50 protein-coding genes and 1 riboswitch (2 of these 51 cut by a window edge) are annotated in these 57,671 nt (G+C 68.4%); of the genes, 25 read left to right on the forward strand and 25 right to left on the reverse strand.

The window, feature by feature from the left end:
* Positions 1-2,978, forward strand: the 3' portion of a protein-coding gene (locus L2U69_RS13860) for an LAGLIDADG family homing endonuclease (RefSeq protein WP_236107716.1). Its footprint begins 487 nt before the window's first position; the window shows 2,978 of its 3,465 coding nt (coding positions 488-3,465); its start codon lies off the left edge, out of view; its stop codon occupies positions 2,976-2,978.
* 4 nt (positions 2,979-2,982) lie between these two features.
* Here L2U69_RS13860 and L2U69_RS13865 read toward each other — a convergent pair whose 3' ends face one another.
* Entirely contained in the window at positions 2,983-3,555 is a 573-nt protein-coding gene (locus L2U69_RS13865; RefSeq protein ID WP_236107717.1) for a gamma-glutamylcyclotransferase, read from the reverse strand.
* A gap of 80 nt (positions 3,556-3,635) precedes the next feature.
* Between L2U69_RS13865 and L2U69_RS13870 the strand changes: the two genes are divergently transcribed.
* Positions 3,636-4,724: a DUF2125 domain-containing protein gene (locus tag L2U69_RS13870; protein WP_236107718.1), complete on the forward strand. Its 1,089-nt coding sequence runs from the start codon at positions 3,636-3,638 to the stop codon at positions 4,722-4,724.
* Positions 4,725-4,743: 19 nt separating this feature from the next.
* On the opposite strand, the gene L2U69_RS13875 is transcribed toward L2U69_RS13870, so the two are convergent.
* From L2U69_RS13875 to L2U69_RS13890, 4 genes are all read right to left on the reverse strand, one after another.
* The gene (locus tag L2U69_RS13875; RefSeq protein WP_236107719.1) at positions 4,744-5,673 is read right to left on the reverse strand and encodes a prephenate/arogenate dehydrogenase family protein; all 930 of its coding nucleotides are present in this window, start codon (positions 5,671-5,673) and stop codon (positions 4,744-4,746) included.
* Positions 5,673-6,812 (reverse strand): histidinol-phosphate transaminase, encoded by a 1,140-nt coding sequence (gene hisC / locus L2U69_RS13880; protein ID WP_236107720.1) that lies wholly within the window; start codon positions 6,810-6,812, stop codon positions 5,673-5,675. Before hisC ends, L2U69_RS13875 begins: the two co-directional genes overlap by 1 nt.
* Before the next feature lie 33 nt (positions 6,813-6,845).
* The gene (pheA, locus tag L2U69_RS13885) at positions 6,846-7,691 is read right to left on the reverse strand and encodes a chorismate mutase (RefSeq protein WP_236107721.1); all 846 of its coding nucleotides are present in this window, start codon (positions 7,689-7,691) and stop codon (positions 6,846-6,848) included.
* 178 nt (positions 7,692-7,869) lie between these two features.
* Positions 7,870-8,655 (reverse strand): class I SAM-dependent methyltransferase, encoded by a 786-nt coding sequence (locus L2U69_RS13890; protein ID WP_236107722.1) that lies wholly within the window; start codon positions 8,653-8,655, stop codon positions 7,870-7,872.
* Positions 8,656-8,719: 64 nt separating this feature from the next.
* Between L2U69_RS13890 and gloB the strand changes: the two genes are divergently transcribed.
* Genes gloB through L2U69_RS13905 form a run of 3 tightly spaced genes read left to right on the forward strand, consistent with a single transcriptional unit; the run spans position 8,720 to position 10,563 of the window.
* Positions 8,720-9,493, forward strand: a complete 774-nt coding sequence (gene gloB / locus L2U69_RS13895) for a hydroxyacylglutathione hydrolase (protein ID WP_236107994.1) — start codon at positions 8,720-8,722, stop codon at positions 9,491-9,493.
* A gap of 12 nt (positions 9,494-9,505) precedes the next feature.
* Complete coding sequence (locus L2U69_RS13900; RefSeq protein WP_236107723.1) at positions 9,506-10,123, forward strand: glutathione S-transferase N-terminal domain-containing protein; 618 nt, start codon at positions 9,506-9,508, stop codon at positions 10,121-10,123.
* Positions 10,120-10,563: a cupin domain-containing protein gene (locus L2U69_RS13905; RefSeq protein ID WP_236107724.1), complete on the forward strand. Its 444-nt coding sequence runs from the start codon at positions 10,120-10,122 to the stop codon at positions 10,561-10,563. Before L2U69_RS13900 ends, L2U69_RS13905 begins: the two co-directional genes overlap by 4 nt.
* Here the strand turns inward: L2U69_RS13905 and L2U69_RS13910 are convergent.
* From L2U69_RS13910 to L2U69_RS13970, 13 genes are all read right to left on the reverse strand, one after another.
* Positions 10,560-12,470 carry an adenylate/guanylate cyclase domain-containing protein gene (locus tag L2U69_RS13910; RefSeq protein ID WP_236107725.1) on the reverse strand — a complete coding sequence of 637 codons (1,911 nt, stop codon included), beginning with the start codon at positions 12,468-12,470 and terminating at the stop codon, positions 10,560-10,562. The two genes, L2U69_RS13905 and L2U69_RS13910, sit on opposite strands and share 4 nt — an antisense overlap.
* Entirely contained in the window at positions 12,463-13,164 is a 702-nt protein-coding gene (locus L2U69_RS13915; RefSeq protein WP_236107726.1) for a Crp/Fnr family transcriptional regulator, read from the reverse strand. The genes L2U69_RS13910 and L2U69_RS13915 overlap by 8 nt, the downstream gene beginning before the upstream one ends.
* A 54-nt stretch (positions 13,165-13,218) precedes the next feature.
* Positions 13,219-13,842, reverse strand: coding sequence for a FecR family protein (locus L2U69_RS13920; RefSeq protein WP_236107727.1), 624 nt, complete (start codon positions 13,840-13,842; stop codon positions 13,219-13,221).
* Between the two features lie 164 nt (positions 13,843-14,006).
* Positions 14,007-14,786, reverse strand: coding sequence for an SDR family NAD(P)-dependent oxidoreductase (locus L2U69_RS13925; RefSeq protein WP_236107728.1), 780 nt, complete (start codon positions 14,784-14,786; stop codon positions 14,007-14,009).
* A 5-nt stretch (positions 14,787-14,791) separates the two neighbouring features.
* On the reverse strand, positions 14,792-15,889 hold the full coding sequence (locus tag L2U69_RS13930) for a branched-chain amino acid ABC transporter permease (RefSeq protein WP_236107729.1): 1,098 nt from the start codon (positions 15,887-15,889) through the stop codon (positions 14,792-14,794).
* On the reverse strand, positions 15,886-16,785 hold the full coding sequence (locus L2U69_RS13935; RefSeq protein WP_236107730.1) for a branched-chain amino acid ABC transporter permease: 900 nt from the start codon (positions 16,783-16,785) through the stop codon (positions 15,886-15,888). Before L2U69_RS13935 ends, L2U69_RS13930 begins: the two co-directional genes overlap by 4 nt.
* Positions 16,786-16,801: 16 nt before the next feature.
* Positions 16,802-17,515 carry an ABC transporter ATP-binding protein gene (locus L2U69_RS13940; RefSeq protein ID WP_236107731.1) on the reverse strand — a complete coding sequence of 238 codons (714 nt, stop codon included), beginning with the start codon at positions 17,513-17,515 and terminating at the stop codon, positions 16,802-16,804.
* An 8-nt stretch (positions 17,516-17,523) separates the two neighbouring features.
* Complete coding sequence (locus L2U69_RS13945; RefSeq protein ID WP_236107732.1) at positions 17,524-18,702, reverse strand: ABC transporter substrate-binding protein; 1,179 nt, start codon at positions 18,700-18,702, stop codon at positions 17,524-17,526.
* Positions 18,703-18,756: 54 nt separating this feature from the next.
* Positions 18,757-19,563 (reverse strand): ABC transporter ATP-binding protein, encoded by an 807-nt coding sequence (locus tag L2U69_RS13950; protein WP_236107733.1) that lies wholly within the window; start codon positions 19,561-19,563, stop codon positions 18,757-18,759.
* A gap of 179 nt (positions 19,564-19,742) precedes the next feature.
* Complete coding sequence (locus tag L2U69_RS13955; RefSeq protein ID WP_236107734.1) at positions 19,743-20,444, reverse strand: helix-turn-helix transcriptional regulator; 702 nt, start codon at positions 20,442-20,444, stop codon at positions 19,743-19,745.
* Between the two features lie 219 nt (positions 20,445-20,663).
* Positions 20,664-21,455, reverse strand: coding sequence for a 3-oxoacyl-ACP reductase FabG (gene fabG, locus L2U69_RS13960; RefSeq protein ID WP_236107735.1), 792 nt, complete (start codon positions 21,453-21,455; stop codon positions 20,664-20,666).
* A gap of 20 nt (positions 21,456-21,475) precedes the next feature.
* Positions 21,476-21,886 carry a RidA family protein gene (locus L2U69_RS13965; protein ID WP_236107736.1) on the reverse strand — a complete coding sequence of 137 codons (411 nt, stop codon included), beginning with the start codon at positions 21,884-21,886 and terminating at the stop codon, positions 21,476-21,478.
* Positions 21,887-21,905: 19 nt separating this feature from the next.
* A complete protein-coding gene (locus tag L2U69_RS13970; protein WP_236107737.1) occupies positions 21,906-22,796 on the reverse strand; it encodes a phytanoyl-CoA dioxygenase family protein in 891 nt (296 codons plus the stop codon).
* A 227-nt stretch (positions 22,797-23,023) separates the two neighbouring features.
* A riboswitch (guanidine-I (ykkC/yxkD leader) is annotated at positions 23,024-23,137 on the forward strand.
* 223 nt (positions 23,138-23,360) lie between these two features.
* Here L2U69_RS13970 and L2U69_RS13975 point away from each other — a divergent pair.
* The 6 genes from L2U69_RS13975 to atzF are packed head-to-tail and all read left to right on the forward strand — an operon-like array spanning position 23,361 to position 31,881.
* Positions 23,361-24,179 carry an ABC transporter permease gene (locus L2U69_RS13975; RefSeq protein ID WP_236107738.1) on the forward strand — a complete coding sequence of 273 codons (819 nt, stop codon included), beginning with the start codon at positions 23,361-23,363 and terminating at the stop codon, positions 24,177-24,179.
* On the forward strand, positions 24,179-25,024 hold the full coding sequence (locus L2U69_RS13980; RefSeq protein ID WP_236107739.1) for an ABC transporter ATP-binding protein: 846 nt from the start codon (positions 24,179-24,181) through the stop codon (positions 25,022-25,024). Before L2U69_RS13975 ends, L2U69_RS13980 begins: the two co-directional genes overlap by 1 nt.
* Before the next feature lie 14 nt (positions 25,025-25,038).
* Positions 25,039-25,863, forward strand: a complete 825-nt coding sequence (locus L2U69_RS13985) for an urea amidolyase associated protein UAAP1 (protein WP_236107740.1) — start codon at positions 25,039-25,041, stop codon at positions 25,861-25,863.
* Positions 25,864-25,877: 14 nt separating this feature from the next.
* Entirely contained in the window at positions 25,878-26,540 is a 663-nt protein-coding gene (locus tag L2U69_RS13990) for an urea amidolyase associated protein UAAP2 (protein ID WP_236107741.1), read from the forward strand.
* A gap of 8 nt (positions 26,541-26,548) precedes the next feature.
* Complete coding sequence (uca, locus tag L2U69_RS13995; RefSeq protein WP_236107742.1) at positions 26,549-30,076, forward strand: urea carboxylase; 3,528 nt, start codon at positions 26,549-26,551, stop codon at positions 30,074-30,076.
* Between the two features lie 2 nt (positions 30,077-30,078).
* A complete protein-coding gene (gene atzF, locus L2U69_RS14000) occupies positions 30,079-31,881 on the forward strand; it encodes an allophanate hydrolase (protein ID WP_236107743.1) in 1,803 nt (600 codons plus the stop codon).
* 6 nt (positions 31,882-31,887) lie between these two features.
* Here the strand turns inward: atzF and L2U69_RS14005 are convergent, their stop codons facing one another.
* The gene (locus L2U69_RS14005) at positions 31,888-33,057 is read right to left on the reverse strand and encodes a PepSY-associated TM helix domain-containing protein (protein ID WP_236107744.1); all 1,170 of its coding nucleotides are present in this window, start codon (positions 33,055-33,057) and stop codon (positions 31,888-31,890) included.
* 137 nt (positions 33,058-33,194) lie between these two features.
* Between L2U69_RS14005 and L2U69_RS14010 the strand changes: the two genes are divergently transcribed.
* From L2U69_RS14010 to L2U69_RS14045, 8 genes are all read left to right on the forward strand, one after another.
* Positions 33,195-35,609, forward strand: coding sequence for a TonB-dependent receptor (locus L2U69_RS14010; protein WP_236107745.1), 2,415 nt, complete (start codon positions 33,195-33,197; stop codon positions 35,607-35,609).
* A 116-nt stretch (positions 35,610-35,725) separates the two neighbouring features.
* The gene (locus L2U69_RS14015) at positions 35,726-36,409 is read left to right on the forward strand and encodes a Fe2+-dependent dioxygenase (protein ID WP_236107746.1); all 684 of its coding nucleotides are present in this window, start codon (positions 35,726-35,728) and stop codon (positions 36,407-36,409) included.
* A 120-nt stretch (positions 36,410-36,529) separates the two neighbouring features.
* Positions 36,530-37,390, forward strand: a complete 861-nt coding sequence (locus L2U69_RS14020) for a MotA/TolQ/ExbB proton channel family protein (RefSeq protein ID WP_236107747.1) — start codon at positions 36,530-36,532, stop codon at positions 37,388-37,390.
* A gap of 12 nt (positions 37,391-37,402) precedes the next feature.
* Positions 37,403-37,846 (forward strand): ExbD/TolR family protein, encoded by a 444-nt coding sequence (locus L2U69_RS14025; RefSeq protein WP_236107748.1) that lies wholly within the window; start codon positions 37,403-37,405, stop codon positions 37,844-37,846.
* 9 nt (positions 37,847-37,855) lie between these two features.
* Positions 37,856-38,701 carry an energy transducer TonB gene (locus L2U69_RS14030; RefSeq protein WP_236107749.1) on the forward strand — a complete coding sequence of 282 codons (846 nt, stop codon included), beginning with the start codon at positions 37,856-37,858 and terminating at the stop codon, positions 38,699-38,701.
* Between the two features lie 109 nt (positions 38,702-38,810).
* Positions 38,811-40,118: an efflux RND transporter periplasmic adaptor subunit gene (locus tag L2U69_RS14035; RefSeq protein ID WP_236107750.1), complete on the forward strand. Its 1,308-nt coding sequence runs from the start codon at positions 38,811-38,813 to the stop codon at positions 40,116-40,118.
* Entirely contained in the window at positions 40,118-42,064 is a 1,947-nt protein-coding gene (locus L2U69_RS14040; RefSeq protein ID WP_236107751.1) for a MacB family efflux pump subunit, read from the forward strand. Before L2U69_RS14035 ends, L2U69_RS14040 begins: the two co-directional genes overlap by 1 nt.
* Before the next feature lie 8 nt (positions 42,065-42,072).
* Complete coding sequence (locus tag L2U69_RS14045; protein WP_236107752.1) at positions 42,073-43,443, forward strand: efflux transporter outer membrane subunit; 1,371 nt, start codon at positions 42,073-42,075, stop codon at positions 43,441-43,443.
* Between the two features lie 9 nt (positions 43,444-43,452).
* On the opposite strand, the gene L2U69_RS14050 is transcribed toward L2U69_RS14045, so the two are convergent.
* From L2U69_RS14050 to L2U69_RS14065, 4 genes are all read right to left on the reverse strand, one after another.
* On the reverse strand, positions 43,453-44,208 hold the full coding sequence (locus tag L2U69_RS14050) for an amino acid ABC transporter ATP-binding protein (protein WP_236107753.1): 756 nt from the start codon (positions 44,206-44,208) through the stop codon (positions 43,453-43,455).
* Between the two features lie 69 nt (positions 44,209-44,277).
* Positions 44,278-45,066, reverse strand: coding sequence for a transporter substrate-binding domain-containing protein (locus L2U69_RS14055; protein ID WP_236107754.1), 789 nt, complete (start codon positions 45,064-45,066; stop codon positions 44,278-44,280).
* A 31-nt stretch (positions 45,067-45,097) separates the two neighbouring features.
* Positions 45,098-45,745: an amino acid ABC transporter permease gene (locus L2U69_RS14060; RefSeq protein WP_236107755.1), complete on the reverse strand. Its 648-nt coding sequence runs from the start codon at positions 45,743-45,745 to the stop codon at positions 45,098-45,100.
* 14 nt (positions 45,746-45,759) lie between these two features.
* On the reverse strand, positions 45,760-46,428 hold the full coding sequence (locus L2U69_RS14065; protein WP_236107756.1) for an amino acid ABC transporter permease: 669 nt from the start codon (positions 46,426-46,428) through the stop codon (positions 45,760-45,762).
* Positions 46,429-46,654: 226 nt separating this feature from the next.
* Here L2U69_RS14065 and L2U69_RS14070 point away from each other — a divergent pair, with 226 nt between their 5' ends.
* The 6 genes from L2U69_RS14070 (at position 46,655) to L2U69_RS14095 (ending at position 56,405) form a co-directional block, all read left to right on the forward strand.
* Entirely contained in the window at positions 46,655-48,460 is a 1,806-nt protein-coding gene (locus L2U69_RS14070; RefSeq protein WP_236107757.1) for an acyl-CoA dehydrogenase, read from the forward strand.
* Between the two features lie 1,294 nt (positions 48,461-49,754).
* Positions 49,755-50,750, forward strand: coding sequence for an ABC transporter substrate-binding protein (locus tag L2U69_RS14075; protein WP_236107758.1), 996 nt, complete (start codon positions 49,755-49,757; stop codon positions 50,748-50,750).
* Positions 50,747-51,484 (forward strand): ABC transporter ATP-binding protein, encoded by a 738-nt coding sequence (locus L2U69_RS14080; RefSeq protein WP_329605405.1) that lies wholly within the window; start codon positions 50,747-50,749, stop codon positions 51,482-51,484. The genes L2U69_RS14075 and L2U69_RS14080 overlap by 4 nt, the downstream gene beginning before the upstream one ends.
* Positions 51,481-52,263 carry an ABC transporter permease gene (locus L2U69_RS14085; protein WP_236107759.1) on the forward strand — a complete coding sequence of 261 codons (783 nt, stop codon included), beginning with the start codon at positions 51,481-51,483 and terminating at the stop codon, positions 52,261-52,263. The genes L2U69_RS14080 and L2U69_RS14085 overlap by 4 nt, the downstream gene beginning before the upstream one ends.
* 19 nt (positions 52,264-52,282) lie before the next feature.
* A complete protein-coding gene (locus L2U69_RS14090; RefSeq protein ID WP_236107760.1) occupies positions 52,283-53,536 on the forward strand; it encodes an esterase-like activity of phytase family protein in 1,254 nt (417 codons plus the stop codon).
* A 181-nt stretch (positions 53,537-53,717) separates the two neighbouring features.
* Positions 53,718-56,405, forward strand: a complete 2,688-nt coding sequence (locus L2U69_RS14095; protein ID WP_236107761.1) for an HAD-IC family P-type ATPase — start codon at positions 53,718-53,720, stop codon at positions 56,403-56,405.
* Here the strand turns inward: L2U69_RS14095 and L2U69_RS14100 are convergent.
* Positions 56,402-57,358, reverse strand: a complete 957-nt coding sequence (locus L2U69_RS14100; RefSeq protein ID WP_236107762.1) for a hypothetical protein — start codon at positions 57,356-57,358, stop codon at positions 56,402-56,404. The two genes, L2U69_RS14095 and L2U69_RS14100, sit on opposite strands and share 4 nt — an antisense overlap.
* 36 nt (positions 57,359-57,394) lie before the next feature.
* On the reverse strand, positions 57,395-57,671 hold the 3' portion of the coding sequence (gene tolR, locus L2U69_RS14105) for a protein TolR (protein WP_236107763.1). Its footprint extends 158 nt past the window's final position; the window shows 277 of its 435 coding nt (coding positions 159-435); its start codon lies off the right edge, out of view; the stop codon is at positions 57,395-57,397.

Raw genomic sequence — 57,671 nt, forward strand, 5'->3', positions numbered from 1 at the left:
CCATGATGGCGACCATGCGCTGCGACCATCCGGACATCGAAGCCTTCATCGCCGCCAAGCGCGATGCCGGCCGGCTGCGCATGTTCAACCTCTCCGTCCTCGTCACCGACGATTTCATGGCGGCGGTCGCGGCCGACGATGCCTGGAACCTGACCTTCGGCGGCACGGTCTACAAGACCATCCAGGCGCGCGAGCTGTGGGACACCATCATGCGCGCGACCTACGCCTATGCCGAACCGGGCGTCATCTTCATCGACCGCATCAACCGCCTTAACAATCTCTGGTATGCGGAGACGATCAGCGCGACAAACCCCTGCGTCACCGCCGATACCTGGGTCCATACCGCCGACGGCCCGCGCCGGGTCGCCGATCTCGTCGGCCGCCCCTTCGCCGCCATGGTGGACGGCAAGGCCCATGCCACCGACCCGCGCGGTTTCTTTCCGACCGGCACCAAGCCCGTGGTCGACCTCGAGACCCTCGACGGCTTCCGCCTGCGCCTGACCGCCGATCACAAGGTCCTGAAGATCGCCGCCCGCACCCGCTTTCGGCGCGAGACGGCGTGGACCGCCGCCGGCGCTCTCCGCCCCGGTGACGAGATCGTCCTGAACGATCATGCCGGCGAAGCCGCTTGGCCCGGCCGGGGCACCGCTGGCGAGGGGCTGCTTCTCGGCATGCTGGTCGGCGACGGCACCCTCAAGGCCGAGGCCGGCGTGCTCAGCGTCTGGCCGCAGGCCGAGGCCGTGAACGGCGCATCGGCCGGCGATCCCGCCTTCGCCCTGATGCGCGAGATCGAGGACGCGGCGCGGCAATTGCCCCACCGCAGCGATTTCGCCGGCTGGCACGAAATCCAGGGCCGGGGCGAATATCGTCTGAAGATGAAGGCGATCGCCGATCTGGCCGCCGCCTACGGCATGGCGCCGGGGCGAAAGACCGTGACGCCCGCCGTCGAAGCCGCTTCCGCCGCCTTCCAGCGCGCCTTCCTGCGCGCCCTCTTCGATTGCGACGGCAGCGTTCAGGGCACACAGGCCAAGGGCATCAGTATCCGCCTCGCCCAGAGCGACCGCGACCTCCTGCGCGCGGTCCAGCGCATGCTGGCCCGCTTCGGCGTGATCGCGCGCCTCTACGACCGCCGCCCCGCCGGCGAGAGCATCCTGCCCGACGGCAAGGGCGGCACAGGCGCCTATCCGACCCGGCCGCAGTTCGAACTGATCGTCGCGCGGTCCAACGTGCTGCGCTTTCGCGACCGGATCGGTTTCACGGACACGGCGAAACAGCGCCGCCTGGACGGCCAGATCGAGGCCTTCCGCCGCGCCCCCAACCGGGAAATCTTCGCCGCGACGGTGAAGGCGGTCACGGCGGCGGGCGAAGCCCCCGTATTCGACGTTTCCGTGCCGGGCATCAATGCCTTCGATGCCAATGGCCTCTATGTCCACAATTGCGGTGAACAGCCCCTGCCGCCTTACGGCGCCTGTCTGCTCGGCTCGGTCAATCTGGCGCGTTTCGTGACCGATCCCTTCGCGGAGGAGGCGGCGCTCGACCTCGCCGCGCTGGAGACGGTGGTGCGCACCGCCATCCGCATGATGGACAATGTCGTCGACACCTCGAACTTCCCGCTGCCCGAACAGGCGGCGGAGGCGCGGGCGAAGCGGCGCATCGGTCTTGGCGTCACCGGGCTCGCGGATGCGCTGATCATGTGCCGGGCGCGCTATGGCGGGCCCATGGCGCTGCGCCTGATCGGGCAATGGATGAAGGCGATCCAGCGCGCCGCCTATCTCGAATCCGCCGAACTGGCGCGGGAGAAAGGCCCCTTCCCCCTGTTCGACCGCGAGAAATATCTGGCCGGCGAAAGCATCAGGACGCTCGACGCCGACGTCCGCGCCGCGATCGCCGAACACGGCATCCGCAATGCCCTGCTCACCTCGATCGCGCCGACGGGCACCATTTCGCTCTTCGCCGACAATGTCTCGTCGGGGCTCGAGCCCGTGTTCTCCTTCGCCTATACCCGCAAGGTGCTGATGCCCGACGGCACGCGGCGGGAGGAGGAAGTCACCGACTACGCCTATCGCCTGTGGCGCCGCCTGAAGGGCGACGCGCCCCTGCCCGATTATTTCGTCGACGCCCAGGTGCTGAGCCCGGCCGACCACGTCCGGGTCCAGGCCGAGGTGCAGAAATACGTCGACAGTTCGATCTCCAAGACCATCAATTGTCCGGAGGACATTTCCTTCGACGCCTTCAAGGACGTCTATCTGATGGCCTGGCGCGAGGGGTGCAAGGGCTGCACCACCTATCGCCCGAACGACGTCACGGGTTCCGTGCTCTCGGTCCAGCCGAAGAAGGAGGCGAAGGCCGCCGAGCCCGAACTGCCCCTCGAATCCCCCGCCGCCACGGCGCGCCACGAGGACGTCTACGAGGCGGGCGGCATCGTCTATATGACCAAGCCCCTGGACCGGCCCGAGGTCCTGCCCGGCAAGACCTACAAGGTGCGCTGGCCCGAATCCGAACACGCGCTCTACATCACCGTGAACGACGTGGTGCAGGAGAGCCGGCGCCGGCCCTTCGAGGTCTTCATCAATTCGAAGAACATGGAGCATTACGCCTGGACCGTCGCCCTGACGCGCATGATCTCGGCCGTGTTCCGGCGCGGCGGCGACGTCGCCTTCGTCGTGGAGGAATTGAAGGCCGTGTTCGATCCGCGCGGCGGCTATTGGATGCAGGGCCGCTATGTCCCCTCGCTCCTCGCCGCGATCGGCGAGGTGATCGAGCAGCACATGATCGACATCGGCTTCATCCAGGCTCAGAAGGTCGAAGTGCCGGAGAAATTCCTGAACGCGGCGACCAGCGGCGAGGCGAGCGGCGGCGGCGCCGCGACCGGCGGCCCCAAGGGCGCGCGCCCCTGCCCGCGCTGCGGCCAGCCCAGCCTGGTGCGCCAGGAGGGCTGCGACGCCTGTTTCTCCTGCGGTTACTCCAAGTGCGGGTGAGGCCTCAGCGGGTCAGATGCGCGACCGCGTGGTCGCCGAGGGGCGGCGCCGGGATGGCGCGGACGGCGCGGTCGAGCCGGTGGAGGACGCCGTCGACCAGGCCGAGACGTTCCAATTCCGCGACGGTCGCCGCCAGATAGTCGCGGTTGCGGCCGGCGCTGCCCTCGGCGCCCGCGATCACGGCGACCTGGTCCTCGAACGAGAGTTTGCCGGCATATTGGACATGGCGCCGGTCGGCGACATAGGTGACGGCCCGGACCGTGGCGCCCGCCTCGGTCCGGACCGGCACGACCTTCTCCTCATAGACATGGGTGACCAGCTCGCGCTCGCGCAGATAGGCGAGCACCGTCGCCCGCGCGTCCGCCGCGACATGGAACAGCATGCCCCGGCAGCAGCCGCCCCGGTCGAGCCCGAGGACGAGGCCGCGCCGTTCGGGCGTGCCCCGGTAATGTTCCGAATAGACGCAGAACGCCCGGTGATAGCCGTGCAGCACCGCCGGCACCGCCGACAGAAAGGGAAAGCCCGGCCGCCAGATCAGCGACCCGTAACCGAAAACCCAGAGATCACCCGCCGCCATTTCCATTCCCGACACTGCAAGCTTTCCCCGATCCGCCGGATTGCCTATTAAGGAAGCCGGCCGGGGCGAGGAGGTCCATCTTGCGCATTTCGCGACGCTATCTCTACCTGACTCTGTTCGTGATCCTGGCCGTCGCCGCCTGGACCTTCTTCTGGTTCCGCATCGCGGGCGAGGTGCGCACCCGTACCGACGCCTGGATCGCCGAACAGGCGGCGCAGGGCGTCGAGGTCACCTATGGCGACATGCAGGTGAACGGCTATCCCTATCGGATCGAGGTCACGATCGCCGATCTTGCGGCCGAGGGCCTGCCCCGGGGCGGCGCCTTCACCGTGCCCGAGGTGACGGTGCTGAGCCTGCCGTGGAATCCCCGCCTGATCGTCGGCAGCCTGGCGGGCGAGACGCGCTTTCGCTGGACGGACGAGAGGGGGGCGGCCCAGAGCGGCACCTATGCCGCGACCTCGACCGGCTTCTCCATCGCCTTCGAGGACGGGCAGGCGGCGCGCTTCGCGCTTTCGGGCGATGCCCCGATCGTGACCGCCACCACCCTGCAGGGCCCGCTTTCGGCCAAGGTGTTCGAGGTTCACGCCCGGCGCCTCGCCGGCGGCGCCACGCCGGAAGGCGAGGGGGCCGCCGGCGATACCGCGCCGACCGCCCCCCTGCTGGGCGAGGTGGCGGTGGACGGCACCGACGTGCATCTGCCCGCCAATGTGCGAAGCCCGCTCGGCCCCCTGGTCGAGAAGATCGGCTATACCGTCGGCCTGACCGGTCATATTCCAACCGGCCGCATCCCGGCACCCGGCCCCGGCCGGCGCATCGAGGACATGGCGGCCGAATGGGCGCGCGACGGCGGCACCATCGAACTGTCCCGGGCGGAGACACGCTGGGGCCCCCTGAACCTCACCCTGACCGGCAGTTTCTCGATCGATGCCCTGAACCGCCCAATCGGCGCCATCTCCGGCCGGATCGGCGGGCTGGAACCCCTGATCGACGGCGCCGTCGCCGAAGGCCGCCTGCGCGAGAACCAGGCGCGCGGCATCAAGCAGGCCCTGAACGCGCTCGGCTTCATCGCCAAGGACAAGGAAGGCCGGGTGCCGGTCTCCGTCACCGTGCAGGACGGCCGCGTCTCGGTCGGTCCCGTCCCGGTCGGCGAGGTGAAGCCGCTGTTCTGACGTCGGCCGACCGAGAGTGCTATTCGCCGCCGCCCGGCACGCGGCGGCCGAAGTCGGCGGCAGGGGTTTCCTGGCCGGCGTCGACGATCGAGCGGCGGATGGCGCGGGTCTTGGTGAAGAGGTCGAACAGGGCATCGCCCTCGCCCCAGCGGATGGCGCGCTGGAGCGCCGTCAGGTCCTCGACGAAACGGCCCAGCATCTCGAGCACGGCTTCCCTGTTGTTCAGGAAGATGTCGCGCCACATGGTCGGATCGCTGGCCGCGATGCGGGTGAAGTCGCGAAAGCCGCCGGCCGAATACTTGATCACTTCCGACTGGGTCACCGCTTCGAGGTCGGAGGCCGTGCCGACGATGTTGTAGGCGATCAGATGCGGCACGTGAGAGGTGATGGCCAGCACCAGATCGTGATGCTGGGCGCTCATGCGGTCGACCTTGGCGCCCATGGCGGCCCAGAGCGCCTCGACCTTGTCGACGGCGGCGGCATCGGCGTCGTCGGGCGGGGTCAGGATGCACCAGCGGTTCTCGAACAATTCGGCGAAACCCGATTCGGGGCCCGAATGTTCGGTGCCGGCGACCGGATGGCCCGGCACCAGATGGACGTTGAGGGGCAGATGCGGGCCGACGTCGCGCAGCACCATGCCCTTCACCGAGCCGACGTCGGTGACGATGGTGCCGGCGGCGACCACCGGCCCGATCTCGGCCGCGATCCGGGCGAAGGCGCCGATCGGCGTCGCCAGCACCACGAGATCGGCGCCGCGCGCCGCGCTCGCCGCGTCTTCATGGACGGCATCGACGAGGCCGAGGCGGAGCGCGGCCGCCCGGCTCTTCTCCGAGCGGGTGGCGCAGACGATCTCGCCGGCGAGGCCGTGGCGGCGCATGGCGAGCGCCATGGAAGAGCCGATCAGGCCGATGCCGATCAGGGCGACACGGCGGAACAGGGGTTCGGTCATCACGCCTCCCCCCGCAGGAAGTCGGCGATGGCGGCGGCGGCGATCTCGCATTCCTCGGCCGTGCCGATCGAGATGCGGAGATGCGCCGGCAGGCCGTAGGCCGTCACCCGGCGCAGCAATATGCCCCGCGCGGTCAGCCAGGCATCGGCGTCCGCCGCCGTCCTGCCCGCCTCGTCGGGAAAGCGGACGAGGAGGAAATTGGTCACCGAGGGCGTGACCTCCAGCCCCATCTGGGTCAGGCGCGCGGTCAGCCAGGCGCGCCATTCGGCATTGTGACTGCGCGCGTGTTCCAGGAACGCCGTATCGCGCAGGGAGGCGACGCCCGCCGCCTGCGCCGCGATCGAGGTGTTGAAGGGCCCCCTTACCCGGTTCAGCACGTCGGCGACCGCTTCCGGACAATAGGCCCAGCCGAGGCGGAGCGCCGCGAGGCCGTAGAGCTTCGAGAAGGTGCGCAGCATGACGACGTTCTCCGCCCCCTCGACCAGGGCGAGGCCGGCCTCGTAGTCGGCGACGTCGACGAATTCGGCATAGGCGGCGTCGAGCACCAGAAGCACATGGCCGGGCAGGCCGGCATGCAGGCGCGCCACTTCCGCAGGCGGCAGATAGGTGCCGGTCGGATTGTTGGGATTGGCCAGATAGACGAGCTTGGTCGCCGGCGTCACCGCCGCCAGAAGCGCGTCGACGTCGGCGCGCAGATCCTTTTCCGGCGCCTTCACCGGCGTCGCGCCGGCGGCATGGGCCGAGATCGGATAGACCAGGAAGCCGTGTTCGGAATAGAGCACCTCGTCCCCCGGCGCGGCATAGGCGGTGGTCAGCAGGTGGATGAGTTCGTCGGAACCGGCGCCGCAGACGATGCGGTCGGCCGGGATGTCGAAGGATTCCGCGATCGCGGCCCGCAGTTCCGCGGCGCCGCCGTCCGGATAGCGGTGCATGGCCTCGGCGGCGGCGCGATAGGCCTCGATCGCCCGCGGGCTGGGGCCGATGCCGGATTCGTTGGAGGAGAGCTTGATCACGCGCTGGCCCGGTTCGGCCGTGGAGCGGCCGCCGACATAGGGGGCGATCGCCAGGATGCCGGGGCGGGGTACGGGTCGGGCGCCACCGGGCGGCGACGAAACGGGGGGCGTTGAAACGGGGGGCATGACGCCTCTCCTCGCGCTACGGATGAGTTTCGGTCAGCGCCCGGAGACGTCCACCGGGCGGGCATAGCCGCCGACGGGGATGGCCTGGGCGATCTCGTCGCCATGGGCCGCGATCAGGGCATGGAGACGCGGGTCGCGGTCGTCCAGGACGCCGTCGACCTCGAACAGATGGAGCGTGTCGCCGCCGCGCTGGCGGCTGTCGATGCAGTGGCCGTGGATGCCGGCGGCGGTCAGGCGGTCGTTCAGGCGGCCGCGGCTGATCTCCTTGCCGTGCATGGTGACGACGATGAGATAGGTCGCGTCGTCGCCGCTGGCGCCCGGATCGAAGGGCGCGACCGTCACCGCCTCGAAGGGGCTCTGGCCGTCGCGGAGGAAGGGCAGGCGGGCGACGATGCGCGGCCGCCCGGCGTCGGTCGAGGCGAGGAGGGGCCACCAGGCATTCTCGTCCGCCACCGGGACCGGCAGCACGCCGATCACGCCGCCGCCGTTCTCGGCCACGGCGCGCAGCGCCTGGACCGGCGAATCATGGACGTCGATGCGGGTGGCGCCGAAATGGGCGCGGGCGAGGTCGAAATGTTCCACCGGGCCATAGGGCGCATAGAGGGCGATCGCCATGGGCGCCTGCTGGCGCGTCAGGGCCGAGATGATCTCGCGCCAGACCCGGCCGACCACGGCTGCGGGCAGGGGACCGCGATGGCGCCCGGTCAGCCGGCGCAGGATCGCCGCCTCGCGCTCGGGGCGCATGGCGGGGCCGCCGCGCTTGGCCGACGACAGGCGGTGCACGAGGTCTGCGCGCTGCATCAGGAGATCGTGCAACCGGTCGTCGATCGAATCGATTTCACGCCGCAGGTCGTCGAGGTCGATGGTGTTCTCGCTCATGCGGGTCAACTACCTGCCGGACTCACGGAAATGTCGAGACCCCGGACCGCCCGAAGACGGGCACGCCGAGAACCGATGTCGAAGGGTGCCGGGGCCGGCCGGGCCGCCCGCGGGCCCGATGGTTGTAGACGGATGAAGACGGGAACGCAAAGAAAACATTGGCCGCTTCCGGCGCCCGTCAGGCGGGTTCCGCGCCGTCCCGCCGGGCGCCCGAAACCGGGGCCGCCGGCACGCGCGCGGCGCGGCTGACCGCCGGCACGGCGACCTTCGCCTTGACCTTCGCCGCGACCTTCTCGCCCGGCGGGGTCAGGGCGTAGAGGCTCTTCGACGCCTCGACGATCCAGAGCCCGGCGAACGCCGTGCCCCAGCGCGCGCCCATGTTCTCCCAGAAGGGTGCCGTCCGGATGAGGAAGCGGCGCTTGGTGGGCGGCAGATAGAGCGCGGGCACGCTGCGCAGGGGCTCGAACAGGGCGCCGCTCAGGGTGTGCTCGATCTGGCGGAGCGAGAAAGGGCGCCCGGCGCCGAAGGGCGTGGCGTCGGTCCGGGCCCAGATGCCCCGCCGATTGGGCACCACCGCGAGCAGCCGGCCCTCGGGCGCCAGCACGCGCCAGATCTCGCGCAGCAGGGGCCCCAGGTCCGCCGCCAGTTCCAGTTCGTGGACCAGCAGCACGCGGTCGATCGAACCGTCCGCCAGGGGCAGCAGGGCTTCCTCCGACAGGGCGACGGCGGCGGGCCCCCGGCGCGGCCAGCGGGTGACGCCCTGGGACGCCGACATCAGCGCGATCACCCGCGTGCCGGGATCGCGGAACGGCCGCAGATAGGGCGTGGCATAGCCGAGGCCGAGCACGGTCAGGCCATGGAGATCCGGCCACATCTCGCGCAGGCGGCGGCGCAGCAGGCGGCGGGATACCGCGCCCAGGGGACTGTCGTAGAAGTGTCGGAATTCAGTGACGTCCAGCCGCATGTTTTTCCGTCCGGGATGCCGGCTGATCGTGGCCCATCGCGCTGCTCATGCCTATACTCTAGCCATGACCGCCTTCGACATACACCTCGTCCCGTGCTTCACGGACAATTACGTCCCCCTGGTCCGCGACACGGCCACGGGGACCGTCGCCATCGTCGATCCGGCGGATGCCGGTGCCGTCGCCGAGGCGCTCGATGCGCTGGGCTGGCGCCCGTCGATGATCCTGAACACCCATCACCACCCGGACCATGTGGGCGGCAATCTCGCCCTGAAGGACCGCTACGGCCTGACCATCACCGGGCCGCGCGGCGAGGCCCGGACCATTCCCGGCATCGACCGCGCCGTGGGCGAGGGCGACGAGGTCGCGATCGGCAGCCAGACGGGCACCGTCTTCGACGTGCCGGGCCATACCGCCGGCCATGTCGCCTATTGGTTCGAGGACGCGGAAGTGGTCTTCGTCGGCGATACGCTGTTCGCCGCCGGCTGCGGCCGCCTGTTCGAGGGCACGCCCGAACAGATGTGGCATTCCCTGAACAAGCTGGCCGACCTGCCGGGCAACACCCAGGTCTATTGCGCCCACGAATACACCGAATCGAATATGCGCTTCGCGCTGTCGGTCGACGCCGAGAATGCGGCGCTGCGCGTCCGCGACGCCAGCGTGCGGGCGGCGCGCCGCCGGGGCGAGCCGACGGTGCCGACCACCATCGCCGTCGAACTGGCGACCAATCCCTTCCTGCGCGCCGACAATCCGGAATTCGCCCGCGCCATGCACATGGGCGGCGAGGATCCGGTGGCGATCTTCGCCGCCACGCGGAAGGCCAAGGACGAATTCCGATAAAGGACGGTTCTCATGAGTGGGATGCGCCTGTGCTGGTCGCCGACCTCGCCCTATGTGCGGAAGGTCATGATCATGGCCCTCGAAACGGGGCTGGCCGACGATATCGAGCTGTTGCCCAAGAACGTCTGGGCCGCCGACACCGACATCGGCGAGACCAATCCCCTCGGCAAGGTACCGGCGCTGATCCTCGCCGGCGGCACGGTCGTGTTCGACAGCCCGGTCATCCTTGAAATTCTCGACGGCATGCACGGCGGCACTCCCCTGATCCCGCCGCCGGGGCCGGAGCGGACCCGGGTGCTGACCCTTCAGGCGCTCGCCGACGGCCTCCTCGACGCCGCCGTGCTGCGCCTCCTGGAAGGCCGGCGCCCGGCGGGGGAACGTTCCGCCGCCTGGGACGAACGGCAGAAACGCACGCTCGAACGCGGGCTGGACGCGCTGGAAGACATGGTCTTCGCCTTTTCGGACGGGCTCGACGTCGGCCAGATCGCCGTCCTCGCCCTGCTCGGCTATCTCGATTTCCGTTTCGCGGCCGAGCCGTGGCGCGCGCCCCGGCCGGCGCTCGCCGCCTGGTTCGAGGAAGCGGCGAAACGCCCCGCCTTCGTCGCCACCATCCCCAAGGATCCCGCATGAACGGCACCTTCCGCATGCCGACGGCGGCGGAAGTGATCCGCGAACTGGGCCTCCAGCCCCATCCCGAGGGCGGGCATTTCCGCGAGACCTTCCGCGACGCGGGCGCGGGGCGGGCGGCATCGACCGCCATCTATTATCTGCTGCAGGCGGACGAGCACTCCCATTGGCACCGGGTCGACGCGGTGGAGGTCTGGCACTGGTATGCCGGCGCCGCCCTCGCGCTCTCGGTCTCGCCCAACGGCCACGACATCGCGGCAACCCATCTCGGCCCCGAAATCCATCTGGGCCAGCGGCCTCAGGCGGTGGTGCCGGCCGGTGCCTGGCAGGCGGCGGTCAGCCTGGGGGCCTGGACCCTGGTCGGCTGCACCGTGGCACCGGGCTTCGAATTTTCGGGCTTCGAGCTGGCACCGCCGGACTGGCGGCCGAAACCCCGGGGTTAAACCGGCTCGAAGGTCTCGATCGGCGTCTCCAGCCCCCTGGGCACGATGGTGCCGCTGGGCCGCAGCAGGCCGGGCGGGCAGCGCGCGGCGGTGCCGGGGCCGACACAGATGCGCGTGCCGAGATCCTTGTTCGCCGCCTCCAGCCGGGCCGCCGTGTTCACGGCGTCGCCATGGGCGGTGTAGTCCAGCTTGGCGCGGACGCCGATGTCGCCGACGATCACCTCCCCCGTCTCGATGCCGATCCGGGTCGGGCCGAAGCCGAGCGAGAGGGGCAGGTCGCGGCGGCAGAATTGCTCGCTCCAGGCCGAAAGCGCCACGGCGCAGCGCACCGCCGCCTCCGGGTGCCCGGGCTGGTCGAGGGGAGCGTTGAAGAAGGCGTGGATCGCGTCGCCGACGAATTTGTCGATCATGCCGCCGTGGTCGATGACGATCGCCGACATGCCCTCGAAATAGGCGTCGAGCGCGGCCACCAGATCCTCCGGCGCGGCGCCATGGGTCAGGGCGGTGAAGCCGGCGACGTCGGTGAACAGGGCCGTCACCTCGCGGCGCTGTCCGGTCAGCTTCAGCATGCCGGGATCGCGCGCGATCATTTCCACCACCTGGGGCGCCAGATGCTGCTCGAAACGCTGGCGGATGCGCCGTTCGCGACGGTGCTGGCCGGCGAAGGCGAGGATCGCGGTCGCGACATAGGCGCTCGCCCCGACAAGGAGGACGCCGGCCGGATCGAGCAGCAGGCCGCCGCCCGCCGCCCGCAGCGAAAAGCCCGCGAAACCCGCCAGCAGCAGGACGATGGCCCCGGCCCCGGCCAGCGGCGGGAGCAGCAGGGCGACGGCGATGCCGGCCACGGCGCCGAGCACGGGCAGGAGCAGGGGATTGTCGTCGACGAGGGCCGGACGGTGGGGCGTGAAGCCGCCCAGGATCTGGGCGGCGGCGGCGGCCTGGATCGCGACCGACGACATCAGGGCCGACCCGGCCGTCGCCCGAAGGCCGCCCATCTCGGGCGCGGAACCGCCGACGAAGACGATGCTGCCGGCGAGATCGGGCACCTCGGCCGCCGGGTCCAGCAGGTCGGCGGCGGACAGGGTCCGGAACGGCGGGGGATCGGGCAGCGGCACGAGGCGCAACATGGCGTCCGGCGGCAGGTTCCCGCCGGCCTCGCCCACGGCGAAACGCCCGGCCACCGTATCGACACGGAAGATCGATGCCTTCTGCGCAAGGCGAAGGGTTTCGAGCGCGAGGCCGGGCCGTATCTCCCCGCCGACGGCGACGAAGAGAGGAACGCGGCGGGTGATGCCGTCGGCATCGCCCGGCAGGGCGAGGGTGCCGATCCCGACCGCCGCCGCCGCGAGATCCGGCGCCGGCCCCTCGGCCCCCGGTGCGCGCCAGAGGCCCCCCAGGCCGGCGCGCCCGCGCCGCAGGATGGAGGCGCCGGCCGGCGGCGCGGTCGTGGCCGGGCCGAGCACGAAACCGAGCGCGACGGGACGGCCGGCGATGGCGCCGGCCAGATGGCGGTCGTCGTCCGGCAGGTGGTCGGCCAGCGCCGCGAGGTCCGAATTCTGCACCAGATCGCCGAGGCGCCGCGCCAGGGCGGCCGGCGAGCGCGTATCCGCCTCGGCGAAGAGGATGTCGACGCCGACGGCGGCGGCGCCGGCATTCGCCGCGCGGGCGACCAGATCGCCGATCAGGCTGCGCCGCCAGGGCCAGGGACCGATGCGCTCGATGCTGGCCGCGTCGATGTCGACGACGGCGACGGGGGCGCCGATGTCGGGCGCCGCGAGGCCCAGCATGAGGTCGGCCACCCGTTCCTCCAGCGCCGGGCGGAACAGCGGAAAGGCGAGCAGCAGCAGGGCCGAGGCGAGCAGCCCGGCGATCGCGGGCGCCGGACGCAGACGGAGATGCCTAGCCATCTTCCGCTTCGACGATCCGGGCGAGGAGGGCGGGGTCGCAGAACAGGCGGTCGCTGGTGCGCTTGATCGCGCCCGCCTGTTCGAGAACGCCGAGCGCGAGGTTCAGCTTCGGCCGGCTGCTGCCGACGAGGCGCGCCAATTCACCCTGGGAATAGCCGAGTTCGAGGGAGAGGCGGCGGCCCGGCTCCGGCTCGCGGTCGCCGAGAAGGTCGAGAAGGAAACGCGCGACCCGGACCTCGATCCGGTGCAGGGCGATGCCTTCGAGCTGGTCGGTGGTCGAGCGCAGGCGCCGGCACAGGAAATGCACGGCGGCGCGCGCCAGCGCCGGCTTTTCGGTGATCAGGCGGTCGAGCTCGGCGGCGGTGACGGCATAGGCGACGACGGGCGAAATCGCCGTCGCCTCGGCCGTGCGGGGGCCGCCGTCGAGGGCGCCGATCTCGCCGATCAGATCGCCCGCCTTGGCGATGCGCACGGAAAGTTCGCGCCCGGCGGCGGTGTTGATGGCGAGGCGGATCAGGCCTTCGCCAACCAGATAGGCGCGGTCGCCCGGATCGCCGTGCGAGAAGATGACCCGGCCGCTCTCGATCCGGATCTCGCGGAAGGCGCGGGCACAGTCGGCACGGTCTTCGGGGTCCAACCCGCCGAAGATTTCCGATGCGCGGAGCAGTATCTCGACCTGCTCGGCTTCCCCCATGGCGTGCCCCGATCCCTTCGCCGCGCTCCCGCTTCGGCGCCTATCCTAACCGGCCTATTCGACCAGGGCCATGGCGGCGGCGATGCGTGCGGCGCCCCAGGGCGTGGCCGGGGCGGGCGGGCTGCCCGGGGCCGCGATCTCGGTGCCTTCGCCCGCCTTCAGCGAAACGGTGACCCCGGCGGCGGTGACGTCGAGGGCGCCCCTTTCGAGGAAGACGCTGAAGACGCCGTTGGTCGGCCCGACGAAGAAGCGCGTGCCGCGCACGGCGATCTGGCCGAAGGCACTCTGCACCGCGATCGGGCGGTCCTTGCTGTCGGGATCCTTGTCGACGAAGAGGGCGCCGGAATCGAGGAAGATCTCGCCGCCCTCCTCGATCATGAAAGCCTCGATCCGGAGCCGCGTGCTTTCGCCGAGGCGGAGTGTCGAATCGGCGCCGAGACGCATTTCGATCATGGATTTCGCCGCCGTCGCCACCAGGTCGCCGACGAAGACCGCGTCCTCGGGCGCCAGGTCGCGCGGGCTTTCGTCGCGCAGTGCCTCGGCGCTGCCCCGCAGGTCCAGCACCTCGCCCGCCGGTGTCGGCGGTGCGGGCACGGGGCCGGCCTCGCCGGTCAGGGTCCAGAAGGCGACGATCAGGGCCGCGGCCACGCCCGCCACCGGGAACAGAAATCTCGTCATCGAAGGTTCCCCTTCCGCGCCACGCCTGTCGTCCGCGCGGCGCGATCATAGTCCGATTGCCGCCGGACGGCCAAACGCAAGCGCTGATGGCCGTCGCGGCATCGGGAATGGGGAGATCCTGCGCCCGGTGGCGGCCGGGCGCTGTCACGACGGGAACAGGCCCGTCAGGCCGGCAGGGATTCGTAGACGCCGAGGGTGGCCAGCGTCCCGCCGTCGACCGGAATGTCGATGCCCGTGACACCCGAAGCGGCGTCGGAGGCGAGGAAGGCGACCGCCGCCGCCACTTCCGGCACTTCGATCAGGCGGCGCATGGGCACGCGCTCGAAACGGTGCAGCATGTAGTCGAGCTGATCCGGGCGGAGGAAATTCTCGACCATCGGGGTGCGCACCCAGCCGGGGCTGACGGTGTTCACGCGGATGCCGAAGGGAGCGAGCGATTTCGCCGCATCCTTGGTCAGGCCGACGATGCCGGCCTTGGAGGCGACATAGGACGCCTGGGGCCCGTCGTAGCCGTTCGCGTCGATCGAGGCGATGTTGACGATCGAACCGCCGCCATGATCCTTCATGCGCCTCGCGGCGCGCTGGGTCATCAGGAAGGTGCCGGTCAGATTGGTGCCGATCACGCGCTGCCAGCTCTCCACCGATATGTCCAGGAATTCGGCGTCCTCGACGATACCGGCATTGTTGACCAGGATGTCCAGACGGCCGAATTCGCCATAGGCGGCGGCGATCACGGCCTCCACCGCCTCGGGATCGGCGACACTGCCCGGGATGCGGAAGGCGGTGCCGCCCGCCGCCGTGATCTCGGCGGCGAGCGTGTCGAGTTCCGCCGCGCTGCGGCTGACCAGCACCAGCTTCGCGCCGAGGCCGGCGAGATGGCTGGCAATGCCACGGCCGATGCCCCGCCCCGCCCCGGTGACCAGGGCGACCTTGTCCTTCAGCATATCGATCAGCTCTCGTCCTTGCCCCGGCCGAAGCGCTTGCGGAGCGCCGCGATCGCTTCCTCGATCTCGTGGCCGCCCATGAAGCCGTCGGGCCTGAAGCACATGACGGTGACGATGATCACGCCGAGCATGAGGCCTGAGAGACCGAGCATGTCGGGGAATTCGATGCCGAAGACGGTGATCCCGCCCTCGACGATGCGGATCAGTTCGAGCAGCACGGTGAGGAGCGCGACCCCGACCATGGCGCCGGTGACCGAGCGCATGCCGCCGACGATGGACATGGCGAGCGTCAGGAAGGCCGTGTGGAAATAGAAGGCCCTGGCATTGATCGTGCCGGCATAGAGCGCGTAGAGCGCGCCGGCGCAGCCGACCACGGCCGAGCCCAGCACCCAGGCGACGAGGCGGAGCCGCTTCACGTCGACGCCCATCGCCTCGGCCGCCAGGGGGTCGGTGGCGCTGGCCCGGAGTTGAACCCCCGCGCGTGAGCCCTTGAACATGCGCGCGATCACCAGGGCGGCCACCGTCGCCAGGATGATCAGGCCCGGCCCGACCGCCTTCGGAATGCCGAAGAAGGCCTGGGCGCCCCGGAACAGGTCGGTCCAGGTGACCAGCACGCCCTGGACGATGACCAGGATCGAGATGGTCAGAATGGTCGCCGCGATCCCCGCCAGACGGACCAGGACGAGGCCGGAGATCAGCCCGATCAGGGTGGTCATGGCGACCGAGATGAGGAAGGCCCAGAGCGCGCCGACCTCGACCCCGGACATGCCGAAGGGCGCGTTCGGAATGACCACCGCCTTCATCATGACCGGCGTGGCGAAGATCGCGACGAAATAGGCGCCCAGCGCCATGAAGCCGGCATGGCCGATGTTCACGACATTGGCGTTGCCCATGAAGATCTGCAGGCCGACGACGACGATCAGGTTGATATAGGCGGTCGCCATCAGGCGGACGATGAAGGGGCTGCCGAACGCCATGATCAGCAGGCCGACGGCGGCGGCGATCACCGCCAGATAGAGGGCGCCCCTGGCATTGCCGGCGAGCCGCGCATCGAGGACGAGGCCGGGGCTACGCCGGCCTTCGGCGACGGAGATCGTATTCATGCGGTCTTGTCTCCCAGTTCGACGCGCTTGCCGAGGATGCCCTGCGGGCGGAACACGAGGATGGCGCCGACGATGAGGAACACGGAGGCATCGCGCAGCCCCGCCAGCTTGTCGGGCAGCAGGACGATCAGCATCACCTCGATGAAGCCGAGGAGAAGGCCGCCGATGACCGCGCCGGGCAGACTGCCGAAACCGCCGAGAACGCAGGCGACGAAGGCCTTGAGCACCGGCAGCAGGCCCATGAAGGGATCGATCGCGCCGCGCCGCGCGATGAAGAAGATCGCCGCGATCGAGGCGAGAAGCCCGGATATGGCGAAGGCGAAGGCGATGACGCGGTTGGCCCGCATGCCCATCAGGCGGACGGTGGTGAAGTCGAGGGCGGCGGCCCGCATGGCGAGGCCGATGCGCGTGCCCCGAAGGAACCAGACCAGGGCGCCGATGGCGACGGCGGTCACGCCCACCTCGAGGAACTGCAGGATGGTGAAATTGTGACCCCAGACGTCCACGGTCTGATTGAGCGCCGAGAGCGCGGGCACCGCCTTCGGCCGGGGCGAGACCAGAAGGAGGAAGAGGTTCTGCAGCACGATGCCGACGCCGAAGGCGGTGAGCAGCCCCGTGGTCGGCGGGGCGTCGCGGACCGAGCGAAAGGCGATCCGCTCGATCACCAGGGCCGCCAGCACCACGGTCACGACGGCGAAGAGCACGAGCAGCCAGGGATTGGTCATGCCCATGGCCGCCATGGCGAACATGGCGTAGCCGGCGACGCCGATGAATTCGCCGTGCGCGAAGTTCACCAGCCCCATGACCGAGAACACGATGGCGAGGCCGAGCGCCAGCAGCGAATATTGCGCGCCGATGCTGAAGCCGTTCAGCGCCTGTTCGATCAGATATTCCATCGGAAGCCTCCGGGCGTCAGGCGACGAGTTCGCCGATATAGGCCTGCATCAGCGCATCCTTGTCGTGGAGGCGCGACGCCGGCCCGGCATAGCGGCATTCGCCGGTCGAAAGCACATAGGCGCGGTCGGCGAAGCGCAGCACCTCGTGGGCGTTCTGCTCGACCAGCAGGATGGTCAGGTCGCGGCCGCGCAGGTCGCGGATCAGGCGGAAGATCTGCTGCACGATGCGCGGCGCCAGCCCGAGCGAGGGTTCGTCGAGCATCAGGAGCGACGGCCGGCTCATCAGCGAGCGCGCGATCGCCAGCATCTGCTGCTCCCCGCCCGAAAGACTGCCGCCGGTCTGGTGGCGCCGTTCGGCCAGGATGGGGAAGAGCTCGAAGCACATCTCCATGTCGTGATGGATCTCCGCCCCCTTCTTCCGGGTCGCCGCGCCGAGCTCGAGGTTTTCGAGCACGGTCAGATTGGCGAAGACCTTGCGCCCCTCGGGCGTCAGGGTCAGGCCCCGGCGGACCCTCGTCTCGGTGTCGAGCTTGCGCAGGTCCTCGCCCTTGAAGCGGATGCTGCCGGCCGCCAGCGGCCGAAGCCCCATGGCGGCCGAGAGCAGCGAGGTCTTGCCCGCCCCGTTCGGGCCGAGAAGGGCGACGATCTCGCCCTTCTCCACCGTCAGGGAGACGTTGCGGACCGCGCTGACCGGCCCGTAGTTGATGGAGGCGCCTTCGATCTCCAGCATCGGCCCCGTCACTCCTTGAAGTGGGGGACGTCGGTGGGCACGGTCGAGGAGACGAGAATGGTCTTGCCGTCCTTGAAGCCCATGACCGGCACTTCCTTCACCGGATAGTGCCAGGGATTGTCGAAGGAGATGGTGGGCGCGGTGATGATCTCGAACGGGCCCTTGGTGTAGATCGCCTCGAGCATGTCCTTCGGATCGGTCGAGCCGGCGGCCTTGGCGGCGCCGACCAGCAGTTTCACCACATCGCCGCCGAGGCCGAAGAAGGCGCCGTTGATCTCGTAACCGCGCTTGGCGCATTCGGCCTGGAATTCGGCGAGGGGGCCGCCCGGGGTCGGATAGCCGTGGGCGGCGAAGAAGACCTTGCCGTCGACATTCGCCGGGCCGCCCGCGACGCTCGCCAGGGTGACGTCGTCGAAACCGTCGGAGCCGAGCACCATGGTGTCCATGCCCGCCGCGCGAAGCTGGCGGATGAGCACGCCGACGTCCGGATTGATGGACGAGATATGGACCGCGTCGGGCACCGGATCCATGGTCTTCAGCTTGGAGATGAAGGGCGACCAGTCGGAGATGCCGAAGCCCGGATATTCGACCGTGCCGACGACCTTGCCGCCCAGCTTCTCGAACACTTCGCCGAACCAGCCGGGCAGGGCGCGGGTCCAGGTGCCGGCGGCGTCGGAAACGAAGAGCACGACGGTGCGCGCCCCCTGATCATAGGCGACCTGGGCCGTGGCCGCCGCGTTGAACGGATCCGGCACCGCCGTGGTCACGAAATTGTCGAGCCCGGTGGCGAACATCTCGACCTGGGTGTTCATGGCCGAGAAGGTGACGACGCCATAGTCGGCCGCGAGCTGGGCGATGGGAATCAGGCTGTCGGAGGCCGGCGTGCCGGAGACCGCGACGACCTCGTCGTCGAGCATCTGCTGGGCGAGCGCGATGGCGAGCTGCGGCTCGCTCTTGCTGTCCTTCACGTCGAGCTCGATCTGGTATTCGCCGGCCTCGTTCACCAGTTCCGCCATGCAGCGCAGGCCGTGGGCGGCGGTATAGGGCGCCCAGTCGCCGGAGATCGATTCCGGCGCGCCGATCTTCAGGGTCTCGGCGGCGAGCACGGGGCCGGCGGCCACCAGGGAGGCGGCGGGCAACAGGCTGCCGAGGCAGAGACCGAGCCAAATCTTGCTGTCGTTACGCATCGTCATACGCTCCTGAAGGTCGAAAGAGGGCCTGAAGGTCGAAAGGGCGTCGGCTCAGGTCGGCTCTTCCTCGTCGCCGCCGCCGATATAGACATCGATCACCCGGGGATCGTTCAGCACGTCCTCGGGGCCGCCGATGGTCAGGATCTCGCCCATGTGCAGCACGGCGACGCGCTCGCACACCCGGCGGATGAAGCGAAGATCGTGTTCGATCACCAGGACGCCGCAGCCGAAGTCGTCGCGGATCTTCTGGATGAGGTCGACGAGCTGTTCGGATTCCGTGTCGTTCATGCCGGCCGCGGGTTCGTCCAGCAGCAGATAGGACGGCGCCAGCGCCAGTGCCCGCGCGATCTCGAGGCGGCGCTGCAGGCCGTAGGGCAGGGTGGTCGCCATGCGCTCGGCCAGCGCCGCGAGCCCCATGCGGGAGAGCAGATCGTCGATCGAATGAAGCTCCGGTCCGCCGACCCGGTGGCGCGATGCGGTGGTATGGGCGACCTCGACGTTCTGGCGCACGGTCAGATGGGCGAACAGACGGATGTTCTGGAAGGTACGGCCGACGCCGGCGCGGGCACATTGGGGTACCGTGAGCCCGACGAGGGAGCGGCCGTCCATGGTGACGGCGCCGGTGTCCGGGCGGAGCGTGCCGGTGATCAGGTTGATCAGCGTGCTCTTGCCCGCCCCGTTCGGCCCGATCAGGCCGAGGATCTCGCCGGCGCCGCAGCGCAGCGTCACGCCCCGGACCGCATAGACCCCGCCGAAGCGCTTGGACAGATCGACGATGTCGAGGCAGCGCGCCGGCGCCGCGGGGAGCGGCCCCTTGGGCGCGCCTTCGTCGACACCGAGATCGGCTTCCAGTGCCATGGCCGTCATCCGCCAGACTCCCGTTCCTGTGAACCCAGTGGCAGGAAGCGTGAAGCCCGGAACGGCCCTGCCGCAATCCACCTTAGGGTGGAGACGCGGCATCGCCGCGACGCGATTTCGTAATCATGAAGATTACATTAGGAAAGCCGCCGACGCCCGCGTTCTCGGCACGGCTCGGGTCAGGGCAGCTGAATGCGCGCCAGGAACGCGATGATGGCCGCCCTGTTCTCCACGCCCAGCTTGTTCAGGATGTTGATGACATAGGTTTTCACGGTGGCCACGCCAATGCCCATAATCTGAGCAATGGTCATATTGGATGCTCCATTCTTGAGCAGATCGACCACCTGAATCTCGCGCGGGGTCAGACCGAAGCGGGTCGTCAGCATCATGTCCTGGCGGGCCTGGCGCACCCTCGGGTGCATCCGCAGGGTGAATTCGAGATAGCTGCGCATCGCGCCCCAGTTGATCAGGCGCGAGGTGAAGCTGTCGCCCCGGGGCCCGTTCAGGACCGCCAGCAGGGCGAAGGGCTTGCCGTGGTCGCGGAAGATGAAATTCACCTCGTCGTGGACGCCGTAGCGCTGCAGGAAGGCGTCGTGCAGGCGGTTGCTCTCCTCCGGCCGGTGACGGCGCTCGTGGCCGAGGAAGGCGATGTCCTCGCAGAAATCGAAGATTTCGTAGACGTTCAGGGGGTCGTGGACATAGAGCCCCTCCATGTATTCGTCCATCATACGGGTGCTGATGCCGGTCGTGCTGTAGTCGACCACGCGGGCATCCGGATCGACCCAGCAGAAGACGGACGCCGGGCAATCGAGGGAAGACACGGCGAAACGCACGCTTTCGTCGACGATCGCGGTGGACAGGTAGTCATCGGCCATCTGCATGGGACAAGCTCCTTTCACCTCTCAAGCAACTGATGCCACGATCGCGGGCCAGGCCCGCGTCCCTCCCCTTTGTTGTCGAAAATTGGACCAGTTCGAAAAAGCAATATTCATGCCACGCGATAGGGCGGCGCGATCGGCGGCACGACGAAAAAAGCCCCGGCCAGGGGCCGGGGCTTCCTCGGGGCGGGGGTGGGTGGGGGAACCGTCCCGAAGCCGGAATCAGGTCAGGCTGGCGGTGTCGTCCAGCGCCATTTCGAATTCGGGAAGCGTCATGCCGCCGTCGACCGAAAGGGCGTGGCCGGTGACATAGGCCGCTTCGTCGCTGGCGAGGAAGAGGACGCCGTTCGCCACTTCGTCGACGCCGCCGAAGCGTTTCAGGGGCACCGCCGCCGCGATCTTGTCGAGGAAGGCCTGCGGCAGTTCGGCGAGGCCGTCGGTCATGATCGGGCCCGGAATGACGGCGTTCACGGTGATCCCGTAGCGCGCCAGTTCGACCGCGGCCGTCCGCATGAAGCCGAGCTGGCCGGCCTTGGACGCGCCGTAATGGGCCCAGCCCGGATAGCCGGTGATGGGCCCGGTGGTGGAGGACGTGATGATGATCCGCCCGCGCCCCTTGCCCTTCATCGCCTTCACCGCGGCGGCGGTCGAAAGGAAGGTGCTGCGCAGGTTGGTGTTCATCACCTTGTCGAAATCCTCGACCGTCATCTCCTCGATCGCCGCCGCCGGATAGATGCCGGCATTGGCGCAGAGGATGTCGAGCGTGCCGTAGAGTTCGACCGCGCGCTCGACCATGGCCGCGTTGCCCTCGGGCGTCGAAACGTCGGCGGCGAAGCCCGCCGCCGTACCGCCGGCGGCGACGATCTCGTCGGCGACCGCCCGCGCCTGGTCCAGATGGCGCGAGACGACGAGGACGCGGGAGGCGGCGGCGCCGAAGCCCCGCGCGATGCCCCTGCCGATCCCCTTGCTGCCGCCGGTCACGATGACGCTGCGGCTTTCCAGCGACTTGATCATGGCGTCCCCCCTCTCCGCGCTCAGGCGTCGACCGCGATGGCCGTCACTTCCAGCAACTGATCGGGATGGACGAAGGCCCTGACCTCGACCGTGGTCGAGGACGGCCGGTGCTCGCCGACCCAGGGCGCCAGAATGCCGGGCATGACCTCGATGAAGGTCTTGATGTCGGTCGTATAGAAGGTCCAGGTCACGATCTTGGTCCGGTCGAGGCCGTCGGCCTTCAGGCAGCCGTCGATGACGCCGAGGACATATTCGAACTGGGCCGCCATGTCGCCGGCACCGACCAGCTGGAGATCGGCGAGCGTGCCCTTCAGGGGCGCGACGCCCGAATAATAGACGGTGTCGCCGGCCCGCACCGACTGGCGGAAGGCGAGGCCGTCGAAGACGTCGGCGCCCAGATAGTCGACGGGCGGGTTGGTCCTGGTGATCATCTGTCCACGTCCTTCCGGTTCAGGCGGCGGTGCTGTCGTTGAACATCTTCCGGGCGTCCATGGCCTCGTCCGCCTTCTTCTTGATGATGTCGGTGTTCAGCACCCGGCGTTCGGCGGGCGGGTGCAGGACCGTCATCGGATCCTCGAAATCGCCGACATAGCCCATGGCGAAACAACCGAGCTGGTAGCCCATGACCTTCAGCAGGTCCTCGGGCAGGGTGCGGGCGATCTCCAGCGGCGTGGTCAGATACTGGTTCTCTTCCTGGCGCACCCAGCCGACGGCATAGGTGATGTTGATCGCCTGGCGCAGCTTGTCCGACTTGTTCTCGCCGGCGCCGTGATAGACCTTGCCGGTATAGAACAGGGCGGAACCCCGGGTCATTTCGGCCGGGATCGACTCCTCGATCGTGTATTCCCGGTCGTCCAGCAGATGGCTGCCGGGCACGACGCGGGTGGCGCCCATCTCCTCGGTATAGTCGGTCATGGCCCAGAGCAGGTTGCACTGGACCTCGTAGTCCTTCGGGAAGGGAAAGAAGTCCCAGGCCACCTGATCGCGGTGGATCGGCTGCGCCTTCGAACCCGGGAAGACGCTGATGATCTGGGTCAGATGGAGCTGGAAGGTGGTCGCCTTCTCGAGGAACTTGCCGGCGGTGCCGATCGCCGTCTCGTTCATGATCAGCTCGCGCGCGGCCGGCGAGCGGGCGATCATGGCGCCGGTGCGCTTGGTCAGCTTGCCGACGAAGCCGTCGTCGCCATAGAGCGAGGCATCGACGTGGGGGCCCATTTCGGCATCGATCCGGTCCATCAGGGACTCGGGCACCAGGTTGTCGACGATGCAATAGCCATGCTCGCGCAGGGCCGCGGTGATTTCCTCTGGGGTCGCCGTCGAGGGCAGGTGAACAGCTTTCATCGTCACTTCCTCATGAAGGCCGGCCGATCGGCGCCGGCATGGACGGTGAAAGCCTCGGAGATCGCCCAAAAAGCGACAATCCACCTTCCGGTGGACTGGAATCCCTGGCCGGTGGACCGGAATCCCTGGCCGGTGGACCGGATTCCGGGCCGGGGATCCGGAAATTTGCTGCGTCGCCGCAAAAGGGGCCTTGCGCATCGCGGGCCACTTTGCTGTAATTGTATACAGAGTTTGGTGGCTAGGGTTCCGGTCGGGTGCAGCGCCCGATGCAGGTCCGAGAGCGACCGCCCGATCGGGGAGACATCCGGTCGGACGCACGGCGGGACAAAAGCCCGGGAGGCCTCGGTGACCTGAAAAGGGCGTCACTAAGGACTCGCCAACTTTCCAGGTCAGATCGAACCGTTCCAGCCTCTTCCGGGCGCCCATAGGCTTTCGGGGAGGAGGCGCAGGGTCCGCATTTGTGATGGAGTTGGTGCCATGTCGTTCCACGCCTTTTTCTGCTGCCCGTACAATCCTTCGCGCCGTTCGTCGGGCGCCCGCACGGCCGACTGACCGGGGGTGGCGATGCGTGCGATCAATCGTCAGATCAAGCCCGGCCCACGCCTTCTCCTCGGCGCGCTGCCCTTCCTTCTCGTGATCATTGCCTATCTGGCGGGATCGGCCATCCGGCTGGCGGACAATCCGTCCGACAAGCTGCTGCCGGCGCTCACCACCATGGCCGACGCCATCGACCGCATGGCCTTCACGCCGGACAAGCGGACGGGCGAGATCCTGTGGTGGGTGGACACGGTATCCAGCCTGGCGCGGATCGGCGTCGCGCTCGCCTTCGCGACCGTCATCAGCCTCGTCGTCGGCATCGCCGTCGGCCTGCTGCCGATCATGCGGGCGCTGATGTCCAGCTTCATCGCCGTCATCTCCATGGTGCCGCCGCTCGCGATCCTGCCGATCCTGTTCATCATGCTGGGTCTCGGCGAGACCTCGAAGGTGACGCTGATCGTGATCGGCATCGCCCCGGTGATGATCCGCGACCTGGCCCTTCGCACCGAGGAAATGCCGACCCAGCAGTTGATCAAGGCGCAGACCCTGGGTGCCTCCACCTTCGGCATCGTGCAGCGCGTGGTGCTGCCGCAATTGCTGCCGCGGCTGATCGATTCGATCCGCCTCAACATGGGGCCGGCCTGGCTGTTCCTGATCGCGGCCGAAGCCATCGCCTCGGAATCCGGTCTCGGCTATCGGATCTTCCTGGTGCGGCGCTATCTCGCCATGGATGTGATCCTGCCCTATGTCGCCTGGATCACCCTTCTCGCCTTCCTGATGGACTACAGCCTTCGGGCCCTTCAGGACCGCATGTTCCCGTGGTTCGCCGGCGCGAGGGCTTCCTGATGAGCACGATCACGATCCGCAACGTCTGGAAGGAATACGACGAGCGCGTGGTGCTCGAACGTATCAACCTCGACATCGAATCCCGCGCTTTCGTCGCCCTGGTCGGCCCGTCGGGCTGCGGCAAGACCACCTTCCTGCGCATGCTCTTGTCCGAGGAAGCGCCCAGCAAGGGCGAGATCCTGATCGACGGCAAGCCGCTGGCGGGGGAGCCGACGGCGGAACGCGGCGTCGTCTTCCAGCGCTATTCGGTGTTTCCGCATCTGACCGTGCTCGGCAATGTCCTGCTGTCCCTCGAATTCGAGCGCGGCGGCTTCTTCGCCCGGCTGTTCGGCGGCGCGCGCCGCAAGGCGATGGAGGAGGCGCGCGCCATGCTCGACTGCGTCGGCCTCGCGGAGCACGAGAAGAAATATCCCGCCCAATTGTCGGGCGGCATGCAGCAGCGCCTGGCCCTGGCCCAGACCCTGATCCGCAAGCCCAAGGTGCTGCTGCTGGACGAGCCGTTCGGCGCCCTCGATCCCGGCATTCGGGGCGACATCCACGCCCTGATGCGCCGGCTCTGGAACGAGGAGAGCCTGACCGTCGTCATGGTCACCCACGATCTTTCCGAAGCCTTCGGGCTGGCGACACGGGTGATCGCCTTCGAACGCCCGCGCCTCGATCCCGTCGACGGCGATCGCTATGGCGCCGTGATCAAGGAAGACATCGAGGTCTGGCCGCGCCGCATCGCCGGCGCCGACAGCCCGCATCGCACCCCGGTTCTCGTATCCAATTCACCCGCCCCAGGCCTGGACGACCCGGCCGCTTCCAAGGGGCTCGGCCAGGACGACCTGGCGCTCCAGGCTTGAGGAGCAAACGAGCCATGACGGCGACAGAAAAACAGGCGCGTATCGAAGCCCTGCGCCAGCGTTACCTTGAACTGAAGTCGGCGGGCGACGACCTCGCCCCCAAGGCCCTGCCGGGCCCGACCGCGCCGGGCAGCGCCCCCATCGCGTCGAACCGGGTACGGATCGCGGAGGAGATTCCGGGCGGCTGGTACTGGACCGCGCGCCTTGCGCGGGGCGAACGCCTGCGCCTGATCAACCCGGCCGCGACGCCCGGCGTTTCCTTCTTCATGTGGAATGCCGCCGATACCAGCGAGCGCTATAATTCGGCGGACACGGTGAAACTGCAGTGGAATGCCTCGCTGCCGCGCGGGCGCGTGCTGTTCTCCGACATGGGCCGCGTCATGGCCTCCATCGTCGAGGACAGCTGCTGCGCCCACGACACCATCGTCGGCGGCTCCACGCCGGCCTCCAGCCTCGCCAAATACGGTGCGGAGGGTCTGCGCAACACAGCCGAGAACATGCGCCTGGCGGCGTCGAAATTCGGCCTCGGCAAGCGTGACCTCGCCCCCGTCATTTCCTTCTTCTCGCCCGTCTCTGTCGGCGAGGACGGCCGCTTCGAATGGCGCGACGGCGTCCTGAAGGACGGCGATTTCGTCGAACTGCGGGCCGAGATGGATCTCCTGGTCGCGGTCTCCAACTGTCCCCACCCGTTCTCCCCGGGCGCCGAATTCGCGCCTTCGCCGGTGCAGGCGATCGTCTGGCAGGGCCCCGCGCCCGACGCCGACGACCTGTGCCGCACCGCGACGGCGGAAGCCGTGCGCGGTTTCGAGAACACCGACCCGCTGTTCGCGGCGCGCTGAGGGGGAGACCGATCATGAATTTCATCTGCACGTCGACCGAGACCCTGGACCCCGCATCGGCGACCTATGACTTCACCATCCCGGCGACGCGGCCCTGGTCCCATGTCGTCAAGCGCGGCCAGATCCTGCGTATCGTCGACCTGGAAGGCCAGCAGGCGGTCGACACCCTGTTCTACAACGCCCATGACTTCGCGGAACGCTATTCGGCGCAGGACACATTGCTGGCCCAGGGCAGCGCCTATGTGACGACCGGCACGCGGCTGCTGTCGAACGAGGGCAAACTGATGCTGACGGTCGTGGCCGACAGTTGCGGGCGCCACGACACCTCGGCGGGCGCCTGCTCCTGCGAGGCCAATACGGTCCGCTTCGGCCACCACACCCGTTACATGCATGCCTGCCGCGAGAATTTCGTGATCGAGGTCGGCAAATGGGGCATGACCAAGCGCGACGTGGTGCCCAACATCAATTTCTTCATGAACGTGCCGATCGAGCCGGACGGCAAGCTCGCCATCGTCGACGGCATTTCCGCGCCCGGCGCCCATGTCGACATGGTGGCGGCGATGGACGTGCTGTGCGTCATTTCGAACTGCCCGCAGGTGAACAATCCCTGCAACGGCTTCGATCCCACCCCCGTCCGCGTCCTGATCTGGGACGCGCCCGAGGCGGAGGCGGCCTGAGCCACCCCATGTTCGACAAGATCCTGATCGCCAACCGGGGCGAGATCGCCGGCCGGGTCGTGAAGACGGCCCGGCGGATGGGCATCGCCACCGTCGCCGTCCATTCCGAGGCCGACCGCTTCACCGATCCCGTGCTCTCGGCCAACGAGGCCGTGAACCTGGGCCCCGCCCCGGCGAAGGAGAGCTATCTCCGCGCCGAGGCCATCGTCGAAGCCTGTGTCGCGACCGGGGCCCAGGCCGTCCACCCCGGCTATGGCTTCCTGTCCGAGAATGCGGATTTCGCCGAGACGCTGGCGACGCGCGGCATCCGCTTCATCGGCCCCCGGCCGGAGCATCTGCGCGATTTCGGCCTGAAACACACCGCGCGGGCGCTGGCCGAGGCGGCGGGCGTGCCGCTGCTGCCCGGCACCGGCATCCTGCTGTCCGCCGACGAGGCGGTGGCGGGCGCCGAGAGCATCGGCTATCCCGTCATGCTGAAGAGCACGGCGGGCGGCGGCGGCATCGGCATGTCGCTGTGCCACGACGGCGACGAACTGCGCGCCCGCTTCGAGGCGGTGCAACGCATGGCGTCCTCCTCCTTCGGGGATGCCAGGGTCTATGTCGAACGCTTCGTCTCCACCGCCCGCCATGTCGAGGTGCAGATCTTCGGCGACGGCAAGGGGGGCGTGGTTGCCCTTGGCGAACGCGACTGTTCGCTCCAGCGCCGGAACCAGAAGGTTGTCGAGGAGACGCCGGCGCCCGGCCTTTCCGACGGCATCCGGGCAAGGCTGCGCGCCGCCGCCGTGGCGCTGGGCAAGGCCGTCGCCTATGAATCGGCCGGCACGGTCGAATTCATCTATGACGTCTCGCGCGACGACTTCTACTTCCTCGAGGTGAACACCCGCCTGCAGGTCGAGCATCCCGTCACAGAGTCGATCTTCGGCGTCGACCTGGTGGAATGGATGATCGCCCAGGCGGCGGGCGAACTGGTGCTGCCGGCCCAGGACGACCTGGTGCCGCGCGGCCATGCCCTGGAAGTCCGCGTCTATGCCGAGAACCCCAAGGCGGATTTCCGGCCCCAGACCGGCCGCCTGACCGACGTGCATTTCCCGAAGGATGCCCGCATCGACACCTGGGTCTCGACCGGGACCGAGGTCACACCGTTCTACGATCCCATGCTGGCCAAGGTGATCGTCCATGGCGCGGACCGGGCGGATGCCATCGCCAAGCTCCGCGCCGCCCTCCGGGAGACGCGGGTCTGGGGGATCGAGACCAATCTCGCCTATCTGCGCGCCATCGCCGGCTCCGACCTGCTGGCCTCGGGCCGGGTTTCGACCGCCGCGCTGGGCAGTTTCAGCCACGAGTCGCCGACCCTGGAAGTGCTGGTCGCGGGCGCCCAGACCAGCGTCCAGGACTGGCCCGGGCGCCTCGGCTTCTGGGATGTCGGCGTGCCGCCGTCGGGCCCCTTCGACGATCGTTCCTTCCGGCTCGCCAACGAACTCGTCGGCAACCAGCCGGGGGCGGCGGGGCTGGAAATCACCCTGACCGGGCCGACCCTGAAGTTTCACGGCGATGCGACCGTGGCCCTGACCGGCGCCCTTCTGCCGGCGACGCTGGACGGCGTTGCGGTGGATCTCTTCGCGCCCCTGTCGGTTCGCGCCGGCCAGGTGCTGGCGCTCGGCCGGATCGCCGGCGCCGGCCAGCGGACCTATCTGGCGGTGCGCGGCGGGATCGACGGGCCCCTGTTCCTGGCCGCCAAGGCCTGTTTCAGCTTAGGCCAATTCGGCGGCCAGGGCACCGGCGTGCTGAAGGCCGGCGACACGCTCCATATCGCCGACGTCACCGCCGGCATGCCCCGCGCCGCCCTGTCCCATGAGATCCCCATGATCACGCGGGATTGGGAGATCGCGGTTCATTACGGCCCCCATGGCGCGCCCGACTTCTTCCAGGAAGCGGATATCGCCGATCTCTTCAACGAGACCTATGAGGTTCATTTCAACAGCGCCCGCACCGGGGTCCGCCTGATCGGGCCGAAACCGCGCTGGGCCCGCAGCGACGGCGGGGAAGCGGGGCTGCACCCCTCCAACCTGCACGACAATGCCTATGCCGTGGGCGCGGTCGACTTCACCGGCGACATGCCGATCATCCTCGGCCCCGACGGGCCATCCCTGGGCGGCTTTGTCTGCCCGGTGGTGATCGCGCGCGACGAGTTCTGGAAGGCGGGGCAGTTGAAGCCGGGCGACAAGCTGCGCTTCGTTCCGGTCAACAGACCCGCGCTGCCTGCGATCCGCATCGCCCATGCCGACCTGCCGAGCCCGATCCTGGCGACGCGGAACGACGGGCCGGTGCCGGTCGTCTATCGCCGGGCGGGCGACGATTATCTGCTGGTCGAATATGGCCCCATGGTGCTGGACCTCGCCCTGCGCCTTCGCGTCCATCTGCTGATGGAGGCGGTGCGCGCCGCGCGCCTGCCGGCGATCATCGACATGACGCCGGGTATCCGCTCGCTCCAGATCCATTACGACGGCCGCGTCCTGAAGACCGACTATCTGGTCTCGGCGCTTCGCGAGATCGAGGGCGGCCTGCCGCCGGCGGAAGCCGTGACGGTGCCGAGCCGGATCGTCCATCTGCCGCTGTCGTGGAACGATCCGTCGATCCAGCTCGCCGCGCGGAAATATCAGGAACTGGTGCGGCCCAATGCGCCCTGGTGCCCGTCGAACATCGAATTCATCCGCCGCATCAACGGCTTGCCCGATGAAGAGGCGGTGAAGCGGATCATCTTCGATGCCTCCTATCTGGTCTATGGCCTGGGCGACGTCTACCTGGGGGCGCCGGTGGCGAGCCCGGTCGATCCCCGCCACCGCCTGGTGACCACCAAATACAACCCGGCCCGCACCTGGACGCCGGAGAATGCGGTCGGCATCGGCGGCGCCTACATGTGCGTCTACGGCATGGAGGGGCCGGGCGGCTATCAGCTCTTCGGCCGCACGATCCAGATGTGGAACGCCTGGCGGCGCACGCCGGTGTTCCGGCCGGGCGCGCCCTGGTTGCTGCGCTTCTTCGACCAGATCCGTTTCTTCCCTGTGGACGAGAAGGAACTGCTGGAGGCCCGCGCCGCCTTCCCCCATGGCCGCTATCCGGTGCGGATCGAGGAGACCGAATTCTCCTTCGCCGAACATGCCCGTTTCCTGGCCGCGAACGCCGTCGGCATCGACGCCGCCAAGGCCCGCCAGCAGGCCGCCTTCGAGGCGGAGCGCCAGGACTGGAAGGCCCGCGGCCTCGACAGTTTCACGGTGGACGAGGGCCCGGCGATGGAGGAACTCGCCGTGCCCGAGGGCCAGACCCCGGTCGAGGCCCAGGTGACGGGCAATGTCTGGAAACTGGTCGCGGCCGAGGGCCAGCATGTCGAAGCGGGCGACATTGTCGTCATCGTCGAATCCATGAAGATGGAAATGGAAATCAGAAGCCCGGTGTCCGGGCGGATCGCCGCACTGCGCTGCCAGCCGGGCCGAACGGTCCAGGCCGGCCAGACGGTCGCGCTGATCGAGGGAGAATGACCATGGGCCTGCCCCGCATGTTGACCATCGGTGCGCTGTCTGACGCCTATCGTGCCGGCACGACGACCCCCGTCGCGGTGATGGAGGCGGTGATCGAGAGGATGGCCGCCTGGCCCGATCCCGCCGTCTGGATCTCGCGCTTCGACGACGACGCGCTCCGCCGGGCCGCGCGCGACCTGATGGCGGCGGGCGGCCCCGGGCCGGACCGGCCGCTGTGGGGCATTCCCTTCGCGGTGAAGGACAATATCGACGTCGCCGGCCTGGAGACGACGGCGGCCTGCCCCGCCTTCGCCTATCGCCCGGCCTGCGATTCGACCGTGGTCGCGCGGCTGCGGGCGGCGGGGGCCATTCCCGTCGGCAAGACCAATCTCGACCAGTTCGCCACCGGGCTGAACGGCACGCGCTCGCCCTATGGCGCGCCGCGTTCCGTGTTCAGCGCCGATCATGTCTCGGGCGGGTCCAGCTCCGGCTCCGCCGTCGCGGTCGGCGCCGGGATCGTGCCCTTTTCGCTGGGCACCGACACGGCGGGTTCGGGGCGGGTGCCGGCGGCCTTCAACAATCTGGTCGGGGTGAAGCCGACCAAGGGCATGTTGTCCACCATGGGCCTGGTGCCGGCCTGCCGCAGTCTCGACTGCATTTCGGTCTTCGCGGCGACGGCGGCCGAAGCGGACATGGTGCGCGCCATCGCCACCGCCCCCGACGCGGCGGACGCCTATTCCCGGAAGAGCGCCGACGTGACCCTGCCCGCGGCCGGGCTCAAGGTCGGCGTGCCCGTCGGGGCGGAACGCGAATTTTTCGGCGACACCGCCAATGCCGACCTGTTCGAGGCGGCGATCGAGCGCATGCGCGGCCTGGGATGCACCATCGTCGAGATCGATTTCGCCCCCTTCAGGGAGGCGGCGAACCTGCTCTATGCCGGGCCCTGGGTGGCGGAACGCATGGCGGCGGTCGAGAATTTCCACAGGAAGCACGCCGCCGACATGGACCCGATCGTGCGCAAGATCGTCGAAAGCGCCGAGGGGGTTTCCGCCGTCGACGCCTTCCGGGGCCAATATGCCCTGGCCGCCTTCCGGCAGAAGACCCGGGCGGCCTGGGATGCGGCGGATATCCTGCTGCTGCCGACGACGCCGCTGTTCCCGACGGTCGCGGCCATGAAGGCGGACCCGATCGGGCTGAACAGCAAACTCGGGCGTTACACCAATTTCGTCAATCTGCTGGACTGCGCCGGGATCGCCGTGCCGGCGGGCTTCCGGCCCGACGGCCTGCCCTTCGGCATCACCCTGATCGGGCCCGCCTTCTCGGACGCGGCGCTCGCGGTCTGGGGCGACCGGCTGCACAAGGCGGCGGCCGGTGGCATGGGGCTGGACCGCGATGCCGATCTTGCCGCCATGCCGGCACCCGTGGGGCCGATGGTCGAGCGGATTTCGATCGCGGTCGTCGGCGCCCATCTGTCGGGCATGCCGCTGAATCATCAACTGACCGACGAGGGCGGCGTCCTCGTCAAGCGCTGCCGGACGGCGGGCGACTATCGGCTCTATGCCCTGCCGGGCACGGTGCCGCCGAAGCCGGGCCTGATCCATGCCCCGGGCTTCGACGGCCCGGGGCTGGAGGTCGAGGTCTGGGCCCTGCCGGCGGCGGCCTTCGGGCGCTTCGTCGCCGCCATTCCCGCGCCGCTGGGCATCGGCAAGATCAGCCTCGAGGACGGTTCCGCCGTGTCCGGCTTCCTGTGCGAGGCCCATGCCGTGCAGGGCGCGCCGGAGATCACGCCATTGGGCGGCTGGCGCGCCTATTGCGCCAGCGCCTGATCCCGATCAGTTCGAGGCGGCGAGGGCGGCGGCGCGTTTCGCCGCCAGCGCCTTTTCGGCCTTGCGCCTGCGCAGCCACATCATGATGCCGGTGATCGCGAAGAGGAGGGGCAGCAGCCCGCCGACGAAGATCACCGCCTGCCAGAGGGGTCCCGTGTTGTTGCCGTCGTGGATCCAGCGGATCCAGCGCCGCACCATGTCGCCCGAGGCGGCCGGCGGGGGCGGCGGCTGGAGCCTGGCGACGCCCGTCGCGTCGGCGACGGTGACCGACGGCGTCTCGACCCCGGTCAGATTGATGCGCCATTCGGGCGCCTGGCGGCTGGGCGGCATCAGCAGGACCGCCCGCGCGCCGGGCGCCGCTTCCGCCAGACCCGCCGCCAGCGCCTGATCCGGCGTCAGCGCCGTTTCCGCCAGCATCTCGACCGCGCCGCGCGGCCGCCCGCCGGGCCCGCGCGGCCCGCCTTCCGGCATTTCGACGAAGGCGCCGAGCACGGCGCGCGACGTCTGCGGGAAGGACAGATACATGCCGGTCAGCGACAGCACCGCCAGGGGAATGGCGATCCAGATGCCGAACATGTGGTGCAGATTGGCGGTCGGCCGCATGTTCCTGCGCCAGCCCAATGCCCGCACCAGCGACAGGCGCCGGGGCCACCACAGATAGATCCCCGAGAGCGAGAGCACCAGCATCGCCACGCCGACCCAGCCGACGATCTGCCGGCCGGAGAATTGCGGCACCAGGAGATTGCCGTGCAGGTCGTGCATCAGGCGCATGAAGGCATTGGCGCTCGGCCCCTCGTCCAGAACCGCGCCGGTCGGCGGATCGAACCAGACCGAGACGGTGGCGCGGGGACTGGCGGCATCCGCCGGCCGCAGCACGACTTCGACCGGATCGCCCGCTTCCGCCGGCAGGGCCACGCGCGACAGCACGGCACCTTCGCCGGCGCGCACCGTCGCCGTCGCGATCAGATCCGCCAGGGGAATCCCGAGGGCGTCGCCCGTGGTCGCGTGACGCTGGGGCGCCAGCACTTCCTCGATCCCGTCGTGCCAGACGAGGAGGCTGCCCGAAATGCCGACCGGCACCGCCAGCAGGCAGAAGCCGATCCCCAACCACAGGTGAATATCGCGCCAGAGAGTCCGCAGGCGGCGGGATGAAGTGCTCCGGGATGAGGTGCTCATGGGGGTTGGTCCATGTCGAGGGAGGGAGCCGCCCGGACCGGCGCAGGGCCGGCCGGTAGGCACCGATCAGGTTACGGTATCGTGGCGTTTCCGCCACACGGACCAGGAAACGCGAAGCTCCGGCCGACCGTGTAACGGTGTGCGGCGCGGTTTCCTTCGTCTCCGACGCCTTCGATCAGAAAATGTGCTCAATGTTGCAATTGCGAGTCATTCCTAATGTAAATAAGAACGCTTCGCAACAATTGGGTTCGCTTATTGAGGGTTGGGCGATGAAGAATGAAAAGATCCTGCGCCAGGCGTCGCGGGCCGCGATCCTGGCGGTCATGGCCTCGGCGCCCTTGGCCGTTGGCACGGCCTGCGCCGAGGACACCGCGAATGCGGCCACGACGACCGCCACAAGCGGCCAGACGGGTGGCAGCACGGCCCTTCCGACCGTAACCGTGACCGGCACGGCATCGTCGAACACCATGCAGGCGCCGAGCGGTTTCGGCCGCCTGCCCCAGGCGGTGGAGGATACGCCGCAGACCATCAAGGTGATCGACCAGAAGACAATTCAGCAGCAGGGCATCACCAGCCTGGATCAGGCGCTGAAGATGGTGCCCGGCATCACCAACGACGTCGGCGAGGGCGGCGGCGGCATGAACGGCGACCAGTTCCGCATCCGCGGCTTCAACGCCAAGAACGACATCTATTCGGACGGCCTGAAGGATTTCGGCGTCTATGTCCGCGACACGTTCAACACCGAGAGCGTCGAGGTGCTGATCGGTTCATCGGGCGCGACCACCGGACGCGGCGCCGAGAGCGGCGCGATCAACACCACGTCGAAAACCCCGGTGGCGAATGATTTCATCACGCTCGGCGGCAGCATCGGCTCGGCGCCCTCGGCACGCGGCACGATCGACATGAACCGCATGATCGACGAGACCACGGCGATCCGCCTGAACCTGCTCTATACCGAGTGGGACGTCGCCGGCCGCGACGTGCCGAAACAGAGCCGCTTCGGCTTCGCCCCCTCGATCGCCTTCGGCCTCGGCACCGATACCACCCTGACCGTCGCCTATCTGCACCAGCAGGATCACCGCGTCGCCGACTATGGCATCCCGACGCTGGCGACGGGCGTCGACTTCTCGACCAACCCGGGCACGGTTTCCGGCACCAGCGGTCCGGCGCCGGTCGACCGAGAGAATTGGTATGGTTCCGACATCGATCGAGACGATACCACGGCCGATATCGTGACCATTCGCCTCAGCCATCAGGTGAACGATTGGCTGACGATCACGAACGACACCCGTTACGGCCACTACACGCGCGATTTCCTGACGACGGTGCCGTCGTGTTCCGGCGGCGGCGGTCGCGGCGATCCGAATGTCTATCCGGGATCCTGCCTGTGGAACCTGTACGACAACGACCCGACGACGACCCCCATCATGTCGTTCGGCGGCGGCAATCCGTTCTACCAATCGGAGAATTGGGGCGTGCAGAACGTCACAACGGCGATCGCCGATTTCACGGTCGGCGGATTCAAGAATCAGTTCGTCGGCGGCATCGACCTGACCTACGAGGAATCCGAACGCACGAATTATGGCGGCCAGATCCGGCCCGGAGATGTCTCGCTGCTCGATCCCTATGACTATGTCGTCGACATGTCGGGTGTGACCGTGAACCGCGAAGTTTCCGGTGAGACGCGGAACTATGCACTCACCGCCAGCGACCAGTTCTGGTTCACGGAGCAATTCTCGCTGCTGGCCGGTGTCCGCTGGGACTATTTCGAAGCGACGGTGGATGATACGAACCAGGCGCGGCGCGCCGAGACGGACCTGAATTTCTTCAGTCCCAAAGCGTCTCTGATCTGGCAGCCGACCGACAGCCAGACTTATTACGTCACGTGGGCCCAGGCAAAGACGCCGCCGACCGCGAGCAACATCGCGAACGAGGTGACGCCTGGCAACGTAGACCGCGAGGATGCCGATCCAACCGAGACGGAGACGATCGAAATCGGTGCCAAGGTCGGCCTTTTCGGTGACCGCCTGGGCCTCGGAGTGGCGCTGTTCCAGACCGAACGCCAGAACGTCCGACAAGAGGACGACACGGGTGTGGAAGTCGTCCTTGCCGATGCCATCAAGAACCAGGGCATAGAGCTTTCGGTGACCGGCAAGATCACCGAGCGGTGGGACATGCAACTGGCGTACACCTATATCGACTCCGAAGTGGACGACAGTGGCACGGCGGCCAACACCGGTCAGTCGGTGGCCGCCGTTCCGGAACACGCGGCCAGCCTTTGGACGAGCTACCGTCCGATCGACCCGCTGAATCTGGGCCTCGGCTTCACTTACAAGGATGGGATGACCCTGAACGGCGACGGCAGCAACAGTGTCCCGCACTATCTGTCGGTCGACGCGATGATCTCCTATCAGCTCACGGAAGGCGCCTCGGTCCAGATCAACGGCTACAACTTGCTGGACCGGGACGACAATTACGCCCAGGTGCGCAGCGGCCGCGTGGTGCCGGACGTCTCGCGGAGCGTCGTGTTCTCGACCAACGTGACCTTCTGATCGCACCCTCGTGACGTCGCTCCCGCCTGCGCCGGGATGACGCCATTGGTCGAGTGTCACTATGATCCGGGGGCGGGCACCGGAGCCCGCCCCCGGATGTTTCGCGAGTGGATGTCATGCTGATCGTCATTCCCGATCTCCTGCCGGCCGAGACGGTCGTCCAGATGCGGGCCGCGCTGGAGCGGGCGGCCTGGGTCGACGGCAAGGTGACGGCGGGTCAGCAGTCGGCCAAGGCCAAGCACAATCTGCAGATCCCGGAAGGATCGGAGGTGGCGCAGGCGCTGGGCGATCAGGTCCTGAAGGCGCTGGGGCGGAACCCGGAATTCCTCAGCGCCGCGCAGCCGTTGCGGATCTATCCGCCGCTGTTCAACCGCTATGACACGGGCATGCGCTTCGATGCCCATGTCGACAATGCGATCCGCATGGTCACGGGCCATGGCATGCGCATAAGGACCGACGTTTCGGCCACCCTGTTCCTGTCCGATCCCGACAGCTACGACGGCGGCGAACTGGTGATCGAGGATACTTATGGCAGCCAGGCGGTGAAACTGCCGGCGGGCCATATGGTGGTCTATCCCGCCACCAGCCTGCACCGGGTGACGCCGGTGACGCGCGGCAGCCGCTGGGCCTCCTTCTTCTGGATCCAGTCCCTGGTGCGCGACGACGGCCAGCGCCGCCTGCTCTACGAGATGGATGTGGCGATCCGTCGTCTGCGCGCGGAACTGGACGACGAGCATCCCTCGATCCGCAGCCTGGTCTCGACCTATCACAACCTGCTGCGGCGCTGGGCCGAGATGTGATCGCCGGGGGGTGATTTCGCGATTGCGAAGCGTGGCCGGCATCGCTATAGGACTGTGATTGAAACTCATTCTCATGTATCGCGCGGCAGACATTGCAAAGCCGCGCCCGGAGTTCGACTGATGGAACCGACAACCGATCCGGCCGTCCCGACGGCGAGCGAACTGCCGATCGATCCCGGCGCCCTGAATGCCAACACCTTGGATGCCAACACCCTGGATGCCAACGCGCTGCCGGACGGTACCGCCCTCGATCCCTCGGCGGTCCTCGATCCGTCAGCGACGGGCGGCATCGGCGACGCCCTGACGACGCAGGCCCATGAGATCACCGTCTCCGGCCTGTTCCTGCAGGCGGATCCGATCGTCAAGGCGGTGATGATCCTGCTGATCCTCGCTTCCGTCGTCACCTGGGCGGTGGCGATCGAGAAGAGCCTGCGCCTGCGCCGCCTGCGCCGCGAGACCGCCGCCTTCGAGGCCGGCGTCGCGGCGCGCAAGGGCGCGGCGATCGCCGGCGAACTGCAGGGCATGCCGCGCGCGGCGGTCGATGCCGGCCTCGTCGAATGGCGCGAACTCGAGGCGGAAGACGCGGGCGAACGCCGCATGCGCGCGGAACAGGCCATGCGCCTGTCCGTGACCGAGAATCTGCGCGAGGTCGAGAAGGGCCTGCCGTTCCTGGCCACCGTCGGCTCGGCCGCGCCCTTCATCGGGCTGTTCGGCACCGTCTGGGGCATCCTGAACAGTTTCACCGCCATCGCCAACAGTCAGGACACCAGCCTGGCGGTGGTCGCGCCCGGTATCGCCGAGGCGCTGTTCGCCACCGCCATCGGCCTCGTCGCGGCAATTCCGGCGGTGATGTGGTACAACGCCTTCGCGACCCAATTGGGCCGGCTGGGCGCCCGGCTTTCGACCGCCATCGCCCGCCTCGCCAATCAATTGGGGCGGAAGCGGGTGGCAGCGGGCGATCTGCGCCGCGCGGCCGAGTAAAAGGCGAGACCCATGGCAGGCGGAATGTTGCCGGGCCCCGGCGGCGAGGAAGGCGGCAGCCTCTATCGCCCCGTGGCCGAGATCAATGTGACACCCTTCGTGGACGTCATGCTGGTGCTGCTGATCATCTTCATGGTGGCGGCCCCCCTGATGATGGTGGGCGTGCCCGTGCAATTGCCGAAGACGTCGGCGACCAAGGTCCAGCCGCCGGAGGAACCCCTGGTGGTCTCGATCGATGCCGACGGCCGCGCCTTCATCGACAAGGATGGTTTCACCGACGTCGACCTGCTGGCGCGCCTGAAGCGGATGGCGGCCGAGACGCCCGACCGCGTGGTCTATGTCCGGGGCGACCGCTCCGTCCAATACGGCCGCCTGATGGAGGTCATGGGCATCGTCTCCACCGCCGGCTTCGGCAAGCTGTCGATGATCGCCGAGACCGCGCCGGCGGCGCCCTGACGATCCGCCATGAACCGTTCGCGTCCGACCGCCCTCGGGGTTTCAGCGCTCGTCCATGTGGCGGCGATCGCCGGCCTCGTCCTCTTCGTCGACGGCCGCACCGGCGCCGAATTCAAGGCACCGCCGACCATCGAACTGATGCTGCCGCCCATGGCCGCCGCCGCCGCCAGCGCCGTTCAGCCCCAGCAGGCGGAGGAAATCGAGGCCGAGGACGCCATCGACGCCGAGGACGTGCCGGAAGTGGTCGAGGCGGTGGAGCCGGACCCCGTGCCGGTGCCGGTGATGGAGGATGCGGTCGAGGCCGTCGAAGCCCCCGTCGTCGTCGCCAAGGCCGAGGAACCGGAAAAACCGAAGCCGGAAGAAAAGCCGAAGCCGAAACCCGAAAAACCGAAGCCCCGGGTCGAGAAACCGAAGAAGCCGAAGCCGAAACCGCGCCAGGAAACGTCCCAAGAGGAGACCGTGCCCGCGCCGGCGGCGACGACGCCGGTCACCTCCGACGCGCCGCCGAAGACCGTCGCCTCCGCCGCTTCGGCGGGCGCGGCTTCCGTCGCCGGCGGCGGCCGGCCGGGCGCGAAGGCGGATTACTCCGCGCAGCTCCAGGCCTGGATCGAGCGGCACAAGCATTACCCGGACCGCCTGCGCAGCCGGAACATCACCGGCATGCCGTCCGTCACCTTCGTCATCGACCGCGAAGGCAACCTCGTGGACTGCTGGGTCGAGACGACCAGCGGCCGCGAAGCCCTGGACAAGGCCGCCATGCGCACGATCCGCCGCGCGGACCCGTTCCCGCCACCGCCGCCCGAAGTCGCGGCCCTGCAATTCACCGTGTCGATCAACTTCCAGATCAACAAGTGAGCCGGCGCCGATAAAAAAGCGAATCCGATCGCTGCCAGCGAAGGAAAGCGGCGCCTATCGCGTTCATATCCGACGTAATCTCTGATCCATCGAATCGCGTCGGAGTCCGATGTCCCGTCCCGCTCCCTCATTTCTGCGCCGGCACCGCTGGTGGCTCCTCCTCCTCGTCGCCCTGGTCGCGGCCGCCGGCATCTACTGGTGGCTCGCCGGGATGAACGGGAACGGCAAGGTGCAATATGTCACCGCGGCGGTCGGCCGCGGCGATATCGAGGATACGGTCTCCGCCCTCGGCAACCTCCAGCCGCGCGACTATGTCGACGTCGGCACCCAGGTTTCGGGCCAGTTGAAGGTGATCCACGCCGAGGTGGGCGACCATGTCGAGCAGGGCGAGTTGCTGGCCGAGATCGACCCCACGGTCTATCAGTCGCGGGTCGAGGCGGACGAGGCGCAGCTCCTCGCCCTCAAGGCCCAACTCGCCGACCGCGAGGCCCAGGCGGTGCTGGCCGGCCAGCAGTTGAAGCGCCAGCAGACCCTGTGGCGCCAGCGCGCCACGACCGAAGAAGCGGTGCAGCAGGCCGAAGCCAGCCTGAAATCCGCCAATGCCGCGATCGACCAGATCAAGGCCCAGATCCAGCAGACGGAATCGACGCTGCGCGGCGATCAGGCCAATCTCGGCTATACCAAGATCTATGCCCCGATGACCGGCACCGTCACCTCGCTGTCGGCGAGGCGCGGCCAGACCCTGAACGCCAATCAGTCGGCGCCGATCATCCTGCAGATCGCCGATCTCGCCGTGATGACGGTCGAGACCCAGGTGTCTGAAGCCGACATCTCGCGCCTGAAGATCGGCATGCGTGCCTATTTCACCACGCTGGGCGGCGGCGAGAAGACCTGGTCCGGCACCCTGAAGCAGATCCTGCCGACGCCCGAAGTGGTGAACAACGTCGTCCTCTACAATGCGCTGTTCGACGTCGAGAACGGCGACGGCGCTCTGATGACCCAGATGAGCGCCCAGGTCTTCTTCGTCATCGCCGAGGCGCGCGACGCCGTCACCGTGCCTGTCGCCGCCCTGAAGACGCCGACGCCCCGCCCTCGCCCCGAAGGGACCACGCGCCCCGACGGGGCGACCGAGCGCCAGCGCCCAGAAGGGTCGGAGGCCCGGCCGCGCCGCGACGGCGGCGATGGCACGCGCGCCGGCAAACCCTATCGCGTGCAGGTGATGGGGCCCGATGGCGTGCCGGTCGACCGGCGCGTGCGCATCGGCGTCGCCAACCGCGTCTCGGCCGAGGTGCTGGACGGCTTGGCGCCGGGGGACATCGTCGTCGTCGGCATGCGCTCCAGCGCCGCCGTCGCCGACGACCAGCGCGGCGGCATGCCGGGCCTCGGCTTCGGCGGGCGGCCGCCGGGACGGCCCTGATGGCCCCCCTGATCGAGTTGCGGGACATCCGCAAGACCTATGTCTCTGGCGGGGGCGAGGTCGCGGTCGAGGTCCTGCACGGGATTTCCCTGACCATCGAGGCCGGCGAATTCGTCGCCATCATGGGCCAGTCCGGTTCCGGCAAGTCGACCCTGATGAATCTGATCGGCTGCCTGGACCGGCCGACCAGCGGGCAATATCTCTTCGCCGGGCGCGACGTCTCGAAATTCGAGGGCGACGAACTGGCCTGGGCCCGGCGGGAGGCCTTCGGCTTCGTCTTCCAGTCCTATCACCTGATCGGCACCGCGACGGCGACCGAGAATGTCGAAGTGCCGGCCATCTATGCCGGGCTTTCGCCGGCGGCGCGCCATGCCCGCGCGGCCGACCTGCTCGCCACCCTCGGCCTCGGCGACCGGCTGACGCACCGCCCCAATCAACTCTCCGGCGGCCAGCAGCAGCGCGTCTCCATCGCCCGTGCCCTGATGAACGGCGGCAAGGTGATCCTGGCGGACGAACCGACCGGCGCGCTCGACAGCCGCAGCGGCGCCGAGGTTCTGGCCCTGCTGGCGGATCTGGCGGACCGGGGCCATACGGTGGTCGTCATCACCCATGACCCGGAAGTGGCCGCCCATGCCGACCGCGTGATCGAGATCCGCGACGGCCTGATCACCGCCGACACGAGGCGCCGCCCGCCCCGCGCCCCGGCCGAAATCGCCCTCGAGCGCGAGGAAGAGAGCGCGGCGGGCATGCTCGCGGCGTTCGGCGAGGCGATGAAGATGGCCGTGCGCTCGCTCCGCGCCAATCTGTTCCGCACCGTGCTGACGCTGCTTGGCATCGTCATCGGCGTCGGCTCCGTCGTCGCCATGCTGGCGGTGGGCGAGGGAGCGAAATCCGCCGTCGTCGACCGCATCAGCGCCATGGGCACCAATCTTCTTCTGGTCCGGCCGGGATCGCCCGCCCAGCGCGGCGTCGGCGGCCAGGTCGCGACCCTGGTGCCGGAAGACGCCGTGGCCATCGCCGAACTCGACAACGTCATGTACGCCCTGCCCGAGATCCAGAGCAATTCGACCCTTCGCGCCGGCGCCCAGGATCACCAGACCCAGGTTTCCGCCGTCGGCCAGGATCTGCCCGGCACCCGCGACTGGCCGGTGGAGGAAGGCACCTTCTTCACCGACGCCGACAACCGCGCCTATGCCACCGTCGCCGTGCTGGGCCGGACCGTGGCCGACACCTTGTTCCCGGACGGCAGCAGCCCGGTCGGCCGTTTCGTGCTGTTCGACAATGTCCCCTTCCAGGTCATCGGCGTGATGGCGGTGAAGGGTGCCTCGCCCATGGGCTCGGACCAGGACGACGTCGCCTTCGTGCCCTTGCAGACCGGCATGCTGCGCCTGTTCGGCGCGCGCAACCTGCGCACCATCACCGTCGCCGTCGCCGACGTCGATCGGATCGACGAGACCCAGGAGACGGTGACCGACCTCCTCATCCAGCGCCATCGCGGGCAGGAGGATTTCCGCGTGCGCAACATGGCCTCCATCGTCGAGACCGTGTCGGAGACCCAGAACACCATGACCGTTCTGCTCGGCTCCATCGCCGCCATCTCGCTGCTGGTGGGCGGCATCGGGGTGATGAACATCATGCTGGTCTCGGTGACCGAGCGGACGCGGGAGATCGGCATCCGCATGGCGACGGGAGCGCGCACGCGGGACATCATGCAGCAGTTCCTGACCGAGGCGATCGTCGTCTCCGGCCTCGGCGGGGTGATCGGGGTCGCGGGCGGCGCCGGCGTCGCCATGATCCTGGAGGCGGTGGGCATGCCCATTCAATTCTCCGGCGGGGTGATCGCGCTGGCCTTCGGCTGCGCCGCCGCCGTCGGCCTGATCTTCGGTTTCGCCCCCGCGCACAAGGCCGCCCGGCTCGACCCGGTGGTGGCCCTGTCGAGCGAATAGGCCCGCCCATGAACCACGCTTCGAGCATCGCCCTCGCCGCCGCCCTCGCCCTCGCCGGCTGCAGCTACAAGTCCACCCCGACCCCCGAAGTGGTGACGCCACCCGCAGCCTGGGCCGCGCCCGCCATCGCGGGCGAGGGTGTCTGGCCGGCCGCCGACTGGTGGCAGGGGTTCGCCAGCCCGGAACTGGCCGCGCTGGTCGCCGCCGCCAGGACCGGCAATACCGATCTCGCCCAGGCCGCCGCCCGCGTCGCCCAGGCGGAGGCGTCGCTGCGCATCGCCGGCGCCAGCCTGTGGCCCAGCCTGGGGCTTTCCGCCGGCGGGGACCTGCGCCGCCCATCGGGCGCCAATGATTGGTCGGATTCCTATTCCGCCGCCCTGTCCGCCTCTTACGAAGTCGATTTCTGGGGCGCCAATGCCGCCGACCGGGCGGGCGCCGCCGCCGGCCTGGACGCCAGCCGCTTCGACGGCGAGACCGTGACCCTGACCGTCACCGCCTCGGTCGCCTCCACCTATCTCCAGGTGCTTTCGCTCCGCGACCGGCTGGACGTCGCGCGGCGCAATCTCTCGATCGCCGAGGACGTGCTGGCCCTGGTGGAGGCCAAGGTCGGCGCCGGGGCCGCCTCCGATCTCGATCTCGCGCAGCAGCGGACCGTGGTCGCCCAGCGCCGCGCCGCCGTGCCGCCGCTCGAACAGAACGTCCGCGAACAGCTCGCGGCGCTCGCCGTGCTGCTGGGCCTTGTGCCGACCGGCTTCGATGTCGCCGGCACCTCGCTGTCGCCCATCGTCGTGCCGCCGCTCGCGGCGGGCATGCCCTCCAGCCTCCTGCAGCGCCGGCCCGACGTGAAGGCGGCCGAGGCGCGGCTGGCCGGCGCCGATGCCGATATCGCCGCGGCCCGCGCCGCCTTCTTCCCGCAGGTGACCCTGTCCGCCGGCCTGGCCCTGTCGGGCGCTGCCGCCGGCGATCTCTTCTCCCTGTCGGATGCCGCCTGGTCGCTGGGCGCCTCGCTGGTGCAGACCATCTTCGACGGCGGCCGGCGGGAGGCGCAGCGTGACCTGGCGGAAGCGCGGAAGGTCGAACTGCTGCAATCCTATCGCGCCGCGATCCTCGCCGCCTTCCAGGACGTCGAGGTCGCCTTGGGCGCGGTCGATACCCTGGACCGCCAGCGCCGCCTCCAGGACGAGGTCGTGGCCCAGGCGCGCCGCGCCCTCGAACTGGCGCAGATCCAGTACCGCGCCGGCGCCTCGGACCTCCTGTCCGTGCTCTCGGCCCAACAGTCGCTCTATTCGGCCGAGGACCAGGCGGCGCAGATCAAGCTGTCCGCGCTTCAGGCCCGGGTCACCCTCTACCGCGTGCTCGGCGGCGGCTGGTCGTCCTGACCGCCGCCCTCAATGCAGGATCTGGGCGAGGAACTGGCGGCTGCGCTCGTTCTTCGGATTGTCGAAGAATTCGGCCGGCGGCGCTTCCTCGACGATCTCGCCCTTGTCCATGAAGATCACCCGGTCGGCGACCTGGCGGGCGAAGCCCATCTCGTGGGTGACGCAGAGCATGGTCATGCCGTCGCCGGCGAGGCCGACCATGGTGTCGAGCACTTCCTTCACCATCTCGGGATCGAGGGCGGAGGTCGGCTCGTCGAACAGCATGATCTTCGGCTTCATGCACAGCGCCCTTGCAATGGCCACGCGCTGCTGCTGGCCGCCCGACAGGGCGCCCGGATATTTGCCCGCCTGATCCGGGATGCGCACCCTGGTCAGGTAATGCATGGCGACCTCTTCCGCTTCCGCCTTGGAGAGACCGCGCACCTTCATCGGCGCGAGGGTGCAATTCTCGAGGATGGTCAGATGCGGGAACAGGTTGAAGTGCTGGAATACCATGCCGACCTCGCGGCGGATGGCGTCGCCGATCTTGCCGTCGTCGGTCAGCTCCGTGCCGTCGACCAGGATGCGGCCTTCCTGATGCTCCTCCAGCCCGTTGATGCAGCGGATCATGGTCGACTTGCCGGAGCCGGAGGGCCCGCAGACCACGATCCGCTCGCCCCGGGCGACCGACAGGTTCAGGTTCCGCAGAACCTGGAACTTGCCGTACCATTTGTTGACGCCGACCAGCTTGACGGCGGTTTCCTGGGTGCCCGGGACGTGCGGCATGGTGGGTTCCTCGGATCGAAGACGGTCGCGTCACCCCGGCGCGGACCGGGATGACGACATGGGGGTGGATTACAGGGTCGGCAGGTCGGGCAGGGTCTCGCCGAACCACTTGACCGCCAGGGCGTCCAGCTCGCCGTTGATCTTCTTCTGCATGATGAAGACGTTCAGCCACTGCAGCAGGTCGACGTCGCCCTTCTTCAGGCCGATGAAGCAGGGCGAATTGCGCAGCACGAATTTGCGCGAGACCTGCGCGTCGGGCATGTCCTTGGCGATCTTGGCGGCGACGACGTTGCCGGTGACCAGCACGTCGACCTGGCCCGAGAGATAGGCGGCGATGGTCGTGCCGTTGTCCTCGTAACGCTTCACGTCGGCGTCCTCGGACACCAGGCGCGAAATCTCGATATCCTCGACCGAGCCGCGGGTGACGCCGACGCTCTTGCCGGCGAGATCGGCGACGCTCGAAACCGCCAGATCGTCGGCGCCGTAAGCGGCCGAGAAGAAGGGCGCATAGGCGGCGGTGAACCAGATCGCCTTGGCGCGTTCCGGCGTCGCGCCCATGGACGAGATCACCAGGTCGACCTTGCCGGTCTGCAGGTAGGGAATGCGGTTGGCGGAGGAGACGGGCACCAGTTCGACCTCGACCCCCATGTTCTCGGCGATCAGCTTGGCGACGTCGATGTCGTAGCCTTCGGGCTGCAGGTCGGGGCCGACGGAACCGAAGGGCGCGAAATCCTGCGGCACGGCGATGGTGATCTTCTTCTTCTCGAGAATGTCGTCGAGCTGGCTGGCGGCGGCGGGCACCGCGAGGCCGAGGGCGAGGGCGGCGGCGGTGCCGAGCGCCAGGAGTCGCTTCATCATCTTGGTAACCTTTCCTGTTTCGGTTTGGGATTCACCGGCTGGCCAGGCGCCGTTCCAGAAGACGGCTGGCATAGGAGAGCGGATAGCAGAGGGCGAAATAGACCAGCGCCACCACGGCGAAGACGAAGAAGGGCCGGAAGGTGACATTGTTCAGCATGGTCCCGGCCTTGGTCAGTTCGACGAAGCCGATGATGGAGGTGAGCGCCGTGCCCTTCACCACCTGGACCGAAAAGCCGACCGTGGGCGGCACCGCGAGGCGAAGCGCCTGGGGCGCCACGATGTCGCGAAAGACCTGGAGGAAGCGAAGGCCCAACGCCTTGCCCGCCTCCCATTGGCCGCGCGGCACCGCCTGGATCGACGACCGCCAGATTTCCGCGAGGAAGGCGGCCGCGAAGAGGATGAGCGCCGTCGCCGCCGCGACCCAAGGCGAGATTTCGACACCGACCACCGCCGGCCCGAAGAAGCAGAGGAAGATCAGCATGAGCAGCGGGATCGACTGCACGGCGGCGATGAAGCCGGCCGACAGCCGCTCCAGCGGCTTCTTGCCGGAGACCCGCATCACCGTGACGACGAGGCCCAGAAGCGCGCCGCCGACGAAGGCGATCAGGCTGAGCACCACGGTCCAGACCGCGGCATCCAGGAGGAGGGTGGTGATCTGCCAATCGGTGAATTGACGCATGGCCCCGGTCCTTTTCAGCGGGCGCCGCGCAGCCAGGGGAACAGGCGCCCCCCGGAGAGCAGCAGGAGACTGCGGATGGCGAGCGCGAGCCCGGCATAGATCAGGGTGACGACGATATAGACCTCGAAGGCACGGAAGGTGCGCGACTGGATGAACTGGCCGGCGAAGGTCAGATCCTCGGCCGAGATCTGCGACATGGCGGCGGAGCCGAGGAAGACCAGGGTGAATTGCGAAACCAGCGCCGGCCAGACCTTGGCGAGCGCCGGGCGCAGCACGACGTGGAAGAAGACCTGGCGCGGCCGCAGGCCCAGCGCCGCGCCGGCCTCGTATTGGCCCTTGGGCGTGGTTTCCAGGGCGCCGCGCACGATTTCGGTGAAATAGGCGGAGACATTCAGGGTCAGCGCCAGGAAGGCCGCCGTATTGGCGTCGATCTTCACGCCGGCGGAGGGCAGGCCGAAGAAGATGAAGAAGAGCTGCACGATGAAGGGCGTGTTGCGGATGAATTCGACATAGGCCCGGATCAGGATGCGGAGCGCCCGCGCCGCCCGGCGCTGGCCCTCGGCGAACAGGATCGCGAGGCAGAGGCCGACAAGCCCGGCGGCCACGCACACCACCACCGTGAAGATGCTGCCCTCGATGAGCAGCGCGCCATAGCGCGTCACGTCGTCGAAATTGAGTTCCATCGCCCCGGCCCCCGATACGCCTGCCGAAAATCGACGCCCGGCGAAATCCGCGAATGCCGAAAAATTCGGCACGCTTTCGCCGATGCTGAATATTTCATCTGCGGCCGGGTCAGGGAACGCACGCTCTGACCGAGAGACTATCGCAGTAATTTTGAAAATCGCCGGGCCCGCAGGCTCTTTCCCCCGAATTGCGAACGCGCTACGCCCATCTGCGGAGGAGACCGCCATGACCCAAACCGCCACCACATTGATCGATCGGCGCGACGTCGACTTCCTGCTGCACGACGTGCTGGCGCTCGACGCCCTGTTCGGGCGCGAGCGCCATGCGGAGCACGACCGCCAGACCGTCGCCGCCATGCTCGACACCGCCGAGAAGCTGGCGGCCGATCATTTCCTGCCCCATGCCGCCAAGCTGGACGCCCAGGAACCGACGTTCGACGGTGAAGACGTCCACATCATCCCCGAGGTCAAGGCGGCGCTGGACGCCTATTCGGCGGCGGGCTTCATGTCGGCCCATGCGGATTACGACTGGGGCGGCATGCAATTGCCCCACACCGTTTCCATGGCCTGTTCCGCCTTCTTCTCCGCCGCCAATATCTCGACCGCCGGCTATCCCTTCCTGACGCGGGGCGCCGCCAACGTCATCGCCAAATTCGGCACGGACGAACAGAAGCAGGCCTATCTGCCCAACATGCTGTCGGGGCGCTGGTTCGGCACCATGGCCCTGACCGAGCCCGGGGCCGGCTCCGGCCTCGCCGACCTGAAGACCACCGCGGTGCCGGGCGACGACGGCATCTACAAGGTGACGGGCAACAAGATCTTCATCTCGGCCGGCGAGCACGGGCTTTCCGAGAACATCGTCCATCTGGTGCTGGCCCGCATCAAGGGCGCGCCGGCGGGAGTGAAGGGAATCTCCCTCTTCATCGTGCCGAAGATCCTGGCCGACGGGACCCGCAACGACGTCCGCCTGGCCGGGCTCATCCACAAGATGGGCTATCGCGGCACCACCTCGACCATGCTGAATTTCGGCGAGGCGGGCGGCGCCACCGGCTATCTGGTGGGGGAGGCGCACAAGGGCCTCACCTATATGTTCCACATGATGAACGAGGCGCGGGTTGGTGTCGGCCTCGGCGCCGCCGTGCTCGGCTACGCCGGTTACCGCACCGCCCTCGACTATGCCAGGACGCGGCTTCAGGGCCGGCCGCCCGCCGCCAAGGACCCCAATCTGCCGCCGGTCCCCATCGTCGAGCACGCGGACGTGAAGCGCATGCTGCTCGCCGCCAAATCCTATGCCGAGGGGGCGCTGGCGCTCTGCCTCTATGGCGCCCGCCTGGTCGACGACAGCGAGACGGCGGAGACCCCCGAAGCGCGCGACCGCGCCTTCCAGCTCCTCGACCTGCTGACGCCCATGATCAAGTCCTGGCCGTCGCAATGGGCGCTCGCCGCCAACGACCTCGCGATCCAGGTCCACGGCGGCTACGGCTATACGCGGGAATATCCGGTCGAACGGCTCTATCGCGACAACCGCCTGAACCCGATCCATGAAGGCACCTTCGGCATCCAGGCCCTCGATCTCCTGGGGCGGAAGGTGCTGGCGGACCGGGGCCGCGCCCTCGCCCTCCTTTCGGAAGAGATGATGGCGACGGTGCGGGCCGCGCCCCCCGCGCTGGCCCAGGAGGCGGCGGAACTGACCAGCGCCATCGGCATGGTTTCGGAGACCGTCGCGGTGCTGGGCCGCGCCGCCGCCGGCAACCAGCTCGAACAGGCCCTGGCGAATGCCGCCGTCTTCCTCGAGATGCTGGGCCATGTGGTGGTGGCCTGGATGTGGCTGCGCCAGGCCACGGCTGCCGAGGCGGCGATCCATGCGGGATCGGGCACCGGCAGCGGCCCCCGCGCGGCTTTCCTCGACGGCAAGATCCGCGCGTGCCGCTATTTCTTTCGCTGGGAACTGCCGCGCATCGGCGCCCAGGCCATCCTCCTCCAGCGCCTGGACCAGACCTGCGCCGAGATGCCAGTCGAATCTTTTGGCTGACGATTCCTTCGGCTGAGGACAGATCCGGCGGCGCCTCCGGCGCGTAGACATCAACGGGAGGACCCCCTGCCCTGGCGTCCTCCCCACCCGCCCCGAACCTGAATGGGCCGGGCGACGTCCCCCTCTGCCCCGGGGACGAACTCCTGCCGCCCCGCCGGGCCCCTTCGCCGGTGGGGCGGCTCCTTCCCCTTTCAAGTCGACCCCCGCTCAAGCCAGCCCCCGCTCAAACCGGCCCCCACCCGAATCACCCCTGTTCGACTTTTGTCGCATTGCAGCATCCGCATGGCCCACCTGTGCCATGGAGGTTTGTGCGCGCCTGAATACGGGCCTACCGTATTTTCAATGACATTCTGTCACGCCGATTCCGGGCTCGTGACGGATATGTGATGCGTGAACATTTCTGACATTTTTTACCGAAATCCCCGGAAACCGCGACTTTTAGGCCATTTTTGGCCCTTTCGACGCCCTTGCGGAATGAACGAATCAAAAATTATTTACAAAAAATCGCAGATAGGGCTTGCAGTGAATAAATTTTGAGATATTTAGTATTCATCGTTCATGGATGGGGCCCCGAGGGGGGCACGGGCCGACGGGGCCCTCCGGGACGACGGAACTCGAGGAGGATGGACATGACGACCATCACGAACATCGCCAAGGAAGTGACCTTCGGCCGTATCGCGACCTTCGTGGCGCTCGCCTATGGCGCCGCGGTCCTGGCGCAGATGACCGGCGCCGTGCTGGCCTGACGGCCGCCCGCCCCAAACGAGACACGAGAGAACGGAGACCAACGATGAGCAAGCTGGGCTTCAATGAGATCTTCGGCCGCGTCGCCACCCTGGCGGTCGTTGCCTATGCCGCCGCCCTGGTGATCGAGACCGCCGGCCACCTCGCCGCGATCGCCTGACCGCGATCGCACCCGATCAACCAACGAAGACAAAGAACCCAAGGGACAAGGACGATGATCGACCTGATCAAAAAGCCGTCGCACCTGTTCGACCGTCTCGCCCTCATCGTCGTCGCCGCCTATGTGGTGGCCCTCGCGATGCAGTCGGCCCAGAACGTCGGACTCGCCTAACCGGCTCCCCCCACCCTTCCCCGGAAGGCCCCTCCCGGCCTTCCACCCTAGGCCCGTCCCGCAACGACGAGCCGAAACTCACCCCCCGGACCGGGCAGCAATGCCCGGGCCGGGGGTTTCTTTTTTGGTAAGAGCCTTCTGATCACATGGCTTTCTCCCCGGTTCCCTTCGCCCCACCCCCGGCCTATCCTGTTCCCCACACCTCGACGGAGCGCGGACATGATCGGTCGGCTGGCAGCAGTGGTTCTGGGTCTCGGGTTGGCGTGCGCCCCCGTCGTTTCCACGCCCGCGCGGGCGCTCGACAAAGTGGTGTTCGGGACGAACTGGCTGGCGCAGGCGGAACATGGCGGGTTCTATCAGGCGGTGGCGGACGGGACGTATGAGAAATACGGGCTGGAGGTCGAGATCCGCATGGGCGGGCCGCAGGTCAATCACTCGCTGCTGCTGGCGGCAGGAAGGATCGACTTCAACATGGGCGGGGAGGGTTATGGCGCCCTGAACTATGTGCAGAACGGCATTCCCGTGCGCGCCATCGCCTCCATCTTCCAGAAGGAACCCCGGGTCATGATCGCCCATCCCGATACGGGGGTGGCCACGCTGGCCGACCTGAAGGGCCGGCCGATCCTGCTCTCGAAGGATGCGCTGTCGACCTATTGGCTGTGGATGAAACGGACCCAGGGTTTCACCGACGATCAGATCCGGCCCTACAACTTCTCGCCCGCGCCCTTCATGGCGGACCCGCGGATGATCATGCAGGGCTATCTGTCGTCCGAGCCCTATACGGTGAAACAGGCCGGGATCGAGCCGGTCGTCCTGCTGCTGGCCGACTATGGCTATGACACCTATTCGACCACGGTCGAGGTGAAGCAGGACCTGATCGACGCCAACCCCGAGCTGATCCAGCGTTTCGTCGATGCCACCATCATCGGCTGGAAGACCTATCTGACCGGCGATCCCGCCGCCGCCAACGCGCTGATCAAATCGGCCAACCCCGAGATGACCGACGATCAGATCGCCTATGCCATCAAGGTGATGAACGAGCACGGCATCGTCATGTCGGGCGATGCCGAGACCCTGGGCATCGGCGCCATGACCGACGCGCGCTGGCGATCCTTCTTCGACGGCACGGTGGCGGCCGGGATCTATCCCGCCGATCTCGACCTGAAGAAGGCCTATGACCTCCGCTTCGTGAACAAGGGCGTCGGCCTGCATTGAGCCTGCTGCGCATCGAGGGGCTGGGGCTTCGCTTCCCGAACGGGGTGACGGCGCTCGACGGCGTCGACCTCGCGCTCGAGGGCGGTGAATTCCTCTCCCTCCTCGGGCCGTCGGGCTGCGGCAAGTCGACCCTGCTGCGGGCGGTCATGGGGCTCGCGCGGCCGGATACCGGGCGGATCGCCTGGGCGGGCGGATCGCGGCCGAGGGTGGGCGTGGTGTTCCAGGATCCGACCCTGATGCCCTGGGCCGGCGTGATCGACAATGTCGCCCTGCCGCTGCGCCTGGCCGGGCTGGACCGGGCGGCGCGGGAGAAAGCGGCGCTCGCGGCCATCGAGCGGGTCGGGCTTGCCGGGTTCGAGCGGGCGGTGCCGCGCGAATTGTCTGGCGGCATGCGCATGCGGGTCTCGATCGCGCGCGCCCTGGTCGGCGATCCCGACGTTCTCTTGATGGACGAGCCCTTCGCCGCGCTGGACGAGATCACCCGCCTGCGCCTGGACGACGAATTGCGGGCACTGGCCTCGGCGCGCGGCACCACCGTCCTCTTCGTCACCCATTCGGTGTTCGAGAGCGTCTATCTGTCGTCGCGGATCGCGGTTATGACGCCGAGGCCCGGCCGGATCGCCGGGACCCTGGCGGTCAAGCGGCCGGCGGCGGGGGATTTCCGCGCCACGGCGGACTACGCGCGCCAATGCGGCGAGGTCTCCGCCCTGCTGGGCCGGGTGATGGCGGCATGAGGGGCGCGCTGGCGGCCCGGGGGGCGCCCCTGATCGTCGGCCTTCTGGTGCTGGCGGCGTGGGAGGCGCTGGTGCGCCTGAACGACATGCCGCCCTATATTCTGCCGGCGCCGAGCCGGATCGCGGCGACCCTGTGGAGCGATCGCGCGATCCTCCTCGTCTCCCTGGCGGTCACCCTGAAGACCACCTTCGCGGCGCTGGTCACCGCCGCATTGTCGAGCCTGGTGCTGGCGATCCTGTTCCGCCAGAGCCGCTGGATCGAGCGCAGCCTCTATCCCTATGCCGTAATCTTGCAGGTTACCCCCATCGTCGCCATCGCGCCGCTGATCCTGATCTATGTCGAGGATCCCTTCGCCGTGATGCTGGTCTGCGCCACCATCGTCGCCTTCTTCCCGATCCTGTCCAACACCATGCTGGGCCTGCGGTCCGTCGATCCCGGGCTGGAGGATATGTTCCGGCTTCAGGGCGCGGGGCGGCTTCAGGTGCTGTGGCTGCTGCATCTGCCGTCGGCCCTGCCGCATTTCCTGGCGGGATTGCGCATCGCCGGCGGGCTGGCGCTGATCGGGGCCGTGGTCGCCGAATTCGTCTCCTCGACCACGGCGGGCGGCGCCACCGGGCTTGCCTGGCGCATCATCGAGGCGGGACAGCGCCTGAACGTGCCGCGCATGTTCGCGGCGCTGGCCCTGATCGCCGCATCGGGCATTGCCATCTTCGCCCTGCTGACGGCACTCTCGCATATCGTGCTGCGGCGCTGGCACGAGAGCGAAAGAACGGGTTAGGGAAGGGAACGGTCGCCAGATGGGCGCGAGGCTTTTGGAAATCCGCCGGATCGCCCTGCCGGTCCGTCCCTTCGATCTGGGAAAGGTGAAGCTGGCCGGCGGGCGGGAATTGCGCCTGTCGCTCGGTATCGGCTCGGGCCTGTCGCGGCGCCCGGGGGACCCGCCGGGCCGGCTCTATGCCGTCACCGACCGGGGCCCCAATATCGCCTGCGAGGATGCGAAGGACATTCTGGGCGAGGACGCGGCCGCCCCCTTCGCCGACATGAAGGACGGCAAGATCTTTCCCCAGCCGGATTTCCAGCCGTCCATCATCGCCCTCGACATCGCGGCGACGCGGGTGCGGCTGGCGTCGCGCATCGGGCTGCACGGCGCCAAGGGCGAGGCGCTGACCGGCCTGCCCAACCCGCTGGAGGGCGAGGGCGCGCCCGCCATGGAAGGCGCCTTCGACCTGTCCGGCGCGCCCATCGCCCTCGATCCCGGCGGCATCGACACGGAATCCGTCGCGGCATCGACCGACGGCACCTTCTGGGTGGGCGAGGAATATGGGCCGAGCCTGCTGCATGTCGATGGCGAGGGCACGGTGATGGAGCGTATCGTGCCGAAGGGCATGGGCCGCTTCTATCGCAAGGCACCCTATCCGGTGCGCGAGCGCCTGCCCGAGGTTTTCGCGAGGCGGCGCCTGAACCGGGGCTTCGAGGGCCTGACCATCTCCCCCGACGGCCGTTTCCTGCACTTCATGACCCAGAGCGCGCTGGGCCATCCGGAACGCGAGGTGGCGCTGTGGTCGCGCAACATCCGCCTCGTCACCTTCGACGTGAAGAAGCGCGAGGTGGAATGCGAACACCTCTACCGCCTCGACAAGCCCGACAGCTTCAAGAGCGACAAGGGCGCCGAACGCCGCCATGTGAAGGTGGGCGACATGTCCGCCGTCGGGCCCTATGACCTCCTCGTGGTCGAACGGGTGGAGAAATCGTCGAAGATCTTCCACATCCGCCTGACCGCGGATCAGCGCCTGGACGCCGATTGGCTGGACGTCGAACACCGCCCGACCCTGGAAGAGACCGACAGCCGCAACCTGCGGCGCCGGAACGTGCCCGTGCTCGAGAAGCGCCTGATCCTCGACTCCGATCGCGACAGCGGCCTGCCGCCCAAGATCGAGGGCCTGAGCTGGTTCGACGAACGCACCCTGGTGGTGATCGACGACGACGACTTCGGCATCAGGGGCGAGCGCAGCGCGGTTCATGTGCTCCGCTTCGACGGACCGATCATTTAAATACATGAACACGTCGTCCCGGCGCAGGCCGGGACCTTTTCCAGGCAAGGGCGCCCCTCTCGTCACGAGATCCCGGCCTTCGCCGGGATGACGGCCGGAGGAGGGGGAGGGCCGCGTTGATTTCTCGCAAGTGCAATGTCGCCGAGCCGGACTATCCTGCCCCCGGCAAGGGAGGTTGCGCATGGTCGAGAACTGGCATGCCAGGCCGGCGGACGAGGTGGTCGCCGCCCTGGAGACGAATTCCGGCGGCCTGACGGCGGCGGAAGCGGCGGAGCGACTCGAGATTCATGGCCCGAACGCCCTGCCGGCGGGCAAGGGGCGCAATCCGGTGCTGCGCTTCCTGGCCCAGTTCAACAATGCCCTGATCTATTTCCTGCTGGCCTCGGCGCTGGCGGCCGGCCTGCTGAGCCATTTCATCGACGCCGGCGTGATCCTGGCGGTCACGGTGATCAATGCCGTGGTCGGCTTCATGCAGGAGGGCAAGGCGGAACGCGCGCTCGCCGCCATCGCCGACATGATCAGCCCCCATGCCGCCGTCATGCGCGACGGCAAGCGCCATACGGTGCCGGTCGCCGATCTGGTGCCCGGCGACATCGTGCTGATCGAGGCGGGCGACCGGGTGCCCGCCGACCTCCGCCTGACGAAGGCGAGCAGCCTTCTGATCGACGAGGCGCTGCTGACCGGCGAATCCGTCGCCGCCGCCAAGGCCGATCTGGCGGTGCCCGAGGATGCGCCCCTCGGCGATCGCCACGGCATGGCCTATTCCGGCACCCTGGTCGCCGCCGGCCAGGGCGCGGGCGTCGTCACCGCCACGGGAGCGGGCACCGAGATCGGCCGCATCAGCACCATGGTCGGAGCCGTCGCCAGCCTGACCACCCCCCTGCTTCGCCAGATGAATGCCTTCGGCCAGCGCCTGACGGTGGTGATCGGCTTCGCCTCCCTGGCGCTGTTCCTCTTTGCCGTCCTGATCCGCCATTACGACTGGACGGAGGCGCTGATCGCCGTGGTCGCGCTGGCGGTCGGGGTGATCCCCGAGGGGCTGCCGGCGGTCATGACCATCACCCTTGCCATCGGCGTGCAGCGCATGGCCGGGCGCAAGGCCGTGGTCCGGCGCCTGCCGGCGGTCGAGACCGTTGGCGCGACGACGGTGATCTGCACCGACAAGACCGGCACCCTGACCCGGAACGAGATGACCGCGCGCCATGTGATGATCGACGGCGGCACCCTGGAAGCCACCGGTTCCGGCTATGCGCCCGAGGGCCAATTGACCTCGAACGAGGCGATGGACGACGCCGAGGCCCTGGCGGCGGTGCTGCCCCTGATCCGGGCCGGGGTGCTGTGCAACGACGCCCGTCTCCACGCCGTCGACGGCCATTGGCGGGTCGAGGGCGATCCCATGGAAGGCGCCCTGCTGACGCTCGCGGCCAAGGCCGGGCTGGACGCCGACCACATCCGCCGGGAATGGCCGCGCCGGGCCGAGATTCCCTTCGATGCCCGCTATCGCTTCATGGCGACCGTGAACCACGGCCCGAAAGGGGAGGGCCGCGTCTTCCTGAAGGGCGCGCCCGAGCATCTGCTGGCGCGCTGCGACCGGGAACTGGCGGCCGACGGCAGCCTGCGACCGGTGGATCGCACCCGCTGGCTCCAGGCGATCGCGAAGGCGGCGGCGGAGGGCGAGCGGGTGCTCGGCTTCTGCGCCGGCCCGGCGCCGGACGGCGGCCCGCTTGCGCTGGAGGTGCTGGGGCACGAGATGGTCTTCCTCGGTCTCGTCGGCTTCATCGATCCGCCGCGCGACGAAGTGCCGGCGGCGATCGCCGAATGCCGGACCGCCGGCATCGGCGTGAAGATGATCACCGGCGATCACGCCGCGACCGCCGCCGCCATCGCCCGCCAGCTCGGCCTCGGCGATACCGCGACGGTGGCGACCGGCGCCGATCTCGACGCCGTGCCCGACGATGCCCTGCCCGGCTTCGTCGCCCCGGTCACGGTCTTCGCGCGGACCAGCCCCGAACACAAGCTGCGCATCGTGCGCGCGCTTCAGGCCGACGGCGAAATCGTCGCCATGACCGGCGACGGCGTGAACGATGCGCCGTCCCTGAAACAGGCCGACGTCGGCATCGCCATGGGCCGGAAGGGGACCGAGGCGGTGAAGGAGGCGGCGCGCATCGTGCTCCTCGACGACAATTTCGCCTCGATCGTCGCGGCCGTGCACGAGGGCCGCACGGTGCAGGACAATATCCGCAAGGTCATCGCCTGGACCCTGCCGACCAATGGCGGCGAGATGCTGACGGTGACCGCCGCCATCCTGCTGGGCCTGGTCATGCCCATGAGCGCGGTGCAGATTCTTTGGATCAACCTGATCACGGCGACCACTCTCGGCCTCGTGCTGGCCTTCGAGCCGGCGGAACCGGGCGTGATGGAACGCCGCCCGCGCCCGCCCGGCGCCAGCCTGCTGTCGCCCTTCCTCTTATGGCGCGTGGTCTTCGTCTCGGTCCTCGTGATGGCCGGCACGCTCGCCTTCTTCTTCGGGGCGCGCGATCAGGGCGCCAGCGTCGAGGAGGCACGGACCCTGGCGGTCAACGCGATCGTGATGTTCGAGCTCTTCTATCTGTTCAACGTGCGCTATCTGCACGGCGGCTCGATCACGCTGCGCGGCGTTCTCGGCACGCCCGCCGTGCTGATCGCGCTGACGGTCGTCGCCGTCGCGCAACTGGCCTTCACCTATTGGCCGGTGATGCAATGGCTGTTCGATACGCGGCCGCTGGCTCTTGGGGACTGGGCTTTCGTCTTCGCGGCCGGCGTCGTCCTGATGGTGGTGCTGGAGGCGGAGAAATTCCTCTTCCGCCGCCTCGGCCTGCTGCGGCGCTAGAAGCCGACGTCGTCCGGCGCGAAGGTGATCGTCAGTTCCTTCCATGCGTCGTATTTGTCGATCGGCAGATCGCGCAACGGATTGCATTTGAAGAAGGCGCGATAGGCGCGGTCGACGAAGGCGGAGGTTGCCGTACCCGAACGGTCGACCAGCACCGGCTGGCCGACCAGCGCGCCGCTACGGTCGAGATTGACCCGCCATTTGACGGTCATGGTGTCGATCCCGGCCATGCCCATGTCGATCGCCCAGCACTTCTGCAACTGGGCCTTGATCTTGCCCCTCTCCGAATTGGACAGCTTGACGTTGGGATTGTTGCGGTTCGTGATCTCGCGGTTCGGCGTGTCCGACGGGCGGGCGTCGGCGGGCGTCGGCGCACCTGTCGGCTTGTCCGTATGATCGTTCAGCAATGCGTCGAGATCCGAGAAGTCGACCTTGGGCTTTTCCGGTTTCGGCTTCGTCTTCGGCGGTTTGGGTTTCTCGGGCTTCGGCTTTTCGGGCTCAGGCTTGGGCTTTGGTTTCTCGGGTTCCTTCGCCGGTTCGGCCTTCGGCTTTTCCGGCTCCTTGGCCGGCACAGGTTCCGGCACCTCGCTCTTCACCGGGTCGGGCGGGCGGACTTCGGCCACTTCCTTGGGCGTGTCGGGTTTCGCCGCCGGCGCGGGCGGCGGCGGGGTCGGCGGCTCGGGCGCCACCTCCGGCTCGGGCGCGGCGGCGATCGGCGTTTCCTTCAGAACCTCGGCCGGGGGCAGGGGCTTCGACACCGGGGCGGGCGGAACCGGCGTCTTTTCACGCTGCGGCGGCGCCGGATTGGCGACCTCCGTGATGACGTCGACGATGTCGACCGAAAAGGGTTCGACCTCCGGCAGAGGACGGGCGAATTCGGGCAGGCCGAACACCAGAACGGCGATCAGCACCAGGTGCACGATGGCGGATGCGGTGGCGGCGCCCCTACGCATGATACGGAAAAGACCCTTTCCTTCGGTCGTGACGGCCTATTGCGCCGGCGGCAGGGCGATGAGGGCGACCTTGGTGAAACCGGCCGATTTGATCAGGCCCATGGTCTCCATCACCTTGCCGTAGTTGATGGTCTGGTCGCCGCGCACATAGATCCGGGTATCGGGGCCGCCCGGCGTCGCCGCCTTGAGCTGTTCGACCAGATTGGCCGGCGCCGTCTCGGCGTCGCCGATGAAGACGCGGCCCTCGGCGTCGATCGAGACGATCACGGGCTTGTTGTCCTGGGGGATCGGATCGGCCTGGGTGGTCGGCAGG

The sequence above is a fragment of the Zavarzinia marina genome (assembly GCF_021568905.1).
GTDB lineage: Bacteria > Pseudomonadota > Alphaproteobacteria > Zavarziniales > Zavarziniaceae > Zavarzinia > Zavarzinia marina.

Coding starts and splice junctions, on each gene's coding strand:
- L2U69_RS13865 (WP_236107717.1), bottom strand. CDS start 3,555: ATGGCGGCGGGTGATCTCTGGGTTTTCGGTTACGGGTCGCTGATCTGG.
- L2U69_RS13875 (WP_236107719.1), bottom strand. CDS start 5,673: ATGACCGAACCCCTGTTCCGCCGTGTCGCCCTGATCGGCATCGGCCTG.
- hisC (WP_236107720.1), bottom strand. CDS start 6,812: ATGCCCCCCGTTTCAACGCCCCCCGTTTCGTCGCCGCCCGGTGGCGCC.
- pheA (WP_236107721.1), bottom strand. CDS start 7,691: ATGAGCGAGAACACCATCGACCTCGACGACCTGCGGCGTGAAATCGAT.
- L2U69_RS13890 (WP_236107722.1), bottom strand. CDS start 8,655: ATGCGGCTGGACGTCACTGAATTCCGACACTTCTACGACAGTCCCCTG.
- gloB (WP_236107994.1), top strand. CDS start 8,720: ATGACCGCCTTCGACATACACCTCGTCCCGTGCTTCACGGACAATTAC.
- L2U69_RS13900 (WP_236107723.1), top strand. CDS start 9,506: ATGAGTGGGATGCGCCTGTGCTGGTCGCCGACCTCGCCCTATGTGCGG.
- L2U69_RS13905 (WP_236107724.1), top strand. CDS start 10,120: ATGAACGGCACCTTCCGCATGCCGACGGCGGCGGAAGTGATCCGCGAA.
- L2U69_RS13910 (WP_236107725.1), bottom strand. CDS start 12,470: ATGGCTAGGCATCTCCGTCTGCGTCCGGCGCCCGCGATCGCCGGGCTG.
- L2U69_RS13915 (WP_236107726.1), bottom strand. CDS start 13,164: ATGGGGGAAGCCGAGCAGGTCGAGATACTGCTCCGCGCATCGGAAATC.
- L2U69_RS13920 (WP_236107727.1), bottom strand. CDS start 13,842: ATGACGAGATTTCTGTTCCCGGTGGCGGGCGTGGCCGCGGCCCTGATC.
- L2U69_RS13925 (WP_236107728.1), bottom strand. CDS start 14,786: ATGCTGAAGGACAAGGTCGCCCTGGTCACCGGGGCGGGGCGGGGCATC.
- L2U69_RS13930 (WP_236107729.1), bottom strand. CDS start 15,889: ATGAATACGATCTCCGTCGCCGAAGGCCGGCGTAGCCCCGGCCTCGTC.
- L2U69_RS13935 (WP_236107730.1), bottom strand. CDS start 16,785: ATGGAATATCTGATCGAACAGGCGCTGAACGGCTTCAGCATCGGCGCG.
- L2U69_RS13940 (WP_236107731.1), bottom strand. CDS start 17,515: ATGCTGGAGATCGAAGGCGCCTCCATCAACTACGGGCCGGTCAGCGCG.
- L2U69_RS13945 (WP_236107732.1), bottom strand. CDS start 18,702: ATGCGTAACGACAGCAAGATTTGGCTCGGTCTCTGCCTCGGCAGCCTG.
- L2U69_RS13950 (WP_236107733.1), bottom strand. CDS start 19,563: ATGGCACTGGAAGCCGATCTCGGTGTCGACGAAGGCGCGCCCAAGGGG.
- L2U69_RS13955 (WP_236107734.1), bottom strand. CDS start 20,444: ATGCAGATGGCCGATGACTACCTGTCCACCGCGATCGTCGACGAAAGC.
- fabG (WP_236107735.1), bottom strand. CDS start 21,455: ATGATCAAGTCGCTGGAAAGCCGCAGCGTCATCGTGACCGGCGGCAGC.
- L2U69_RS13965 (WP_236107736.1), bottom strand. CDS start 21,886: ATGATCACCAGGACCAACCCGCCCGTCGACTATCTGGGCGCCGACGTC.
- L2U69_RS13970 (WP_236107737.1), bottom strand. CDS start 22,796: ATGAAAGCTGTTCACCTGCCCTCGACGGCGACCCCAGAGGAAATCACC.
- L2U69_RS13975 (WP_236107738.1), top strand. CDS start 23,361: ATGCGTGCGATCAATCGTCAGATCAAGCCCGGCCCACGCCTTCTCCTC.
- L2U69_RS13980 (WP_236107739.1), top strand. CDS start 24,179: ATGAGCACGATCACGATCCGCAACGTCTGGAAGGAATACGACGAGCGC.
- L2U69_RS13985 (WP_236107740.1), top strand. CDS start 25,039: ATGACGGCGACAGAAAAACAGGCGCGTATCGAAGCCCTGCGCCAGCGT.
- L2U69_RS13990 (WP_236107741.1), top strand. CDS start 25,878: ATGAATTTCATCTGCACGTCGACCGAGACCCTGGACCCCGCATCGGCG.
- uca (WP_236107742.1), top strand. CDS start 26,549: ATGTTCGACAAGATCCTGATCGCCAACCGGGGCGAGATCGCCGGCCGG.
- atzF (WP_236107743.1), top strand. CDS start 30,079: ATGGGCCTGCCCCGCATGTTGACCATCGGTGCGCTGTCTGACGCCTAT.
- L2U69_RS14005 (WP_236107744.1), bottom strand. CDS start 33,057: ATGAGCACCTCATCCCGGAGCACTTCATCCCGCCGCCTGCGGACTCTC.
- L2U69_RS14015 (WP_236107746.1), top strand. CDS start 35,726: ATGCTGATCGTCATTCCCGATCTCCTGCCGGCCGAGACGGTCGTCCAG.
- L2U69_RS14020 (WP_236107747.1), top strand. CDS start 36,530: ATGGAACCGACAACCGATCCGGCCGTCCCGACGGCGAGCGAACTGCCG.
- L2U69_RS14025 (WP_236107748.1), top strand. CDS start 37,403: ATGGCAGGCGGAATGTTGCCGGGCCCCGGCGGCGAGGAAGGCGGCAGC.
- L2U69_RS14030 (WP_236107749.1), top strand. CDS start 37,856: ATGAACCGTTCGCGTCCGACCGCCCTCGGGGTTTCAGCGCTCGTCCAT.
- L2U69_RS14035 (WP_236107750.1), top strand. CDS start 38,811: ATGTCCCGTCCCGCTCCCTCATTTCTGCGCCGGCACCGCTGGTGGCTC.
- L2U69_RS14040 (WP_236107751.1), top strand. CDS start 40,118: ATGGCCCCCCTGATCGAGTTGCGGGACATCCGCAAGACCTATGTCTCT.
- L2U69_RS14045 (WP_236107752.1), top strand. CDS start 42,073: ATGAACCACGCTTCGAGCATCGCCCTCGCCGCCGCCCTCGCCCTCGCC.
- L2U69_RS14050 (WP_236107753.1), bottom strand. CDS start 44,208: ATGCCGCACGTCCCGGGCACCCAGGAAACCGCCGTCAAGCTGGTCGGC.
- L2U69_RS14055 (WP_236107754.1), bottom strand. CDS start 45,066: ATGATGAAGCGACTCCTGGCGCTCGGCACCGCCGCCGCCCTCGCCCTC.
- L2U69_RS14060 (WP_236107755.1), bottom strand. CDS start 45,745: ATGCGTCAATTCACCGATTGGCAGATCACCACCCTCCTCCTGGATGCC.
- L2U69_RS14065 (WP_236107756.1), bottom strand. CDS start 46,428: ATGGAACTCAATTTCGACGACGTGACGCGCTATGGCGCGCTGCTCATC.
- L2U69_RS14070 (WP_236107757.1), top strand. CDS start 46,655: ATGACCCAAACCGCCACCACATTGATCGATCGGCGCGACGTCGACTTC.
- L2U69_RS14075 (WP_236107758.1), top strand. CDS start 49,755: ATGATCGGTCGGCTGGCAGCAGTGGTTCTGGGTCTCGGGTTGGCGTGC.
- L2U69_RS14085 (WP_236107759.1), top strand. CDS start 51,481: ATGAGGGGCGCGCTGGCGGCCCGGGGGGCGCCCCTGATCGTCGGCCTT.
- L2U69_RS14090 (WP_236107760.1), top strand. CDS start 52,283: ATGGGCGCGAGGCTTTTGGAAATCCGCCGGATCGCCCTGCCGGTCCGT.
- L2U69_RS14095 (WP_236107761.1), top strand. CDS start 53,718: ATGGTCGAGAACTGGCATGCCAGGCCGGCGGACGAGGTGGTCGCCGCC.
- L2U69_RS14100 (WP_236107762.1), bottom strand. CDS start 57,358: ATGCGTAGGGGCGCCGCCACCGCATCCGCCATCGTGCACCTGGTGCTG.